General features: G+C 41.3%; 53 protein-coding genes and 1 pseudogene (2 of these 54 only partly in view). 12 read left to right on the forward strand and 42 right to left on the reverse strand.

Annotated features, from left to right (window positions below; translation table 11 throughout):
* The 11 genes from trmD to ispH all read right to left on the reverse strand — a co-directional run.
* Positions 1–513, reverse strand: partial view of a tRNA (guanosine(37)-N1)-methyltransferase TrmD gene (gene trmD, locus N518_RS0100640; protein WP_026443879.1) — the 5' portion only. 237 nt of this gene lie to the left of the window's left edge; 513 of the gene's 750 nt are visible here — the first part of the coding sequence; it begins with the start codon at positions 511–513; its stop codon lies off the left edge, out of view.
* A 26-nt stretch (positions 514–539) separates the two neighbouring features.
* Positions 540–1,088 carry a ribosome maturation factor RimM gene (gene rimM / locus N518_RS0100645; RefSeq protein WP_026443880.1) on the reverse strand — a complete coding sequence of 183 codons (549 nt, stop codon included), beginning with the start codon at positions 1,086–1,088 and terminating at the stop codon, positions 540–542.
* A gap of 30 nt (positions 1,089–1,118) precedes the next feature.
* A complete protein-coding gene (gene rpsP / locus N518_RS0100650; protein ID WP_004281198.1) occupies positions 1,119–1,376 on the reverse strand; it encodes a 30S ribosomal protein S16 in 258 nt (85 codons plus the stop codon).
* A gap of 143 nt (positions 1,377–1,519) precedes the next feature.
* Positions 1,520–1,981 carry a type IV pilin protein gene (locus tag N518_RS0100655; protein ID WP_026443881.1) on the reverse strand — a complete coding sequence of 154 codons (462 nt, stop codon included), beginning with the start codon at positions 1,979–1,981 and terminating at the stop codon, positions 1,520–1,522.
* A complete protein-coding gene (locus N518_RS0100660; protein ID WP_026443882.1) occupies positions 1,975–2,460 on the reverse strand; it encodes a type IV pilin protein in 486 nt (161 codons plus the stop codon). Before N518_RS0100660 ends, N518_RS0100655 begins: the two co-directional genes overlap by 7 nt.
* A gap of 10 nt (positions 2,461–2,470) precedes the next feature.
* On the reverse strand, positions 2,471–6,298 hold the full coding sequence (locus N518_RS0100665) for a pilus assembly protein (RefSeq protein WP_026443883.1): 3,828 nt from the start codon (positions 6,296–6,298) through the stop codon (positions 2,471–2,473).
* Between the two features lie 12 nt (positions 6,299–6,310).
* The gene (locus N518_RS0100670; RefSeq protein WP_026443884.1) at positions 6,311–7,081 is read right to left on the reverse strand and encodes a PilX N-terminal domain-containing pilus assembly protein; all 771 of its coding nucleotides are present in this window, start codon (positions 7,079–7,081) and stop codon (positions 6,311–6,313) included.
* Positions 7,078–8,070: a PilW family protein gene (locus N518_RS0100675; RefSeq protein ID WP_026443885.1), complete on the reverse strand. Its 993-nt coding sequence runs from the start codon at positions 8,068–8,070 to the stop codon at positions 7,078–7,080. The genes N518_RS0100670 and N518_RS0100675 overlap by 4 nt, the downstream gene beginning before the upstream one ends.
* A gap of 2 nt (positions 8,071–8,072) precedes the next feature.
* Complete coding sequence (gene pilV / locus N518_RS0100680) at positions 8,073–8,570, reverse strand: type IV pilus modification protein PilV (protein ID WP_034593473.1); 498 nt, start codon at positions 8,568–8,570, stop codon at positions 8,073–8,075.
* Positions 8,567–9,025 carry a GspH/FimT family pseudopilin gene (locus N518_RS0100685; RefSeq protein WP_026443887.1) on the reverse strand — a complete coding sequence of 153 codons (459 nt, stop codon included), beginning with the start codon at positions 9,023–9,025 and terminating at the stop codon, positions 8,567–8,569. The genes pilV and N518_RS0100685 overlap by 4 nt, the downstream gene beginning before the upstream one ends.
* Positions 9,026–9,177: 152 nt before the next feature.
* The gene (ispH, locus tag N518_RS0100690; protein ID WP_005018168.1) at positions 9,178–10,128 is read right to left on the reverse strand and encodes a 4-hydroxy-3-methylbut-2-enyl diphosphate reductase; all 951 of its coding nucleotides are present in this window, start codon (positions 10,126–10,128) and stop codon (positions 9,178–9,180) included.
* A gap of 133 nt (positions 10,129–10,261) precedes the next feature.
* Here ispH and gmk point away from each other — a divergent pair, with 133 nt between their 5' ends.
* From gmk to bfr, 6 genes are all read left to right on the forward strand, one after another.
* Entirely contained in the window at positions 10,262–10,885 is a 624-nt protein-coding gene (gene gmk, locus N518_RS0100695; protein WP_005018152.1) for a guanylate kinase, read from the forward strand.
* Between the two features lie 76 nt (positions 10,886–10,961).
* Positions 10,962–11,243, forward strand: a complete 282-nt coding sequence (rpoZ, locus tag N518_RS0100700; RefSeq protein WP_005024277.1) for a DNA-directed RNA polymerase subunit omega — start codon at positions 10,962–10,964, stop codon at positions 11,241–11,243.
* Positions 11,244–11,447: 204 nt separating this feature from the next.
* A complete protein-coding gene (locus N518_RS0100705; RefSeq protein ID WP_017400860.1) occupies positions 11,448–13,547 on the forward strand; it encodes a RelA/SpoT family protein in 2,100 nt (699 codons plus the stop codon).
* A gap of 88 nt (positions 13,548–13,635) precedes the next feature.
* A complete protein-coding gene (locus tag N518_RS0100710) occupies positions 13,636–14,019 on the forward strand; it encodes a RidA family protein (protein WP_026443888.1) in 384 nt (127 codons plus the stop codon).
* Between the two features lie 222 nt (positions 14,020–14,241).
* Positions 14,242–14,436: a bacterioferritin-associated ferredoxin gene (locus N518_RS0100715; RefSeq protein WP_005024269.1), complete on the forward strand. Its 195-nt coding sequence runs from the start codon at positions 14,242–14,244 to the stop codon at positions 14,434–14,436.
* 306 nt (positions 14,437–14,742) lie between these two features.
* Complete coding sequence (bfr, locus tag N518_RS0100725) at positions 14,743–15,207, forward strand: heteropolymeric bacterioferritin subunit Bfr (RefSeq protein ID WP_005405243.1); 465 nt, start codon at positions 14,743–14,745, stop codon at positions 15,205–15,207.
* Between the two features lie 43 nt (positions 15,208–15,250).
* On the opposite strand, the gene N518_RS0100730 is transcribed toward bfr, so the two are convergent.
* Genes N518_RS0100730 through N518_RS0100740 form a run of 3 tightly spaced genes read right to left on the reverse strand, consistent with a single transcriptional unit; the run spans position 15,251 to position 18,181 of the window.
* Complete coding sequence (locus tag N518_RS0100730) at positions 15,251–15,985, reverse strand: DUF6512 family protein (RefSeq protein ID WP_026443889.1); 735 nt, start codon at positions 15,983–15,985, stop codon at positions 15,251–15,253.
* An 11-nt stretch (positions 15,986–15,996) separates the two neighbouring features.
* Entirely contained in the window at positions 15,997–17,685 is a 1,689-nt protein-coding gene (locus N518_RS0100735) for a PglL family O-oligosaccharyltransferase (RefSeq protein ID WP_034593477.1), read from the reverse strand.
* 52 nt (positions 17,686–17,737) lie between these two features.
* Complete coding sequence (locus tag N518_RS0100740) at positions 17,738–18,181, reverse strand: pilin (protein ID WP_026443891.1); 444 nt, start codon at positions 18,179–18,181, stop codon at positions 17,738–17,740.
* Positions 18,182–18,959: 778 nt separating this feature from the next.
* Here N518_RS0100740 and N518_RS17340 point away from each other — a divergent pair.
* Together N518_RS17340 and N518_RS0100745 are read left to right on the forward strand one after the other, a co-directional pair.
* Positions 18,960–19,073: pseudogene (locus N518_RS17340) on the forward strand (prepilin-type N-terminal cleavage/methylation domain-containing protein); the annotation flags it as partial.
* Between the two features lie 21 nt (positions 19,074–19,094).
* The gene (locus tag N518_RS0100745) at positions 19,095–19,397 is read left to right on the forward strand and encodes a hypothetical protein (RefSeq protein WP_228133325.1); all 303 of its coding nucleotides are present in this window, start codon (positions 19,095–19,097) and stop codon (positions 19,395–19,397) included.
* 34 nt (positions 19,398–19,431) lie between these two features.
* Here the strand turns inward: N518_RS0100745 and N518_RS0100750 are convergent, their stop codons facing one another.
* From N518_RS0100750 to N518_RS0100770, 5 genes are all read right to left on the reverse strand, one after another.
* Positions 19,432–19,788 (reverse strand): hypothetical protein, encoded by a 357-nt coding sequence (locus tag N518_RS0100750; protein WP_026443893.1) that lies wholly within the window; start codon positions 19,786–19,788, stop codon positions 19,432–19,434.
* A gap of 3 nt (positions 19,789–19,791) precedes the next feature.
* Complete coding sequence (locus N518_RS0100755) at positions 19,792–21,849, reverse strand: hypothetical protein (RefSeq protein ID WP_026443894.1); 2,058 nt, start codon at positions 21,847–21,849, stop codon at positions 19,792–19,794.
* Positions 21,846–23,783, reverse strand: coding sequence for a hypothetical protein (locus N518_RS0100760; protein ID WP_026443895.1), 1,938 nt, complete (start codon positions 23,781–23,783; stop codon positions 21,846–21,848). The genes N518_RS0100755 and N518_RS0100760 overlap by 4 nt, the downstream gene beginning before the upstream one ends.
* The gene (locus tag N518_RS0100765) at positions 23,780–25,207 is read right to left on the reverse strand and encodes a tyrosine-type recombinase/integrase (RefSeq protein WP_026443896.1); all 1,428 of its coding nucleotides are present in this window, start codon (positions 25,205–25,207) and stop codon (positions 23,780–23,782) included. The genes N518_RS0100760 and N518_RS0100765 overlap by 4 nt, the downstream gene beginning before the upstream one ends.
* Positions 25,208–25,464: 257 nt before the next feature.
* Complete coding sequence (locus tag N518_RS0100770) at positions 25,465–25,617, reverse strand: Arc family DNA-binding protein (RefSeq protein WP_005018094.1); 153 nt, start codon at positions 25,615–25,617, stop codon at positions 25,465–25,467.
* Positions 25,618–25,760: 143 nt separating this feature from the next.
* Here N518_RS0100770 and N518_RS0100775 point away from each other — a divergent pair, with 143 nt between their 5' ends.
* Complete coding sequence (locus tag N518_RS0100775; protein WP_026443897.1) at positions 25,761–26,759, forward strand: Arc family DNA-binding protein; 999 nt, start codon at positions 25,761–25,763, stop codon at positions 26,757–26,759.
* Positions 26,760–26,777: 18 nt separating this feature from the next.
* On the opposite strand, the gene N518_RS0100780 is transcribed toward N518_RS0100775, so the two are convergent.
* A complete protein-coding gene (locus tag N518_RS0100780) occupies positions 26,778–27,005 on the reverse strand; it encodes a helix-turn-helix domain-containing protein (protein WP_026443898.1) in 228 nt (75 codons plus the stop codon).
* A 160-nt stretch (positions 27,006–27,165) separates the two neighbouring features.
* Between N518_RS0100780 and N518_RS0100785 the strand changes: the two genes are divergently transcribed.
* A complete protein-coding gene (locus N518_RS0100785; protein ID WP_004281168.1) occupies positions 27,166–27,432 on the forward strand; it encodes a hypothetical protein in 267 nt (88 codons plus the stop codon).
* A 103-nt stretch (positions 27,433–27,535) separates the two neighbouring features.
* On the forward strand, positions 27,536–28,156 hold the full coding sequence (locus tag N518_RS0100790; RefSeq protein WP_026443899.1) for an HAD family hydrolase: 621 nt from the start codon (positions 27,536–27,538) through the stop codon (positions 28,154–28,156).
* A 31-nt stretch (positions 28,157–28,187) separates the two neighbouring features.
* On the opposite strand, the gene N518_RS0100795 is transcribed toward N518_RS0100790, so the two are convergent.
* The 17 genes from N518_RS0100795 to N518_RS0100875 all read right to left on the reverse strand — a co-directional run bounded on the left by N518_RS0100795 (position 28,188) and on the right by N518_RS0100875 (position 48,394).
* Positions 28,188–28,973, reverse strand: a complete 786-nt coding sequence (locus N518_RS0100795) for a hypothetical protein (RefSeq protein ID WP_026443900.1) — start codon at positions 28,971–28,973, stop codon at positions 28,188–28,190.
* 98 nt (positions 28,974–29,071) lie between these two features.
* Complete coding sequence (locus tag N518_RS0100800; protein WP_005018086.1) at positions 29,072–29,431, reverse strand: antitoxin Xre/MbcA/ParS toxin-binding domain-containing protein; 360 nt, start codon at positions 29,429–29,431, stop codon at positions 29,072–29,074.
* A 314-nt stretch (positions 29,432–29,745) separates the two neighbouring features.
* Positions 29,746–30,258 (reverse strand): hypothetical protein, encoded by a 513-nt coding sequence (locus N518_RS0100805; protein WP_026443901.1) that lies wholly within the window; start codon positions 30,256–30,258, stop codon positions 29,746–29,748.
* 306 nt (positions 30,259–30,564) lie between these two features.
* Positions 30,565–31,125 carry a TPM domain-containing protein gene (locus N518_RS0100810; RefSeq protein WP_026443902.1) on the reverse strand — a complete coding sequence of 187 codons (561 nt, stop codon included), beginning with the start codon at positions 31,123–31,125 and terminating at the stop codon, positions 30,565–30,567.
* Entirely contained in the window at positions 31,119–32,183 is a 1,065-nt protein-coding gene (locus N518_RS0100815) for a TPM domain-containing protein (protein WP_026443903.1), read from the reverse strand. Before N518_RS0100815 ends, N518_RS0100810 begins: the two co-directional genes overlap by 7 nt.
* Positions 32,184–32,205: 22 nt before the next feature.
* Positions 32,206–32,796 (reverse strand): LemA family protein, encoded by a 591-nt coding sequence (locus N518_RS0100820; RefSeq protein WP_005018078.1) that lies wholly within the window; start codon positions 32,794–32,796, stop codon positions 32,206–32,208.
* Between the two features lie 220 nt (positions 32,797–33,016).
* Complete coding sequence (locus tag N518_RS0100825) at positions 33,017–33,880, reverse strand: metal-dependent hydrolase (protein ID WP_026443904.1); 864 nt, start codon at positions 33,878–33,880, stop codon at positions 33,017–33,019.
* 372 nt (positions 33,881–34,252) lie between these two features.
* Positions 34,253–35,674 (reverse strand): FAD-dependent oxidoreductase, encoded by a 1,422-nt coding sequence (locus N518_RS0100830; RefSeq protein WP_005018072.1) that lies wholly within the window; start codon positions 35,672–35,674, stop codon positions 34,253–34,255.
* Between the two features lie 72 nt (positions 35,675–35,746).
* The gene (gene gltB / locus N518_RS0100835) at positions 35,747–40,216 is read right to left on the reverse strand and encodes a glutamate synthase large subunit (RefSeq protein ID WP_026443905.1); all 4,470 of its coding nucleotides are present in this window, start codon (positions 40,214–40,216) and stop codon (positions 35,747–35,749) included.
* A 468-nt stretch (positions 40,217–40,684) separates the two neighbouring features.
* The gene (locus N518_RS0100840) at positions 40,685–41,548 is read right to left on the reverse strand and encodes a hypothetical protein (protein ID WP_005024218.1); all 864 of its coding nucleotides are present in this window, start codon (positions 41,546–41,548) and stop codon (positions 40,685–40,687) included.
* 7 nt (positions 41,549–41,555) lie between these two features.
* Positions 41,556–42,641 (reverse strand): 3-dehydroquinate synthase, encoded by a 1,086-nt coding sequence (gene aroB / locus N518_RS0100845; RefSeq protein WP_005024217.1) that lies wholly within the window; start codon positions 42,639–42,641, stop codon positions 41,556–41,558.
* A gap of 18 nt (positions 42,642–42,659) precedes the next feature.
* Positions 42,660–43,211 (reverse strand): shikimate kinase AroK, encoded by a 552-nt coding sequence (aroK, locus tag N518_RS17345; RefSeq protein WP_005024215.1) that lies wholly within the window; start codon positions 43,209–43,211, stop codon positions 42,660–42,662.
* A gap of 36 nt (positions 43,212–43,247) precedes the next feature.
* Positions 43,248–45,428, reverse strand: a complete 2,181-nt coding sequence (locus N518_RS0100855) for a type IV pilus secretin PilQ (RefSeq protein ID WP_005024212.1) — start codon at positions 45,426–45,428, stop codon at positions 43,248–43,250.
* 17 nt (positions 45,429–45,445) lie between these two features.
* Entirely contained in the window at positions 45,446–45,973 is a 528-nt protein-coding gene (locus N518_RS0100860) for a pilus assembly protein PilP (RefSeq protein ID WP_005024210.1), read from the reverse strand.
* On the reverse strand, positions 45,970–46,680 hold the full coding sequence (locus N518_RS0100865; protein WP_005404626.1) for a type 4a pilus biogenesis protein PilO: 711 nt from the start codon (positions 46,678–46,680) through the stop codon (positions 45,970–45,972). The genes N518_RS0100860 and N518_RS0100865 overlap by 4 nt, the downstream gene beginning before the upstream one ends.
* Entirely contained in the window at positions 46,677–47,336 is a 660-nt protein-coding gene (locus tag N518_RS0100870) for a PilN domain-containing protein (protein ID WP_005018044.1), read from the reverse strand. The genes N518_RS0100865 and N518_RS0100870 overlap by 4 nt, the downstream gene beginning before the upstream one ends.
* Positions 47,336–48,394: a pilus assembly protein PilM gene (locus tag N518_RS0100875; protein ID WP_005024205.1), complete on the reverse strand. Its 1,059-nt coding sequence runs from the start codon at positions 48,392–48,394 to the stop codon at positions 47,336–47,338. The genes N518_RS0100870 and N518_RS0100875 overlap by 1 nt, the downstream gene beginning before the upstream one ends.
* A gap of 161 nt (positions 48,395–48,555) precedes the next feature.
* Here N518_RS0100875 and ponA point away from each other — a divergent pair, with 161 nt between their 5' ends.
* Entirely contained in the window at positions 48,556–51,102 is a 2,547-nt protein-coding gene (ponA, locus tag N518_RS0100880; protein WP_005024203.1) for a penicillin-binding protein PBP1a, read from the forward strand.
* Positions 51,103–51,148: 46 nt separating this feature from the next.
* Here the strand turns inward: ponA and N518_RS0100885 are convergent, their stop codons facing one another.
* From N518_RS0100885 to ftsI, 5 genes are all read right to left on the reverse strand, one after another.
* Positions 51,149–51,955: a putative RNA methyltransferase gene (locus tag N518_RS0100885; protein ID WP_005024201.1), complete on the reverse strand. Its 807-nt coding sequence runs from the start codon at positions 51,953–51,955 to the stop codon at positions 51,149–51,151.
* Positions 51,956–52,021: 66 nt separating this feature from the next.
* A complete protein-coding gene (gene mraY, locus N518_RS0100890) occupies positions 52,022–53,140 on the reverse strand; it encodes a phospho-N-acetylmuramoyl-pentapeptide-transferase (protein WP_005018035.1) in 1,119 nt (372 codons plus the stop codon).
* A complete protein-coding gene (locus N518_RS0100895; RefSeq protein ID WP_005024198.1) occupies positions 53,140–54,546 on the reverse strand; it encodes a UDP-N-acetylmuramoyl-tripeptide--D-alanyl-D-alanine ligase in 1,407 nt (468 codons plus the stop codon). The genes mraY and N518_RS0100895 overlap by 1 nt, the downstream gene beginning before the upstream one ends.
* Positions 54,547–54,554: 8 nt before the next feature.
* On the reverse strand, positions 54,555–56,054 hold the full coding sequence (locus N518_RS0100900; RefSeq protein WP_005024197.1) for a UDP-N-acetylmuramoyl-L-alanyl-D-glutamate--2,6-diaminopimelate ligase: 1,500 nt from the start codon (positions 56,052–56,054) through the stop codon (positions 54,555–54,557).
* Positions 56,055–56,066: 12 nt separating this feature from the next.
* Positions 56,067–57,671, reverse strand: partial view of a penicillin-binding protein PBP3 gene (gene ftsI, locus N518_RS0100905; RefSeq protein WP_026443906.1) — the 3' portion only. It continues 219 nt past the right edge of the window; only the last 1,605 of its 1,824 coding nucleotides appear in the window; its start codon lies off the right edge, out of view; the stop codon is at positions 56,067–56,069.

Genomic DNA, 57,671 nt, shown 5'->3' on the forward strand with positions numbered 1-57,671 from the left:
CACATGAGATTGCTCATCAGACATCGCACCCGGAAGCCTCCGGATAATACTGTCTAATAAAACCATCGCCGGCAGTTCACCACCCGATAAGACGTAATCTCCAATCGACCATTCCTGATCAACATATTTCTGGATCAAACGTTCATCGACACCTTCATAACGACCACACAGTACAATCAGTCCGTCATATTTAACGAAGTCCTGTACCGCAGGTTCATTTAAGGTTTTTCCTTGCGGTGACATATACACCACTGGAACATGAACTGCACCCGCTTGCACTGCAAGCTCTTTGGCACGATGAATTGCTTTCGCTAATGGTTCAGCCATCATTACCATACCGGGGCCACCACCAAATGGACGTTCATCCACCCGTTTGTAGTTACCCTCAGCATAATCGCGAGGATTGATACAATGAATTTGCATCAGCTCACGTTGTGCTGCGCGCCCGCTAATACCGAAACGTGTAATCGCTTCAAACATTTCAGGAAAAAGCGTAATGACTGCAAAAAACATCGCAGACTCCCGTATTTCCAAAAATATTAGTAATCTACGCCCCAATTGACGTAAATACGACCTGTTTCGAGATCAACGCGTTGTACCACATCTTTATGCCATGGAATCATACGCTCTTCGCCATCAATGCTGTCAGCAGTTGCGCGAACCACCATCACATCATTAGCGCCTGTTTCAAACAGTTCGTGGATTTGACCAAGATTGACTTCCTGTTCCTCATCATCCAGACCTAACACGGTTAGACCTTTTAAATCAGACCAGTAATACTCATCCACCCCCGCTTGAGGCAGTTGCGATTTTGAAATCCAGATATTTGCGCCAACCAGACCGTCTGCTGCGGTGCGATCGCTCACACCTTTTAAGCTGACAACCAGGCCTTTGCCATGTGGTTTCCAACGTTTTACATCGACAATTTGCCAACCTGCTTTGGTCTCAATGTACCAAGGCAGATAGTCAAATATGTTGCTCATAGGTTCTGTATTGGAATAGACCCAGAGCCACCCATTTAATCCATATGCTGAACGCAACTGTCCAATCTGAATACGATCTTCGGGAACATTCTGTGTTGGTGTCATGGGCAAGCTACTACCTAATTTATATAAAAATTATGCAGCAACTGCAGCTTTCTTAGCTTGAGCAGCTAAAGAAGCAACACGATCAGAAGGTTGAGCACCTTGAGAAACCCAGTGAGCGAAACGGTCAGCATCTAAACGAAGTTTTTCTGCTTTACCTTGAGCTGTAGGGTTGAAGAAACCGATACGTTCGATGAAACGACCGTCACGTGCATTACGGCTATCAGTCACAATGATTTGATAGAACGGACGTTTTTTAGCACCACCGCGTGCAAGACGAATAACAACCATGATAGAACCTTATAGTTTTTACGGATTATCCTTGTACCGACCATCGATACAGCTCAAACCCCTTTCATAGAGGGCAATATTTTACGCGAAGTTTACCCTGAATGAAAGATTAAAAAGTATTTATCCGCAATTTTGAATTTAAGTTAGCGGCCGTCCCAGTTGGAAGTAATAGAAGGAACACAAGCACTTCCTCCTTTGTCACTTCCTTTAGTCCAGCATTTTTCTCCGCGATGATTTAGAACCAAGTGACCATCACCAAACTGGGTGGCATCGCTTATAGGAATAGCTGTTAAGGTCCATGTCCCCGCTGTTACATTTGATAAAGCCAGATTATAAAGAGCTTGCCCTTGTTCAGGACTTACTGAGCTTCGACCTAAGTCTGCTAGAGAAATAGGCGTACCATCTGATTTTAAAAAAGTAAAGTTAGCAATTTTATAGCGCTGTAATAAATTCCCTATCGCCAACATTTCGCTTTGAGTTTCAACCCTTTTAGTTTTTCTTATATACTCTTGGTATGAGGGATAAGCTATAGCGGCCAAGATCGCTATTATAGCTACCACGATCATAAGCTCAATAAGAGAAAAGCCTTTTATTTTATTTACCATGCTTCACTTCCTGTTACTTCTGTTCCACATGTAGTAAAAGTGACTAAATTTGCTGCTTTATTTTTACATTTCAACCCGGTGCTTGTTTGCAAAAAATTATAGTTTTTACTGTCATTTGATACTGCACGTATAGCCCAGCTCTGGCCAGCTGCTCCAATATTAGTAAGAGCCAAAGAAGGGTCTGCTCCATCACGGACTGTAATAGTATACTTTATAGCAGCATCTGTGGCACCGACTGGTATAACCACAGGATCTGGCGTAGTAGAAAAACCTTTATAATTAAAGTTTCTGGCTCTATTTCTTTCCAGCTGGGTGACAAGACGTTGTATTTCCTGTTGGGCCTGAGATGCGACAGCGCGACGTGTATACTCTTGATAACTTGGTAGAGCAACTGCTGCGAAGATTGCCACAATTGCAACTACAACCATAAGCTCAACAAGTGTAAAACCTTTTATAAACCTCAAGGATTTCTTCTGCATCACTTATTCTCTATCTAAATTTTTCATACCAGCGCTGCGGTACCAGACAGATTTGAGTTTCTTCTTCAGGCCCATTTCCACTTGGTAATATAAGTATACGGCCACCTGTAGCAATACAGGAGTTTTTAGCAGGATTATTATTTCCGCCTCCACCGCTTCCACCGCCGCCTCCGCCAGGACCACCTCCGTCTACACCTCCGCCCGTGCTACCACAGCTGGCTCCTACACATTGATCACCAATCGTAACTGTCTGGATTCCCGCACCTAAATTCCATCTATTCACAGTTTCCATAGCACACTGGCCATAAGGTAAACAAAAGCCACTAATAAAGCTTTCTCCTTTTACGCCTGCGCCACAGTCACCAGATAAACCATCTTTACTACTATCAAAGGTAGAGACATAAAGCTTATAGTTCATTGCTACAGGCGTCCCCATAACTTTTTCACTTTGCAATTTCTGTGATTTAAAGCGATAGAACCAGCCTTTTGTGCTATAAGGCGCCACCAATGTTGTATTATTGTTGCGCGTTGCATCAGTAATTTCTTTTAAACTATTTGTTACTGTTGGTACAGTCGTAATATTTTCTGTATTAAAAGTATTTGTGGAATACAAATCTTTTCGGCCTACATCCTTATCATAAATATTATAAATTGCATCATAATCATAACCTGAACTGCCTACGGTATAGTCTTTCAGAGGCTGACTACGGTTTCCACTACCAATTGAAATCACAGCAAATTTTGTACCATTATAATTATATACAGAGAAGGCTGGAGGGTCATAAAAACGGGGACTTTTCTCTGCTGCATTAAGGTTTAGTAATCGTCTAGGAGTTTTTGCAAAAGAACCGATTGTACTAGCTTGATTATTGATATCAATACGGAATACCTGGCCTCCCAAATCACCAAAATACAAATGATCGGCTAAACCATCAGCATCACGGTCTATCGTTCTAATTTCGCTAACAACACTATATTTGAGGTTATCATCTCTTAATCCAATAACTCCACTTGTGGTGGTAGCACTACTTTGAGTAGCATTTTTGCTGGCCCACCACAATAAATTTCCATTGATCGCATCAAACATATAAACACCAGCACCACGGCTATTCGACTGGTTATAAGTATCGCTTTCAAAACCACTATAAATACCTTTTACACCATTCGAATCACGTGCATCTCCATCTACACCACCAGCATCATACCCCCCACCTACAAACATGACCATCTTGCGTGTACCGCCCCAGTTCACCCAAGTCACTGCTGGTTTTGACCAGCTTTGCCCCATAAAACCCAGTTGGCTAAATGTAGTACTACTGCCGTTGTAATAGACCTTCTGAGTGGCAGGATCAATATGAAATTGAAGCTTAGGATTATTAATATCTCGAAGATCTAAAGCATAGTAGCTTCTACCTCCCATACGTAAGCCACCATATACATACTGTTTACCCTGTTGAGAAGCCTTTCCGGTATTTACTGTCAAGTTACCAGATGAGTCAGGAACATATTCAGTATAAGCAGTCCATGGTCCATCAATTCCGTAAAATAGTTTATTGGTAGTACCATTAGTTGTAGTGTTTTTAAGAAAAGCTTCTTTTTGATTTTCCACCATTTCGTTAGGCACAAAAGCAAATTTTTCTTTTCCTGTAGTAGCATCTACTACATGAAGTAAGCCTTGGGTAGTACCGAATAATACATAGTCCTCTCGATTGGTTGAACCTAGAGTATTATTGGTATATGTCAGTTTACCTTTATTAGTAATCAATAATGGAGAAGAATGCATTACTGCGCCTACCTGACGAAGTTCATCTGCATTTGCTAAAGTTGTACTGGTAATAGTATTCGGCTGGGTTGCATCTACTGCGTATCCTAACAGAGAGATTAAATAGCCTCGGTTTGGGTCATTTCTATACGTAGTATCAGTCAAATAATTTAAGTCTACCGCTCTTAAACTGGTATTGCTACCTGTAAATGTAGCAGAAGTTCCTGTACCCGTAGCAATACGATTAGTAAGTAATTTACGGTTAGCCGTATTTGCTGTAGTGGCTTTTAATAAAAGCTGAGACTTAACACCACCCATCAGTGCAAATTTTCTACTTCCATAAGTAGTTTCGTCTGCATCTTTTAGACCTTCATTTACGCCAGGTGCCCATAAATCATAATTGTCTATAATACGGCCTAGCTCATTAACAATCGGATTACCATTTTTATCCACCAGTTTACCGGTTGAATCAACTTTATATTTCTTTAAATTACCTGCCCAAAGCTGATAACTTTTATCAGGTGTTGGCTGAAACTGAGGATAGTAAGCATAATTTTGTAACTGAGAAGGGTTAAGAGCGTCTCTTGGAATAGTTGGTGAGCCAGTAGTAACAGCTGGAATATCTGTTGATAAACTATTAATAAATGCATTCACACTATTTACGACGTCTTGCGAACTTGAACCAGAGTACCAGCCGCCTTCACCAATAATCCCCCAATATGCAGCTCTTTTTACATTAGTATTAATAGTTCCCAAATTCGCAATATTTTCTTCCTGAGTTAGGTTTTTACTATAAGAAGGTACATCGTTAAAACTCTTACCAAAACCGACTACAGCTGTTTTAAATTTCAGATTTGCAGGGTTACTGTCAGGGTTTAATAAGGTTAATGCGAGCTTATTTAAACAGTCCCAACTGCCACTGTCATCACAACTAAAACTTTGTCCCTTTGAACCTAATGCTGCCTGCATTAAAGGTAATGAACCCGTATCTTGGGTTGGTTCACCATCTGTTAATACATATACACCCTGTCCGCTACATTGCTTGATTTCTTCTGTCTGAGTTAATGATGAGGGAGAAATATATAAAGTTTTTTCATTATTTTTAGTTGGATCAAGTGAATAGCTAAAGCCGCTATTACTGTTTGATGCACTAACTATACCTGTATAATTATAACAAATACCAGTCCTGAAATTCCCATTTGCGCTAAAAGTACAATTTAAAGCAGTAACTGCACTCCCTACAGGAATAGTCTCATTTGTATCTACCCATCCATTACTTGCACAACTGGTATATGTAGAATTCCATAGATTACATTTTTGGTTTTGTACTCTTTGTACATATCCGCCCCAAGTGAGTTCTAAATAAGTATAAGTTCTAAAGTAAGGCATATTAGAAACACGAAGCTGTCTGGAAGCAGTAGTAGTTCCCATTAAATAAGATACTGTTTCTGCATATGAACGAGCAGTGGGGGTATTAGTTGAGGCACTGAGCCCACGGACGTAGCTTAACAAAGTATCTCGTTGTGTCTGGCTTCCGACCAGTGTACCTAAAGCACGAGCAGGTACTAGTATGCGTCCAGTATTATAATAAGTATTGGTATAGACTCCTAAAGTTGACAGGCCAATAATTTTTTCATCACCGAGCCGGACAATTCCTTTTGATGCATTACCCTGTAATAAATCAAAAACACCATCTTTTAATCTTGAAATTCGATCATAACAACGGTAAGTAGAGCCAATTAAGGTACAGCCAGCATCCGGATCTTTTACTAATGCTGAGGCACTATTGGCACTAATCGAACAATAGCTACGAGAATAACCGCCTGGGGCAGTATCCGTACCGCATGAATTGCTAATGCCGTAGTCTTCACTTATTGAACGCGTATCCATACTTCCTGAAATATCTAACATCAGCATAAGAGTGATATCACCCGACCTTGCTTGCTGATAGATGTCAATATCACTGGCACGAGTTACACTGCTGGCTACTAAAGTGGTAGACAATATTGCTATAACTATTGCAATAACTTGTTCATGATATTCTTTTATTTGCTTAAACTTTTTAGTCAATTTCATATCAATCCCCAATTATTTAAAGCTCTGCTCAATCGTGTAATCAGTGACAAGTGTGGTAAATGGTACATTTATACTAGATAAACAAGAAGTTACGCTCTGCCTTACTACAGCATTTGCGGGAATGCTTGCTGCTATATCATTTGGTATTGTGACCTGATTCATTCTAGAGTTTAAACAGGTATTTATTTCAGCATCAGTCCGTGTAGAGAGAGTGGGCATAAGCGACACTGCATAAATACTTACTCTTTTTATCTTTTGCGTTTTATTAAGCTCAGGGTCTCCCCCTTCCGGCAGGTCACTTAAAATTTCTGAACTACTGGAGGATGGAAACTTAACCGCAACTTGGGTTATGACCGCCCGCCGTCCACTGGTAAAAAAGTTTGTATCGGTAGCAGATACATCACAATAACCGTCCAGACCTAATTTATTATTTGTAGGCGCAGTTTTGCCACGTTCCCATTCGATTAGGCTAGCCCGATTAAGATCAAAGAAACTGGCTTGGTCTCCACGGTAACAAAAAACCAGTTCTACATCTTTATTAATATCATTACTGATATACCCGAACATTCCATTTGTACCAAGACTTTGAATAAGGTTATTTGCATCCTCAGTATTGAAAAATACAGAATCCGAGTTTTGCATTAAAAGCTGCTGGGCCTGTCCATTAGTTGCAATATTGAGTGCAACCATACTTTGGCGTATGGCCAATGTACCTATAATCGTGATAGCAACAAGTAAAACAAGTACAACGATTAAAGTTGCACCTCTCTGCCGAGCTCTCATAGGCCACGCTCTCCAAAACCGTTTCTTAACGCAACTGTTTGAGATACAACCTGCCGTATATAATTATTAGTGGTTGTAGATGATTTCACGACTATATTCTTATCTAATACGGTAAATGTTGTGTTATTTCCAGCATTACCATTTGTTCCGGTGGATTGACTTGAACGGGTCAAAATTCCAAGCTGGAGAGATAAAATACGAGGTCGGGGTGAAGCCATTGCCATATAGTCTGCAATAGAGATATAGCGGTAGTTATCCCCATTTTGTATACCAAGTAGAACTCTGAAATAATCTACACGTTTCATAATAATTTCCCCTGCATCACCATAATTGGTAATAGCAGTAGGACTACCTGTAACCGGGTAAAAACCAGCATCACAAGCTAATGCTAGAGCTTGGTTAGGCTCATTTGCTGATACATTAGTGTCGGCCCTCAAGAAGTAGCGCTGGACAATATATATATCTGTAGAGGTGATTTCCTGTCCTTCACAATCAAAGCCACCTATTTCCACTGGTCTATACTGAATGACTAACTGATCACTTAATAATGCTATACCTGCCTCATTAACATTAGATATACCTGTCCATGCTGGTGCTGTTCCCGCCGACATTCCAGTCCCGCTACTTCTAGAAAGTAGAGAGACTGCGGCGGTATTGCCTGTAATAGTGCTGGAGAGATTACTTAAAGGTAACGGAGGTACAGAGGCATCTTTTTGCGCATTAATAGCAGATGTTAAAACAATTCCTCCAAAAGAGACCTGGTCATTTATATCAGCCCGTGTGCTATTTAAATTCGCCAACCGAATATCTCTGACAATATAATTTAAACCAAAATTTGCATTATCTTGTAGATCCGCTACGCCTTGCTGCATCGAATAACTTCTTTGACCTGTAATAAACAGCATAATCGCAGCAGCTGTAATGACAAGCCCTAATGCTAAAGCAATCATCAGTTCAATTAAGGTGAAACCTGCCCTATATTTCAACATTTCTAATATGCCTCCATAATAATGCAGGTCGATGCCGGGTTATAGGCCGTACCATTTGTACAATCACCTGTTCCGGTCCCATCAGTTGCACTAGAATCACCCCATGCAACATAAATGCAATTACGATTATTATTATTTCCCTGACAGTTCATAATATTAATGGTCATACCAAATGAAGCTGCCCGATTAGCCACCTGAGCAACATCAAAATCTGCCAAATCTACAGCTGAACAGTTGTTAGAAAAACAGTTTGTTTTAAAGGCTTTTTGATTTAATGGAAGCTGAACCTGTTGTTGATAGGTTGAAAAAGCATCACGGTTTATTCGTATTCTTTCAGCCAGATCTCGAGCCAAATTGATAGCCTGAATTCTATATGAACCTTCTGAAGTAGCTTCTAGCGCTCTGTATTGCAGAGCAATAAAACCCAAAATTCCAATAGCCAAAATCAGTAATGCCACCATAATTTCAACTAGACCAATCCCTTTTTGATAATTATTCATGAACAGTTCCCTTCTACCGGCTGTTGGATAACCCCCATTTTGGAAATGCTTACTGTTCTTGACAGTTTGGCATTATTTATCTGATCACAGATTACAAAACTTGTATTTCCTGCCGAGTCTTTAACTAAACCATTTAATTGGAAAGTAATAGTTGTTGGAGAGCCTGCTTTCAAAACAGCCTGTCCAGAGGGCATCCAGTGAAATAAGACTGATGTATCTGGTGCCACACCGGCATTATTAATTTCAGTTTCCAGAACTACTTCTACATCTCTACGCTGTAAGGCAGCCTGAGCACGTGCATTATTTAATACTGACACCAGCTCTCGTGTGCTCTTATTTAAATTTTGTCTTAAAATCATATTTTGAAAGGAAGGGATAGCTATAGTTGTAATAATAGCAACTACCACAATAGTGACCATCAATTCAACCAACGTAAAACCGCGCTTGAGTTGCATGATCGCCTCCTGTCAAAATTTTGACATGTCTTAAATAATACAGTTTACATTAACAGAACATATACAGAACAGATAAAGGGTATAAAAAAACAGATAACCGTTATTTAACAACTATCTGTTTTAAAAATCTAAAAGCTAATAAAAATTTATATTTAAGCCTGCGTTACAGGAATTCTCAATTCTTTAGGCAGGCTAAAAGTAATATTTTCTTCGCAGCCTGAAAGTTCCTGAGGTGCTTGGGCTCCCCAATCCTGCAGGCGCTGAATTACCTGTTTGATTAAAATTTCTGGCGCAGATGCTCCAGCGGTTACACCAATTTTGGTAGTTTGTCTAAACCAGCCATGTTCCAGCTGATCAGCATTATCTACCAAATAGGCTGTCTTACCCATACGTTCTGCCAATTCACGTAATCGGTTAGAATTAGAAGAATTGGGGGAACCCACTACTAGTACAACATCACATTGCTTCGAGAGATCACGCACTGCATCTTGGCGGTTCTGTGTGGCATAACAAATATCATCTTTGCGTGGTCCCTGAATATGAGGAAATTTCTTACGCAATGCATCAATTACTTTAGCCGTATCATCAATAGATAAGGTCGTCTGGGTAACAAAAGCAACTTTTTCAGGATTACGCACAATTAAGGCCTCAACATCCTGTTCATCTTCAACCAGATAAATATCGCCACCTTGGCTTTTATCGTACTGCCCCATGGTTCCCTCAACTTCCGGATGACCTTGATGCCCGATCAGAATTGCTTCTATACCTTCACGTGCATACTTGGTTACCTCAATATGAACTTTAGTCACCAAGGGGCAAGTTGCATCAAATACTTTCAGACCACGACGTTCAGCTTCTAGCTGGACTGCCTTGGAAACTCCATGAGCACTAAAAATAACAATATTATCGTCTGGTACTTCATCCAGTTCATCAACAAAGATGGCGCCACGCTGCCGCAGATCATCTACTACAAATTTGTTATGTACCACCTCGTGACGAACATAAATGGGCGGGTTAAAGCATTCAAGTGCACGGTTGACGATCGCAATGGCTCGGTCTACACCTGCACAGAACCCGCGTGGATTGGCCAATACAATTTCCATAAGATCCTCAATGTTCACTTAAACGGCTGAATATTTTTGTCAGAACCCGCCAACTATTTCAGCTCAACTATTTAGTTTAGGCGCGCTCTGCTCTAAAATAGAGAAGATATTTTATCATATCAGGAAAAATATCATGTCGGGTCTATTGTTTGTCGTTTCTGCTGCGTCAGGAACAGGCAAAACATCTCTTGTTAAAGCCCTTCTTGAACGTGTCAGCAATTTGCATGTATCTGTTTCCCATACGACTCGTGGTCAGCGTCCCGGCGAGCTGAACGGTGTACACTATCATTTTACCAGTAAAGAAGAATTTCTGGCCCAAGTTGAAGAGGGCGGTTTTGTAGAATATGCAGAAGTTTTTGGTAATTATTATGGGACATCACAGGCCACTGTAAAAGAACAGCTGGCTAAAGGACATGATGTTTTACTTGAGATTGACTGGCAAGGTGCCGAGCAGGTTCGCAAGATTTTTCCTGATTCCAGACAGATTTTTATTCTACCGCCAAGTCAGTTTGACTTGCGTCAGCGTTTATCTAACCGCGGTACTGACAGTGTTGAGGTAATTGAACACCGCCTGAGCTGTGCAGTTGAAGACATGCAGCAGTATGTCAATTTTGATTATTTAATTATTAATGATGATTTCAATAAAGCCTTGCACGATCTTGAGTCTGTAATCAATGCTAACCGCCTTACCATGGTCCAGCAAGCTAATCGTCATCAAGGCCTGATCGAAAAACTCATCAGCCCGGTAAGTGAATAAACTTGAGTCAAGCCTAAAAGCATTTTATACTGTGCAGTCTAGCCCAGATTTTATATTGAAATAAACGAGAACTCTTATGGCACGCGTAACCGTTGAAGATTGTTTAGACCATGTAGACAACCGCTTTGAGCTTGTACTAGTGGCAAGCAAGCGCGCGCGTCAACTTGCACGACAAGGCATTGAGCCTACTGTTGAATGGGACAATGACAAACCGACTGTAGTTGCTTTACGTGAAATTGCAGCTGGTCACGTTTCTAAAGACATCCTGAAACAGCGTGATCAGGATTACCAGACTTCTAGCCTTGACTTGGCCCTGTCTGCGAATAATCTGAATCTTGAAGGTTTCTCTTTTCAATAAGACCAAGCTTCTCTAAAAAGGCCTAGTTCAATACTAGGCCTTTTTATTCCAAGGGAATTGAATGTTTTAAAAATCGGCAAAAACAATAGGTCTGATTGAAAAAAATTGCTATTTTTTGCCTGTAAAAAATTGACAAGTGAAGCAATATGATTTTCATTAGAAGATTGTTAAATTTAACTGAAAACTATCAGTAAAGGGTGATTTATGCCAGGCGAAGAGGTCAGCCAAGCCAGATTACAGCTCAAAATGATTATCGATGCGTATTTAAGTCCAGACGACGTCGAGCGTGTACTTGCGGCCTGTGATTTTGCTGATCTTGCACACACCGGCATTACCCGTAAAAGTGGCGAGCCTTATATACTGCATCCGATTGCTGTGACCTGTATTCTGGCGCATATGCGTCTTGACAGTGAAACACTGATGGCTGCCTTGATGCACGATGTGGTAGAAGATACCGATTTTTCGAAAGAAGATATTAAAGAAAAATTTGGTCCTGTAGTTGCCGAGCTAGTAGATGGTGTTACCAAGCTAACGCATTCCAGTGACAAACAATATAATAAGGCTGCGTCTTTCCGCAAAATTTTGCAGGCAACTTTACAAGACCCGCGTGTCATTATTATTAAACTGGCTGACCGCTACCATAATATGACTACACTGGATGCCTTACGCCCTGATAAGCGTGCGCGTATTGCTCAGGAAACCTTTGATATATTTGTACCTATGGCGCGTATTGTGGGTATGAACGAGATGGCTGATAACCTCGAGCATTTATGTTATCAGAATCTTGATCTTGATATGTTTGATAATGTTCAGGAAGCACTCAAACAGACCAAGCCAAAACGTTGCCAGTTTCAGGCAATATGGGAACAGAAGCTTGGAGAGCTGTTAAAAGCTTATCATCTTGAAGGGCGAATTAAGAAGAAAGATAACAACATTGAACTATTACGACATTTTGTTAAAAATGAGATGAATCTGCAAGAGCTAACCCATAGCCATGCATTCGAGATTATTTTGCAAAGTATTGCTGACTGTGATCGCCTGGTTGAGGCTTTAGAGCAGAATTTTCAGGTTTTACAGTTTGAAGACCATATCCGTCGTCCCCTGCCCGGTGGTAATCAATCGCTTCTGATGAAACTTAAGGGCGAACAGACTACCTTGTCTTTAACTATTCAGACTGAATTGATGCGTAAGGCCGCGCGCTTTGGTGTGGTATTAGGTGAAAGTGCACCACAAGCTTGCCGCTCGGCTATTCAGGCTTCTATGCAAAATCTGAATACGCTGATTGATGGCGAATGTGCCAAAACTACTTTTAATGATTTGCTGGATTATCTGCATCAGGAAAAAATCTGGGTTTATACCCCACACGGTCATCTGCATGAACTTCCTCAAGGTGCTACCGTGGTTGATTTTGCCTATGCAGCCAGCCTGTTTTTAGGTAACCATGCCGTTGGTGCCAAAATCAATGGAGAAATACGGCCGCTTTCTACCCCTCTGGTCAGTGGACAGGTGGTTGAGATTATTACAGATGTATTGGCAACTCCAAATCCAGACTGGCTTAGCTTTATCAACACACAAAAAGCACGTCGTGCCTTACAGAATATTTTAAAAGATCAGGATGTTGATGAGCAGCGTTTAGTGGGCCAGCAAGCTTTGAATCGGGCACTGAAAATGTTCAACCGCTCAATAAAAGATTTGTCTGATGCTGATTGGGTTGATCTTTTGCAATGGCGCCATATTGAACATAAAGAAAGCCTGTTTGAACAAATCGCTGTAGGCGATCTGCTACCACAACTGGTTGCTAATCATCTTTATGCTCAGGAACAGGCTGATGAAGAATATAATTCACAACGCCTGATTCAGGGCACAGATGGCGTAGATGTGAAATATGCGCACTGTTGCAACCCGGTCTTGGGTGATCCGATTCAGGGCCATCTGTCACGCCGTGGCTTAATTGTACATCGAGCCCGTTGTAATAATTTAATGCATGAACAGCATCTGCATCCAGAAACAATCATGCCGCTACATTGGAATTCAGAAAGTGAGGAAGAAGTCAGTTTCACTGCTTATCTGTGTATCGACATGGCAATGGATGACGAGCAGATTTCTGACTTGATCTATCAATGTCGTAAAGCCAAGACCGGAGTGGAAATGGTTCAATCGCAGGATGACCGGACTTATGTCAACATCGTAGTCAATAACCGTCGTCAGATTGCCCAAATCATTCGCGATTTACGCATGCATTTTGGTTTTCCACGTATTAGCCGTTTGTCTATGCCAGTTGCTTTGGTCCACAATGCCAGTTAAATCAAGTTGATCAGTTATATCGATTAGTACTTTTGTCACTGCCTGGCATGGTTTATGATCAGACAGGTTAAAAATCAAGGAGAAATCGATGTCCCGCCAAGTGATTCATACTGAAAATGCTCCAGCTGCTATTGGTACCTACTCTCAGGCTATTTTGGTTGGTGAAACACTTTACCTGTCTGGTCAGATTGGTTTAGACCCTTACAGTATGGAGCTGGTCGATGGCATCAAAGCACAGGTTCGCCGGGTCTTTGATAATTTAAAAGCTGTGTGTGAAGCTGCTGGCGGCACATTGGCTGATATTGTCAAACTCAATATTTACCTGACTGATCTTTCCCATTTTCAGCTGGTTAACCAGATTATGGGTGAATATTTTGCTCAGCCCTATCCGGCGCGTGCTGCTTTAGGTGTAGCAAGCCTACCTAAAGGGGCTTTGGTTGAGATGGACGGTATCGTTATTATTAATCAATAATTTATAAAATTTATCAGATCTTTAATCTTAAATAATCAAATCTAAATCATGAATCACTTTGTGCGGCAATCTATGTAATACCCAGATTTCCGCTCAGGTGATATTTCTTTATTCAAAAAGCCAATTAAAAAAATAGCCTTTTTAAATGAATTTCATTGACAAACGATAATAATTATCAATAATATCACTTATCCCGTTTATATTACTGTGGTTAGCGCCGATATGTACGTTTGCCTGTGCCGTGGAATTACTGATCAAGATATCAAAGATGCTGTTGCCAATGGTGCAGAAAGCTATCGTGAAATTCGTGATTTACTTGACCTAGGAACCTGCTGTGGTCGCTGTGCTCCAGAAGCACGTAGTATTATTAGTGATGAACTGTCCAAAATTGCAGCACGTATTTCTGTAGCAGCTTAAGTCCCGAAATATAATGACAATAAAGATTCTTCTTGCATAAATTAAGGTTCAGCTTCAAGTTTCTTGTGAAGAGAATTAAAAGATGTATGCAAGAACTCTCTCATGATCAATCGATCATCTCCTCCTCCCCGCTCGTGATTCCAAGCGGGTTTTTATTCTCTACCATAAAAGCTGCTGTGTTTCTGATTGCGATTTTCATTTGCTGTTCTATAAATTACTCGCCATTCATGGATGGGTTCGCTAAGATAACTCTATAGATTGCCTTATATCTTTCATAAGGCAGAAATTGTTTATGGAGAACTTACAATGAAAGGCAATCGTGATGTAATCAATCAGCTCAACCAAGTGCTTTATCATCAACTGACCGCTATTAACCAGTACTTTTTACATTCCCGTATGTTCAATGATTGGGGGATTGAAAAGCTGGGTTCAGCCGAGTACAAAGAGTCTATTCACCAGATGAAGCATGCCGATAAAGTCATTGAACGGATTTTATTTTTAGAAGGATTGCCGAATTTGCAGCACCTTGGTAAGCTGTATATTGGCCAGCATACTGAAGAGGTTCTCTCTTGTGATGTGCGTAAGGTAAAAGAGAATATTGAAGCCTTACAAAAAGCTGTGTTGTTATCTGAGCAGCTTATGGATTATGTAACCCGTGATATGGTACAAGAAATTCTAGAATCTGAAGAAGAGTATTGGGACTGGTTAGAAACCCAGCAGGATTTAATTCAAAGTGTGGGAATTGAGAACTATATTCAGAGTCAGATATAAAAATACAGCCAGCATTAAGCTGGCTTTTTGTTACTCTAGCTAATTATTTCCATGGGCGCAAATCGACTATCTTAATTACCTCAGCTTTTTTCTTATTTAGTAGAACTACCATATCAACTGCATTAGCTTTTAACGGCACCCATGCGGTCGCCTCGGGATATTGTTTCAGAATCTGGTCTACTCTGGCCGGATCATTTAACTGCCTTAAAGTGCTGAAAGGCTGGGCACGTTGCTGTAGCTGATTTTTCTCTTGAGAGAATGGCACATAACGCTCTGGACGCTGGGCAATTGAAATACCGCCTAACACCTCTGCAAACATTTCATTTTGTCGTGTTTGGTGGTCTTGAGCAAACTCTACCGCCACTAATTGTGGTTTTAACCAAGACGGATGCTGATATTGCGGCTGAGCCTGTTCTATATGCTCTGTAATGATTTCATTGTTTCTGACCAGTTCAAAACGGTCGACATTGTAGGCCAGCCAAGCTGGTCGGCCTTCAAAAATACTATAAACGCCATACCCTAGTGCCAAGGCTTGCAGGAGAATAACAATACTTAAGTCCATTTTTAAGGTTTTTTTACCTTCTTTATAGACCATAAAACCTAGCACTGGCCCAATGATGACATCTATAGTCAAAAGCATTAAGAAGATATACATGACACCAACTGCTTGAGCGAGGGGTGCCGGATACCAAAAATAAAATACTAGGATAATTGTAATAAGCGCAATAATGGCTGAAACAGCAAGATGGCTTAAGAAGAATTTTAGGCGACAGGTCATAAGTTTATACACTAAATTTTTCTCTTGTTTTCCCACGCAAAGGAAAGAGATTCATTAACCTCATAAAGTACAGCATCGCTCAGTTTTAAATCATGTAAATACTCAATGAGCATTAATTGTTCTTTGGCCTGTGCTAATTGATGATTAAGTGCAAGTGCTTGAGCGTAGCGAAGTAAAGCAGGTGCAGTAGGATACCGATAGGCAATTTGACGTAACCATAATAACTGCTTATCAGACATATTTTGTTTAGGTTGCGTTCGCATTAGGCGATTTTTTTCTCTAAGTTGAGTTAAGAACACGACATTAGGAGCTGCCTTTTGTGCATGTAATTTACCGATATTCAACACTTCAAAACGTGCTAATTGCGTATCCTCTTCAATAATACGATATTCTATGAAAATCCAAATATATAAAATTATTAAAATTATTAATATACTGCCTGTATAAGGTCGTGATAATTCTTTTGTAACAGTATCTTTATGTTGTGCTTGGATTAAACCTATAATAAATCCAACAGGTAATAGAAAAAAAGCGTAATCTAAAGGATATTCAAACATTGCATGGATTAAAACTGCACCAATCATCGATAACGCAATTATAGTCTCTATATTATTAGCTAATTGATATAGTTGATAAAGGTAGAAAATTAGAAATACAATAATTGCTACTCCAATAGGAATACCATTCCAAACTAATAAATCTAAAATAAAATTGTGTGTATGCTCTGTCCAACCTCTCACTGGAAAATCTAATGTTGTCAGCACTTGTGCCAAACTCACTTGATTCCACCCATAACCAAACCAAGGCTGGTGTTGAATCGCAATCAACATTTGATGCCACATTGCTACCCGCTCTAATCCTGTAGTGGCTCGAGTCAAGACATCTGTAGTATTACTTAGTCCTATAAATTTAGAAACAACAGGTAAAGTTAAAACAAACAATATATAGAAACCAACAAATAATCCTAAATACTTTCTATTTATTCTGGTTGGTAGTGTAGTGGTTTTCCATAACCACCAAATTATAAAGCATAACATGAATACCCAAGAGGTACGTGATTGTGTTAAAGCAATACCAAAGATAAGTATTAAGCCAATGAGGCTTGAACTAATACTATTTAATTTTTGTTTTTCAAATAAATATAATAATGAAATTATTCCCATTATGAGAAAGGTTGCTAGTGTATTTGGTTGAGCAAAATTGGCGAACGGCCTTGCATTAGATGGAAAATCTGCGAACCAGACCTGCCCATTTGACTGTAATGTCCACTGAATAAGTGCTATAAATACACTTATTGAACTAGCTAGTAAGATTATACTTGTTAAGATTAAATATATTTTCGGGTTATTCTTACCCTGTTGGGAGAGATTATACCCACTAATGACAGCACAAAAAAATCCAAATATATATATTGCTGCGATAAAGGCATCACCTAAGAAAAATATAATACCAGTTATATACTGTAAAAAAGGAATAGACATTATTAATAATAAAAAAAGATTTATGATAGGAATTTTTATTATTTCTACGGAGTAAATAGTTATAGCTATAATAAAAATGAATGCTATAAAAGCACAAAAGTCACTATGAGAAGTAATCCATGGTTCATAATGGTTAGGAAGAAGCCAGCTTAATAACATTGTTAAGCTTGTGATTATTAGTAAAATCCTTCCTATACCTATATTAATATATAAATTCATAAATTTTTATTCACAAAAAAGGGAGCGATGCTCCCTTTTAATAACTTTATAATTAAGCTGCTTGGCAAGTACCTGGTAGATATTTCTTAGGCATACCATCCGTCGCCGCTGGACCGCACTTCCAAGAGCCAATAGGTGTTCCTGCAACTGCTGGTTGGCCTGAAGATGTCAATGGAGTCATAACAATTTTTTTAGATGCAGCTGCATCTGGTAGTCCAGAATTCGCTTTTGACGGTGTAGTAACAGTAATTATACCAGTAGCATCAGTAGTTACTGTTTGAACATATTTACTTGCTTGTGATGCGGAGCTTCCCACTTCACAACCCCAATCATTCGCTGCTGGCAATGAAGAGGTACTTTGATAAACTTCAGAGACTGTAGTTCTACAGGCAGATCCAGCTAATATTGCCTCTGATATTTTTGCACGTACGGTATAATCCTGATAAGCAGGAAGTGCAACTGCCGCCAAAATACCAATGATCGCAACAACGATCATAAGCTAGGTACATTCCATAAGTCACTTTATATGGACATACATCAAATCATTGAATTATATTATTTTACTTCATTCTTCATTTTGTCCATATGGACATGCTTTTAAAAGGACAAATTTTCCCAATTTGTCCATATCAGAAAATAGCTTTTACTTAGTGTCATAGGATGAATTTTTGTAAAAGCAGACTGATCGTAAAATATTTTAAAATTTTGACAAGCTAAAAATAGAGTAAAAATTCCAGACTCATTTATAAGCCAACTTCTGTATTTCTTCTTTATGCTTAAAATGCATACGTTTTTAATAATAGATAGCAATACGATGAGTCGCTTCGTCATCACAAAATTGCATGGGAAAAGCTTTTACAGCTGGACGAGGTATTCGTTCGTTTACTTTGAAGTCTTTTAGCCGTTTCACTCTATTATTCCCTATATATGAAGCATTCAGCATAGGACAGAATTTTCAATTTCAAAGTGGATTGGTAAGCAAATAAGCAAAACAATTCAACTAACAAGCACACATCTGCTTAGCTGCTAATAATTTAGTTTTCCTGCTGCAAGTAACTTTCATATGCATATCTCTCAAAACCGACAAAACTGACATTTTTTGTCACTTAATTACATAAATTTACTTATGTATACACTTAGATTTTTAATCTATTAAACAATGTATTGATTTAACAACAAATAATTGAGTAATATAATTTGGCACACTTTGTGCTAACAATAAATTAGCTTACAACGCTTATAAATAAATTAACAAAACATTTGTGGAGAATGTTATGAACGCTCAAAAAGGCTTTACCTTGATCGAACTGATGATTGTTGTCGCTATTATCGGTATTTTAGCTGCAATTGCGATTCCTCAATATCAAAATTATGTAACTCGTTCTAAATGGACTGAAAATAATACTGTTATTGCTCCTTTAAAACTTGCTATTGGCGAATGTTTACAAGCCAACCAAGGTGTTAAAACAGCATGTGATACACTTGGTGAACTTACCGCTCAAACAGGTTATGCGACTTTACCAACTCCTAAATATGGTGCTGCAAGTAATCCTGTTACTGTTACAGAAACTACTGCTGCTATCGTTGTTACTGGTGCAAATACTGTAGGTTCATGTATTGTTACTTGGACTCCTACAGTAGATGCTAACTCTGTACAATGGGCAGGTGTTACTTCAGGTAATGGCTGTTCAAAAGCTCAAACAGGTATCTAATTTTTAGAACTAGCAGAATGATTAGAACGCATCTTTAGAGATGCGTTTTTTGTTTTAGCTCAAAATTTTCTGACAACAGCGAGTTACACTTTTCCAGCAGTTTTTCATAATCTTCTTTCAGCTGCTCATAATCACTTTTCACCGCCTTGGTCTTAGTTTTCGCTTGCTCAATCCGTTGTGCAGGTGAAAGAACATTTTGCCCTGCTGCCTGTGCAGCTTGCTCAATTGCCTCAATTAATGCTGCATGACGGCTCTTCTTAATCGAGCCTCGTTTACGTCCTGCTTCCAGTGCTACAGTATCGTTATTAATCGCAGAACCTTTTGGCAGAATTATTGGCTTATTGGCCTTTAATCGTTCTAAAGCAGCATAATAGTCATTCGATGCACTCATATTTTACACCTCAATATTAATCATTTTAATTTTTTGAATCATTTTGTTTAAAGCTAAAATCTCACTGTCCATTTGCCCGTATAGCAGACTGTTCTGTACTTGCATATCTCGCTGCCGTTGTAGTCGCTGAACCGCTTTTTGCATTTGATCGGCACTTTCGGCATCAAAAATTGCATGAGCACAACTCAAACAACTGCTAATTGCAGTAAAAGAAATTTTTTCGCAAGAATCAGGATTAGTACAAGCACCAAACAGGCTAGTCTTGCAAGCAATTTCCCCTTTTTTCATGCGCTTAATCGCTTCATCACGGTTTGGAAATACTGTGAGTAATTGCTCGCGGTCTTTTTGTAGCTGCAAATAGGTTCCTGCCCCACCGAGTAAACGGCTAGCACTATTAATCACATCATCTTCAAATTGCGCATAAGAATGCACCAAACGCTGATATTCCAGCTCTTGAATAAACTCTTTTTGACTGTCACTCACTAAAATATTTGGTGCAAATACCGCATTATTACGGTAATACAACGTCATAGACTCTGTTAGATGCTTAAATTGGACTGACAAAGCGCCAAGTCCGATCATGCCTGAACGAGCGCCATAAACTGCAAGCGAACGTCTAAATTGATGGGTACAGATATTCCAGTACTCACCAACTTGGCAGTCTTTTTCTTCTCGCCAATTGCGGAAACCATCAAAAGCTTCAAGCTCGGCGATATCACTTTCTGTGATTTTCAACCCCTCTCCAAGCAATACAGAAATACGGCTTAAATACTGATTAAAATTAGACTGTGTTCGAGTCGGAGCACCCTCAAAATTAGAGATAAAATCCGTTTCATGCTCAATATTGCGGTTATTTTTATTTCGATGCTTTTGCGAGTATAGTGTTGGGAATAATGGGTATTCAGCAGAATTAGACATATCATAGTGAGGATTAAGTAAGGCGTAGACTTCACCAATACTTTGTGCTGCATGTACGCCTATTTGAATGTCTTCAAACGTGATCCAATACGTTGATTTATTTCCACCACCATGCAACTTGGAGGTATAACCCATAATGACATGCACAAGATGCTCATTTCTTTGAATAGTTTGATAGCAATCAGAAGACAGCTGATTCACTTCATTATCACGCATGCCTGTAAACAGATGAATCCAAAGTTTGGCGATTCCTTGTATCAACGTCATGTAGCGAGTCAAATTTGCATGTTTGCTAATCTGATGATTTTCAAACAGTGCCGTTAAACCAAATAAATCACGAGCATCGGCAAAACTCACTGCATTTTTATAATCTTTAAACTCGCGGGGCATACGCGCAAAAGACGGCTCTTGTTGAATGCGCTGAAACCACTGATGTAAAGCAGGCGCATACTGATTAAACTCATTGAGCTTCTCCGCTAACCCATTGATTAAATTTATATAAATACGTGAGGGGATCAACTTTGTTTGCGGACCTACTTTGCCTGACTGTAACCTCAGTTGAGCAGCCAACTTTGCTAAATGCTCAATCGGCTGATATATACTAAACGCAGGAATGAGCAATGGGTATTGCTGTTGTAAGGCAAAACAATCCGTTAAAAATGCTTTAATATGGATGGCTTTTTGATAGCTCACGTTCACATAAGCATCATTCACTTTTGACATATAAGCAACATCGCTAAACAATTGCTGCAATGTGCAGCCATTTTTATATGCAATTGCTGCAAACTGGCGCAAAACCGTATGCCGCTGTTCAATACTTTTAATGATCGACTTACCAGATTTTATATAAAGCAAAGCAAAACTGATTTTTTTCATTTCTGCCCGAATTTGACAGTAAAGAAAGTCATTTTCTCGGGCATTTTCAAGCCAACTATCAAAATTCAGGCGACAATCACACTTCGGTAAATATGGAGAAAGATCCCACACATTGTCTGAATAAACAGATAGTGTTTCACCGTTTTTTGTTCGTGATAATACAAAAGCATTTGGAACAGTCAACTGATTATTCTGTAGATTGTACTCATCAGGTAAGAACTGCTCAGCAATACCCAATGAATATAGATATGAATTAAATGAACTCATGATATCCACCCCAAATCAAGTAATAATTCAAAATGATTCAGCCAATACGCATGTAAATCGCCGCTTTCTACTTCTTCTTGAATCGAAAAAATACGATCACGTAAATTTTCATAAGTATCTGATAAATCATTGAGCACTTCGTCAATTCGGTGTAGTACAACCCCAAACTGCTGTTCCCACTTGATTAAGTCCGTGGCTTTTTGCTTAATGTAGCCGAGCAGACTTTTTAGTGATAAAAGCTTGCGTACATCTTCATCGTCAGCGTGGACTGCATAATGCTGGCAAAATAAACAGTGCTCAAATTGCTGACAGTTTGGAGTTGGAGCTTGTTTGGTAAAGCCTAAAGTTTTTTCAGGTTGTAGATTGGTAGTCGTACAAGCCCCGACAGGTAAGGTTTGAACATCAACAGTCTCATCTAGCGTTTGCACAGGAATACGCTCAACGGTTCGAGTTTGTGCTACCGCAACTTCTCTCAACTCATTAAAAAATTGTGAAATTTGCTGAGCTGCATCTTTGAATGAAGTACGTGCATAATTATTTCTTGCTGTATCAAGTGAGTGCCCCATCACTTCAGCTTCAAGCAATAAATCGCCATCGCTCAATTCAACATATTGACTGCTAACATGCTTGCGCCACTCTTGTGGGGTGATCCAGGCCATTTTTGGGAAAATGCGCTGTAAAAATTTTTTTATTAATTGTAATCTGCCGTTGCTTACAGGTCCCAATTGCTGAATTTCGTTACGCAATGGAAAGACAAAATCACATGCTTCATCTTGTACATACCATTCTCGAAGTTCCAGAATCTTCCTAAAAACTGGCTCAAATTTCACCCCAAATTCTGGTCGTACTATCTTGTCACCTGCACGGCTTTTTGTTCCTGAAAACCTGCGCCCTTGGGTACTTGGTAGGATTTCCATCGTATCAAGTTGTAACTGTTGAGCAGTGTCTAGATTTGCACCAGTTTGCGCAATAAATAACAGCATACCAATGGCAAGACCGTAGGAGGCAAGTCTTGTACGCTCTAAATGTCGCTTGTCTTTATTACGTTCTTCAAGTTTACGAATCGCTTGATTGCGATTTTCACGTACACGTTTTCGATACTCACTATCTTCTTCTAACTCAAAATCAGCCAGCATTTTGGAAAGGGCTGGAATAATTGGATATTTGGCTAAATAATTCTGCATATCAAACTGGATATGCTGTTTTTCAGTTTGATGATGAAAGCCCGAGTAAAAATAAAAATCTTCCTGATCCACGGACTGAAAATGTGCTGGAAAATCTGCGCCTTGCATCACAATACGATAAATTTCAAGAAAGACATTCAACAAAGTAGCATACGTCTTCTGATGATCTTCTTTAGCGATTGGAAAAACAGGAACATCGTAACGCTGAGACTGTACTTGCATCGCTTGACTAACAATATCAATTTCATGACAGTCAAATACATATGCGATCAACTTCGCCGCATTACGCTGATATTGCTTTGCTGTATGTGCAGCCAGGTTTTCTTCATCAGTATCTGCAAGCAAAGTGCGATCAACTAAATATTTGCTGTAACGACGATACGCATCTATCACACTGTCTTGACTTGATAAATCAAAATTTTTCTTTTGGCTATCCACCCAATCTAAAAAAAGTTTACTGGTGTAATAAAATAGTCCTTTTGACAAATCTGATCCGCTCATTTGCAACAAATAGTCCGTTAAACACTGCAAAAAATAACGTCTTTTTTCATCAAAAGATGCAGATAACTGTTGTTCTGACAACACTTCGCCAGATAATCTGTTACTGTAGAATAGAGTTCCTATGTCAAATGTCTTAAAAGCAAAAGAAGCTGTCTTATCTCTGCAGACAAGGACGAGTCGCTCATGCTCATTAATTTGTTTATTGATATCTGAAATATGCACAAAAAGTGGAGAGCGTCTAAAATTCATGACAATTCTCCCGCTAAATTGACAGAAGACATCACGTATTTCATTAAGCTTGATTCATACTCATGCTGAATTTTACTGCGCCATTGCAATCGTGATTTATAATTCAAATACTGTAAAGTCGTGCTGATGTTGCGATGTCCCATCCGAGCTTGCACATACTCAACAGCGGTCATAGCAGAATGCCCTTCAGGTAGATGCTGTAACTGACTTTCCAGCAAATTCATACCAAAACTGGCACGTAAGTCATGGAATTTGAAACTTTTAAATTGTGGATCAATCAAGCGAATTTCGGGTAATAGCACTACTTTTAAATAACTACGTACCGCTTCACCCTCATACAGTTTCAGCCTCGCCCCAAATGAGTCAGAGGCTTTAATCTGCTCAGTCAGTTCTTGCTGTTCGGCTTTGCTTGTATAAAATGGTGTGCCAAGCTTGGTGAGAAACACATAATTTTCATCCGAATCGCCATAATTGGACTTGTTTCTACGCTGGCGTGCTTGCTCACTATTGATATAGATTTTAAGATCTTGTGCTAACCAATTTGGAATTAACAATGTCATTGGCTTTTGAAATTTAGTGTCCACACCTGTACCCGCTCCAACGGGCAGACGAATAAAGCCATGACTATCAAGCTCACAACCAATTAAGTTTTTGATTCGTAAAGTACAAATCGTTTGTAAACGAGCACCTGTAAACAATGCAACATAAAACATCAACTGATATTCTCGGGATGATTTTTGCAATGCTTTTAATATGACAGTTTGCGATTCAACGCTGAGAGGGCTTAATTGACCATCATCCTCAATGGCTTCAGAATTCGGAGCCTTGGCTGGAACATGTATAGCAAGATCATGCGACTTAATTGCCATTTTTCGACGTGCGCCAAACTCATTATCCACGGCAATATATTTGTAGACATCTTTAAACGGTATGCCATAGCGCTGATGATCAACTAAGTCTTCTGTAACGAGAAATCGATAAAAATTCACTACCGCATTAATTCGATTACTCGCAGAGCGAGCTGAAATTAGACCTGCATTCGCTTGCTCAATAAGACGAGTGCGATATTTAAAAATCGCATTTGACTGTTTTAGTTTGTGGAATTTCAAACAGTCCAGTTGCTCATCTTCTAAAAAACGCTGAAAATCAACCAACTGATTGGCAATAGATGCAAATGTTTTAAAATCATACTGTATTGTTTGCTCAAGTTTTTTCAGCAAATACAGATTAAAAACGTCAGAAGGGCTACCATCTCCCTGAACAATTACAGGGAATTCAAGGTAAGCATCACCATGTTTTTCAAACGCTGCATCATTTAAACAACGGGTTGCATTAACCAACGTCAATAACTGAAATTTTTTGATGCTCACAACTTTGGCTTTCGATTGGTAGCGTGACTGACCATTTTTAAGTTTAGTGCTCATTTTGAGCCTCCTGTTTATTAAAAAACAGGCAAAAAGTGACCTTGGGATAGGATTGACAAAAATGCCCCTATCCATCAAAATCGACGTGTCTGGACGCCAATCAAGACATTCATAAAAGCTCATGTTCCCGCATGGGCTTTTATACTTTTTGCCAAAGATGAATTAATATTTCAAAAATTAATAAAATACATTTAGGTGTACATTTAATCTAAATTAATTGAGATCGTTGACCTTTCCTCAAATTTAAAAATAAATAATTAATTTAAGTCATTTCTATATTCCTTTTTAATGCGTTCAAGTTCAGTTAATACATAAGAATTCATCGACTGATGTCTTTTCTTAGCCATATTTTTTATCCAAAAAACTAATTCTTCAGGTAAGCGTAAATTCAGTTGTTTGGTTGCTTGCATAGAATCACCTCCTAATTTATTTATAGTATGAAAGACATACTACATATTCTATTTTCCATATAGTATGCTTTTCATACTATATGCGCAATACCATTTTTGCATCATAATCATACTATTTGAAAATTTTGTTATTTGTGAGCTTCATGAAAAAAAAAGAGATACAGTTCAATCTTCGTATTCCAGAAGATTTAAAAGCTAAAATTGATGAAGGGGCAAAGTTGAAACAGCGTTCCGTTCATGCCGAAATAATGTCTCGTTTATATGACTCTTTTGTCATGGATAACAATATTCATCTAGAAGCAGCTAAAGTTATTGAAAATTATCTGCAAGCTAGAACACCTACAGAACGAAAAAAAGTGGTAGCAGAACGTTTAAATTTTGTATTAAGTGAACTGAAAAAAATTGATCATTACAATGAATTTACAATTGCTGAATTAGCTTATGAGATAAATGAAGATACGGCTGATGAGGCTGAAGCATGGTTTAGAGCAGAATTAGAACCCACCTTCGGACAATTGGAAAAAATAGCGCAACATACTTCAGTGAATCCAAACTGGTTACTTTTTGGTAAGCAGACTCCCTATGATATTCAGCACATACGTTTAAATGAATATTTAGATCAAGATATAAAGCTGCTTTTAGGTTCAGACCCTAGTAATGAATATTTATCTGCATCAAAAGTGAAAGAAATAAAATTTATTCGCGAATTATCAGAAACAGGGCAGTTAATTATTCTTAAAATTTATGAAAATTACGCAGTTGAGACTTATTATCCCCCATATCATATCAGTGACGTAAATGGAGTTGGTGGATATAATTCATTGTTATATTTCTGTTTATTGACCAAAGTACTGTTGCGATATTATAAATCTAAGGTGAATGTATATAGTCATCTGCTTTCAGAAGAGCAGTTTAAACTTATTTTGACTGGAACAGTTCATCCCTTAACAATTGCAGAAAAATTACATCATATTCCTTGGGTTGATGATTTAGCGGATAAACTCCCAAATAAGAATTTAGATTATTGGGATGGTTTTGATACGTTAAGAGCAAGAATACTACGAGACTTTGCAGCGAAAGAATTCATTCAGGAAATTTGGAATGATCCTGAGTTGCATTTAAAGCATCCTATTGAGTTTTAAAAAAGGGATGACATTTTACTAAGCACCATCCCTTTTTCTAGGCTCATTGGTATATTCAAATAAATCTTGCATATTACAATTAAAATATTTACATAAGGTATCAGCGACTGAAAGTTCAATTCGTACTGCACGATCATAGTAAAGACTTGTGAGCGTATTACGATTAATACCAGTCGCTTGAGCTACCTCACTTAACTTTAAAATTTTTCGCTCACCCATCAAATTTGACAACCTACATCTAATCATAACAACCTTTAAATTAAAAAAATAACCTATAGCAGGTTAATTTAACTTGATAAACAACTTCTAACATGATAATTTAACCTACAGCAGGTTATATTGTTTTATTAAAAAACAACTTAGCCGTTCTAAATTTCATTATATAGTTTTTTAAGGAAGTTCAGCTATGAATAACTACTTTTCTCCAAAATTCTCTGTTTCAGAGGAAGTTCGTTCAACTGCTGTTGCACTAATCAAAGAGTTTAATATTGACCGTACATTTGATTTAGCTTTGTTTCTGAATGTTAATCCCAACTTAAATGACCAAGATGCGACTTTAGCCTGGGTGAATTATTTTGAAAAAAATCAACATGATCTCAGTGACTTCAATCATGTTAGACGCCACTTTATGAAAAATTTTCCTAAAATTATGTTTGCAAATTTCAGTGAATAAAATAATCAAAGGGAGATATCAAATATCTCCCTTAATTTTTATAGCAATGCTCTTATGGTAATCTCAACAAAAAGTGAAATTCAATTTAATTGGTTGTAAAAATATGGAATTATTTATAAAAGCAGGCCATATTGAGCCTTCAGTCATTATTTTTGACGTGTTTGGTACACTTGTAAAAATAGAGGAAAGACGTTCCCCATATAGAAAATTAATGAAATGGCTAAAAGAAAATGGGCGACAACCAAAACCTGATGATGCCAAATTTATTATGTCCTACAATTTGAATTTGGTAGAGCTTACAAAGCGATTAGCAGTAAATATTCCAGACCAATTTCTGCAAGAACTTAAGCATGATTTAGATGAAGAGTTACGCTCTATTAGACTGTATGAAGATACCTTATCAACTTTGGAAGAATTAAAAAAACTGGGATTCAGATTGGCAGTATGCTCAAATTTAGCGATGCCATATGGAAAAGTTGTTTCTTCATTTTTACCTTCTCTTGATGCTTATGCTTGGAGTTATGAGATTGGAGCAATTAAACCAGAGTCACAAATTTATCAATATTTAATTGATAAATTACAATGTCATGCCAAAGACATTTTGTTTATTGGAGATACTCTTTTAGCTGATTACAGTGGTCCAACTGAATTTGGTATGTCAGCACGTTTAATTGATCGTAAGAGTGGGCAAAAGCTGGCAGATGTTTTAAGCGACATACTTTAACAACTCGTGGACGCCACCTAATAATGAATACTCACAGCTCCTCATCTTTCAATTTTTTAAATTCTGCAATTCGTTCTTCAAGCTCCAGAACCCATGCTGGTTTTATATGTGGCACATTTAGGCGCTCAACACCTTGATGGTCAAAAAACTTATACACCTTTGCCGCCAACTTGATAAACGCCTGTTCAAACGTATTTGCCCAAACATCTAAACGATAATCATGATAATGCTCTTGGTATAATTTACCACCATCTTCTACTTTATTGAGATGTGAGCCAGTTTCTAAATAAATCACTAATTGCCCATTATCTTCATCATTATATGCACCGTGATAAACATTTTGGCAGTGCCCCCATGTATTCCAGTGCCATGATGGTACATCACCAATAACCGTCCAAAAAGCTGGGTGTGTATCAATAAAATGATAGGCTGTTAAAAAGTCTGTTGGATTTGCGAGATATGCTTGCTCATTTTCAAAGGCAGTCTGTAAAGCAGATTGTAAATGCTCAAATTTATTTTTATCGGTGTAGGAAAACAAACTACTAGAAAGATGCTCAGAGGTTTTAAAAAATAAACCACCACTCTCTTTATCTTTACCAAAATATTGATAGACCTCTGGTAGAATCTGTAAATCTGTAGGTTTGACATGATGGATCTGGTGTTGTACGTCTTTTAAGCTTTCGTGAATTGCTTCCATACGATCAGGGTAAGTGATGACAAGTTTCGTATCACGCAGTGATAAAATTGCTGGTTCAGTTATTTGGGGTAACTGTTCTAATAACCAGTCTGGTAATTGTTTTAATTCAGTCGGTTGCATTTTTAGTTATCCTTTTTTTAATAATTCCAACTTGTTACATGCGTTACACAACATAATTTGTGAAAGTTGATTGTAAGTTAGTCCATAGGAGTATATTGTCACTCAAGGGCTTCAACAAAATTAAGAACAGAAATCAAGCCACTCATCGTTTCTATTTGATGAATTGGGATACCGCTAGTGACTCTATTTTCGGACGTTAAAAAAATCTTCATCGCAGCCTGATCACCACCTGTCAAAGCATGTAAAGCCTGGTATAGACGAATCAGCAACAGTGCTAATTTCCCCTGTTTAGAATTTGGATCTAATTCAGGTTGGTTTTGCAATTGAGTGATTGCCTCAACATCCATATCTAGCACTATTGCGAGCTGAGACTGACTAAGGGAAAGCAGTTTAGCAGCCCTAAGTACTGACTTTCCCAATACAGCTGCTGGTACTACCTGCTGTTCCAATAACGTCATAGCATCACCTCAAGCTCTAATTTTACTGATCAAGCCTTAAATCTAACAATATCATACAAATTACTAGATAAAACGATCACCTATTCCTGTTCGTAGCATACCAGTTATTCTTACTTGTTAGACGACCAGAAATAGTCACATAAGCTAATTTTGCCGACACCTGATGATTCATACTTACACCACGCCCTACTGCTTCCAAGGCAAGTTTTTGATGAACAATGATGGAACACGAACAATAAATCGACCACTATATTAACCAAGGGGGCAGTTTTTAAATGCCGTTAGGGGGCATTTTTACACTGCCGCTAACACAGCTATCTTCCTAATTTTTTAAAATAGGTTTCACATTTTGAAGCGGGGCCAAAATTATATTTTAAAGCGGTATTGGCTCTAGCTGTTGCATATTCAATACCTTGAATTTCACGCTGCTGAGCAAAAACTTGAATCGCAGGATGTAACTGTTCTGAGCAACTGGCATCGTTGCTAAAGTATTTTAAAGTCTTGGTATTGGAAAAATATATTGCAGCAAACAATCGCCCATCTTTAAACACAATCGCGGATGAAGCATCTAAACTGCTTCCAGACCGACCTTCATAATACAGAGCCTCATCTGTTTTTAGTAAATAGGGCGCTGAGTAATTGTCGAAATTAGATTGAAATTTTAGATAATCATGCTTTAACAATGTTTGAAGTTCTGTTTGGATTTTTGGATTCAAAACAATTTGAGGAATTGATGAAATATCTGAATATTGAATGAAGTCTAGTTCTTGAGCATGAGTAAAAACGGAGATTGAAAAAAGTAGAAAAAGATAATAGTGATTCTTCATATCAAATTTATTATTTTTATGTCCATATTGACTTACTTATGGATTGTTCATTTTATATGGACACTTATGGAGTATCGATTAAGGTAAAACCTTTTTGTGTATTCATAACATTCTCCACCACATGTGTTTTTTATATAGCTGTACAGCTAATTTATATATAGCACTAACTGTGCCAAGGCATATTATAATTATTTTTTCTACAAGAACAGTCACTTATATAAATAAAATTTTTTACTTTAATCTATCTCTAATTTAATCGTCATAAATTGACAAAAATTGTCACTATCAGTCTAAAAATACGTCTTATTAATTTAATATAATAGGACGGTTTTCTATTTCATTATCATCATCAATGACCTGGTTTACATAAAAACTGTTTAAAATCTGGCCAATACTTAATACACCTTCTACCACTGCCTCACGGTACTGCTGCTGTTTTAAACCGGCAGTAATCTGCTGACAGATTTTATTCCAGATATGCTGCTCAGTAGCCTGTTTTATGCCACGATCGATTACGATCTCAACAGTACGTTCACACAGGTTCAGATATAAAAGAACCCCACTATTATATTCGGTATCCCAGACCCCTAACTCTGCAAAAAGCTGCCGGGCGCGCAAACAGGTATCTTGACTATAAGCCTGCTGACAGGGAATATGACCTTCAATCACTACCTGAATTTCACCGACATGTCCCTGTTCAGCTTGTTGTACTGCTTGGGCAATCGCATTCTGGTCTTCACGACTGAAATACCGCTTGCTGGCTGGCATATAAAAGAAGTGTTTAAACCAGCGTTTTAAACTATGAGAAGTTTTCTCTTCTAATTTTGGTTGCGTGACAATCTCTGTCGTATCTGTTTTAGTTACCATGAGCCTGATGCTCCTCCCCCGCCAAAGCCACCGCCTCCACCACTGAAACCACCGCCACCAAATCCGCCTCTGCCACCACCGCCTCCACCACGTGAAGCAATAAAAAGATGTAGTATGGTCTGGGCAATTGAAGTAATCAGTAAAAAGAAAATCCCAAAACCGAGTAATAAACTGGTAACTACACCTGCACCATTTACCAGACCTGCAGCCACTGCAGCTACACCAGCAGTGGAAGCACTTAAACGATTACCGACAATAAATGAGCCGAAAATACCGGCAATTAAAATAAACAGCCCCATATTAAAGGTGCGCTCTTTGGCTTGCTGCTCATGCAGTGCCTGTTCTTGTTGTAATTTCAGCTGCTCGGCCGCCCGCTGTGCAATTTCGGGATCAAGGTTTAAAATACGCTCAATCTCATTTAAACCGGCATTAATTCCCTGTACATACTGCCCCTGTTTAAAAAAGGGTGTAATCTGATTACGGATAATCCGACTCAGCACAATATCAGGTAATACGCCCTCAAGGCCATATCCTGAAAGAATTTGAATGCGATGGTCATTTACTGCGATAGCCATTAACAGTCCATTATCCTGTTCGGCTGAACCCAGTTTCCACTGGTTTGCGGCACGCATAGCAAAGTCAAAAATATTTTCTTGTCCTGTAGTAGGTACAATAATTATTCCAATCTGTGCCTTACCCTGCTGATAGAGATTTAAAATTTTCTGGTCAATTGCCTGCTTTTCAGCAGCAGTAAGAAGTCCCGCCTGATCTACTACTGGTTGATTTAAAGTCGGTAACCCACGAATAGACTCACCTTCCGCCATATCATTATTAACTTCAGGTGTTTTAGTTCGTACAGTCGTAGACACGGGGTCTGTCGCGGTATGGCTGGCCTGTTGCTGGTTTTGTAAAACCTTACCTAACACCACAGCTTCAGTTGTGTCATTTTCTACAGGTTCACTCCAAACTGCTTGACCGCCTAGCAGGACTATACTGAGCAAACACAGCCTTATAATACAAAAAGGGATGGTCGCTTGAGCTGCAAATTTATTCTGCATTATCATCCCCCCTTTTTTAAGCTTATTCAAAAGATACTGTTGGAGCTTTTTGTGCACCAGCTTCAGCAGTAAAGTTTGGTTTAGGTTCCATACCAATGACTTTTGCTGTCATAACCTGCGGGAACTGACGGGCATAAGAGTTAAAGTCCTGCACGCTGCTAATGTAGCGGTTACGTGCTACAGCAATACGGTTCTCGGTACCTTCAAGCTGGACCTGTAAATCACGAAACTGTTCATTTGCTTTCAGATCAGGGTAATTTTCTGAAACTGCAATCAGGCGTGATAACGCACCGGTCAACTGGCTTTGCGCCTGCTGATAGCGTTGAAATAATTCAGGATCTTCCAGTACTTCACGATCTACTTTTAGCCCGGCCACATTGGCACGCGCTTGAGTTACTTCAGTGAGTACCTGTTCTTCGTGTTTGGCATAGCCTTTAACAACATTGACCAGATTCGGTACAAGATCAGCGCGGCGCTGGTACTGGTTTTGTACTTCAGACCAAGCAGCAGTTACTGCCTCATCTTTCACCTGTAAAGTGTTATAACCACAGCCTGAAAGGCTTAATGTACTAGCCAGAATGAGAGCGATTAGGCTTTTACTCAGCATTTTCATGCAGCTATCCTCTAATATTTATTTGTATTTGTTTATTTAAAGCCATTGTAAATATAATTTAAGCTATTTGTGTTGCTTTATTTTAAAGATGAGCAAGGAAACTCAAGGAAGGAACAGTCTAGGAAAGCCTAAAAAAGCTTTAATTTATTAAAATTATTAGTAAAAATTTATAAGAGACGGTAGATGAAACCCTACTATTCTTTCAATATTAAACTGAGAGTTAATACTGAAAGTCGGTCATCTGATAATCTTGTGCCAGATGCTTTTTCCAGTATTCGAGTTCAATAGAATAATCATTCTGTTCAGGATGAAAGTCTTTTTTATAATATGACAAATATTCTGGAAACAGCTGAACCAGCATTTTAACCAGCAGATAAGCACCAAATAGATTACCCTTAATTTGAGGCAGGCTCTTCCATTTATCCTGCATAAATAAACGTCCGGTTGAGTAGGCTGCGAGACTAAAAAACCCGCCAGTTACCCGTTTCATCACGCGACGACGCAAGCGCTGGTCAGCATACAACTGCTGATAAACATCAAATGCAACAGAGCGGTGTTCAATCTCTTCAATGGCATGCCATACCCAAAGCTTCATGGCATCCTCATCCAGTGTACTTAATACCTCAGGATGTTTGAGGATATATCCACCAAGTAAAGCTGTAAAATGCTCAAAAGCACTGGTAATCGCGAGCTGTACCTTGGGCGGTAAATTGCGCACGTGTTTATTCTGGCATTCCAGCCATGCCTGAAAGTTATCGAGCTGATAGTCATCTTTACGCCAAGCCTGATTAAATTCAGTATGGGCCTTAGAGTGCATAGCCTCCTGTCCAATAAAAGCAGCAATCTGTGTTTGTAAAACCGGATCTGTAATCTGATCCCGTACATTCCGGACACTATGTACAAAAAACTGTTCACCTACCGGAAAGGTAGAAGACAACGCTGTGAGAAAATGTGACATTAAAGGTGAGCGAGCAAAATAATAACGCGAAATTTTTTCTGGATTGAAGTCTAACTTACGTACAGTAATTCCTGTTGCCTTTGGCCGATTCCGGTACAGTGGATTTGCTGTCATTAAATCATTCATCACAATGGCTGCCTAACGAAGATACCATTAGTATGAGTTTAGAAAACTATAACGCACATGGCTAAACTGCTTGCTTTAGTTAGCCAAAACTATCAAATTGATAAATTAAATAGATGGCATACAAGACCTTTTATGCATTGAAAAGAATATTTATAATAAAAATATGTAGTACCTATGACTCATAACATAGCGGGTTTGAAAAATTATTAAGACAGTTACCTTAAGACCAAATATTTATTTTAATTATTTAAATACAAATACTTATAATATGATTTATTATAAATATTTCTTCCAGTTTTCCGATTGATCAAAAAACCGGATATATAAAAATCACCCCAAGACTGGCCCGAGGTGATGCATTAAAATAATAACTTAAACGTCCAGGTAGTCCAGAATACCCTCAGCAGCTTGGCGGCCTTCCCAGATTGCAGTGACTACCAGATCAGAGCCACGAACCATATCACCACCTGCAAAGATTTTCGGGTTCGATGTCTGGAATTTGTATGTTTGAAGTTCTGGAGCAACTACACGACCTGAACCATCCAGTCCAATATTGACATCCTTAAACCAGTCAGCAGGGCTAGCACGGAAACCAAAAGCAAGCAACACGGCATCTGCGGGTAATATCTCTTCCGAACCCGGTATTGGCTCTGGGCTACGACGACCGCGACTATCAGGTTCACCCAGTTGAGTCGTCACCACTTTAACACCTGTCACCTTACCATTTTCACCTACAATCTCGACAGGCTGGCGGTTAAACAGGAAGTTCACCCCTTCTTCACGGGCATTTTGTACTTCACGACGTGAACCTGGCATGTTGGCTTCATCACGGCGATAAGCACAGGTTACTTCTGCTGCGCCCTGCCGGATTGATGTACGGTTACAGTCCATGGCAGTATCACCACCACCTAGGACAATCACCTTTTTTCCTTCCATACTAATGTATTCAGATGGATCTTTTTCCCAGCCCTGACAACGGTTAACATTGGCAATCAGGAAATCAAGAGCATCATATACACCTTCATATTCCTCACCTGCAAAGCCACCTTTCATGTAGGTATAAGTCCCCATTCCCATGAACACTGCATCAAAGTCATTCAGTAGCTGATCAATCGTGATATCTGTACCAATTTCAGTGTTCAGACGGAATTCAATCCCCATACCGGTGAAGATTTCACGGCGGCGTTTCATGACATCTTTTTCCATCTTAAATTCAGGAATACCAAATGTCAGCAGGCCACCGATTTCCGGGCGTTTATCAAAAACTACCGGTTTTACCCCATTACGGACCAGAATATCTGCACAGCCAAGACCCGCCGGTCCAGCACCGATAATAGCAACTTTTTTGCTGGTCCACTGGACATTAGACATATCTGGACGCCAGCCCAGTGCAAAGGCGGTATCATTAATATATTTTTCAGCATTACCAATAGTTACAGCACCAAATCCGTCATTTAGGGTACATGCACCTTCACATAAACGGTCTTGCGGACAAACACGTCCACAGACTTCTGGCAGGGTATTGGTCTGATGGCACAGTTCCGCCGCCTGGAATACGCGACCTTCAGCGATCAGTTTTAACCAGTTTGGAATATAGTTATGTACCGGACACTTCCATTCACAGTATGGATTACCACAGCCTAAACAGCGATGAGTCTGGTTAGATGCAACATCCTGACTAAACGGTTTATAAATCTCCACAAACTCTGCTTTGCGGACAGCAATATCTTTTTTTTCTGGATCCTGACGTGCTACATCCAGAAATTGAAAGTCATTATTGAGGCGTTCTGCCATGTCTCTCTCCGTAGGTGGGCACAGCTCCGTGTTCAGGAGTCTGTACCTGCCTGTTTATTTGCAGTCGTGGAATTATTGAGGATCAGCCTGAGTCGTTTTTAACAACGTCAACAGATTCGCCGCTTTTGGTTTCACCAGCCAGAATTTACGGCTGTAGTAATCAAACTCATTGCGGATCTTGTAGGCCCAGGCACTACCTGTCTCGGCAATGTGCTCATCAATAATTCGCAGCAGAAACTCTTTATGATCTTCCATCGCTTCAGTCGAAATACGGTTTAGATCAATTAACTCATGGTTATAGTGGTCAACAAAATCATTGTCGAGGTCAAGCACATAAGCAAAACCACCGGTCATGCCCGCGCCAAAGTTATGTCCAACTTTACCCAGGACAGTGACCACGCCACCAGTCATATATTCACAGCAGTGATCACCTGCGCCTTCAATTACTGCAAAGGCACCAGAGTTACGTACCGCAAAACGCTCGCCAGCTGTACCAGCCGCGAACAGTTTACCACCAGTTGCACCATATAGGCAGGTGTTACCAATAATTGCGGTATTCTGAGTCTGGAACGGAGAACCTTTTGGCGGGAAGATCGAAATCCGGCCACCCGCCATGCCTTTACCAACGTAGTCATTGGCATCACCTTCAAGGCGAATATGCAGACCACCCGCATTCCACACCCCTAGTGACTGACCTGCTGTACCATTCAGGTTCATGACTACTGGATGGGCTTCCATACTGAGGTTTCCATAGCGACGGGCAATCTCACCAGAGATACGTGCTCCAATCGAACGGTCACAGTTCACTACTTTATAGTTAAAGGTCCCTATAGTTCCTGCTTCAATTGCTGGTAGCATCTCTTCAACCATACGTTCAGCCAGCAGACCTTTATCAAATGGCTCATTGCCCTGCACCTCACAGTACTGCGCCTTGCCTTCTGCTGCCGGATGTGAAGTCAGTAATGCACTTAAATCCAGATGGGCATGTTTGTCAGTTTCACCAGGCAATACTTCAAGCAGGTCTACACGGCCAATCAGATCTTTGAGTGAAGCGACCCCAAGCGCAGCCAGCCATTCACGAGTTTCTTCCGCAATAAAATGGAAGAAATTAATTAGCATTTCTGGCTCACCAATGTAGTGCTCATGACGCAGATGGTCCTGCTGAGTTGCAACACCGGTTGCACAGTTATTCAAGTGGCAGATCCGCAGATATTTACAGCCTAATGCAATCATTGGTGTAGAACCAAAACCGAAACTTTCCGCACCCAGAATTGCAGCTTTAATAACATCCAGACCGGTCTTCAGGCCGCCATCAGTCTGTACCCGCACCTTGCCACGCAAATCATTTACACGCAGGGCCTGATGCGCTTCTGCCAGTCCCAGCTCCCATGGAGAGCCAGCATGATGAATTGATGATAATGGTGAGGCTGCTGTACCACCATCATAACCAGAGATGGTAATAAAGTCCGCATATGCTTTGGCTACACCCGCTGCAATAGTTCCCACCCCTGGCTCAGACACCAGTTTGACTGAAACCATAGCCTGTGGGTTAACCTGTTTCAAATCAAAAATCAGCTGAGACAAATCTTCAATTGAATAAATATCATGATGCGGTGGAGGAGAAATCAGGGTAACGCCTGGTACCGAGTAACGTAAGCGTGCAATCAGACTATTGACCTTACCACCTGGTAGCTGTCCGCCTTCACCCGGTTTCGCCCCTTGAGCTACCTTAATCTGCAAAACTTCTGCCGAGGTCAGATAAGCAGGTGTTACACCAAAACGTCCAGAAGCAATCTGCTTGATTTTTGAGTTACGAATGGTACCGTAACGTGCCGGATCTTCACCACCTTCACCAGAATTTGAACGACCACCAATGGTATTCATTGCTACAGCAATTGCCTCATGCGCTTCTGGAGATAACGCACCCAATGACATCCCCGCAGAATCAAAACGTGGAAGAATCGACTCTACAGACTCAACCTGATCCAGTGCGATCGGATTATCTGTTTTCAGCTTAAATAGATCACGAATAGTGGCAATTGGACGCTGATTAACCAGCTGTGCATATTCTTTAAAGTCCTGATACTGGCCAGAGCGCACAGCTTTATGCAACGCATTAATCACATCCGGATTAAAGGCATGATATTCCTTACCGAATACGAATTTTAGCATACCACCCTGATCAATCGGCTTACGCGCTTTCCAGGCTAAGTCAGCCAGTTTCTTCTGATCATTTTCAAGGTCAACAAAAGTAGCGCCCTGAATACGGCTTGGTACACCAACGAAGCAAGTATCTACCACTTCACTTGATAAACCCACAGCTTCAAACAGCTGACCGCCACGATAAGATGCAACGGTAGAAATGCCCATTTTTGACAGGACTTTCAGCAGGCCTTTTTCAATACCTTTACGGAAGTTTGCTTGCGCATGAATCGGATCACCCAGCAGTTCGCCTTTGGCAATCAGATCATTGATGACATCATAAGCAAGATAAGGGTAAATAGCTGTTGCACCAAAACCTAACAGTACTGCAAATTGATGTGGATCACGTACAAAGCCGCTTTCGACCACAATATTGGCATCGGTACGCAAGCCAGCCTGAATCAGGTAATGATGGACAGCACCTGTTACCATGACCGCATTTGCCGGCAGATAGCCTTCACGAATCTTTTTGTCCGATAAGACCAGAATAGTTTTACCATCACGAATGGCCTGAGCAGACTCGGCACAGATCCGCGCGATTGCAGCCTGTAAACCTTCTTCTGCAACATAGTTCAGGTCAATCTCGGCAATCTCATAACCTGTGCGACCCAATGTACGGATCTGATGCATTTTTGAGTTAGACAATACTGGACTTGAAATGATCAGACGATCTGCATGTTCTGGTCCCTGCTCAAATACATTCTGTTCACGACCCAGACAGGTTTCCAATGACATCACGATTGATTCACGCAAAGGATCAATTGGTGGATTGGTCACCTGCGCAAACTGCTGACGGAAATAATCAGATACATGACGAACCTGGCGTGACAAGACGGCCATAGGAGTATCATCACCCATTGAGCCGACAGCTTCCTGTCCACTTTCAGCAATCGGACGCAATAGCTGGTCCCGCTCTTCAAAGCTGACCATGAACATTTTTTGTGCAGCTTTTAACTGCTCATTTTTCAGGCCTTTTTCACACAGGTGCTCTTCAAGCTCCGGACTGCCTTGCAACCGGATAGCATGGTCACGCAACCAGGCACGATAAGGACGCATATTTTTCAAGTGCTTGTTGACATCCTGAGTGTCCAGCAACTTACCGGTCAGGGTATCGATCACGAGGATCTGTCCAGGACCAACACGACCTTTAGAAATTACATCTTCTGGCTCATAACCCCACACCCCAATTTCTGATGCCAAGGTAATATAGCCATTTTTGGTAATTACCCAACGAGCCGGACGCAGTCCGTTACGGTCTAGCATACAGATCGCATGGCGGCCATCCTGAATAACCAGACCTGCAGGACCATCCCAAGCTTCCATATGCTTAGAATTAAATTCATAAAATGCGCGCAAGTCTGCATCGAGTGTTTCCACATTTTGCCATGCTGGTGGAACCAACATACGCAAAGCACGGAACAGATCCATACCACCACCCACCAGAATTTCTAGCATATTATCTAAACTTGATGAATCTGAACCGGTACGGTTCACAATTGGCGTCATCTCAGTCAAGCCGGGTAATAGCGGATTTTCAAATTTTGGTGTGCGCGCCATTGCCCAGTTACGGTTAGCTGTAATGGTATTAATTTCACCATTATGTGCCAGATAGCGGAATGGTTGAGCCAGTGGCCAACGCGGCAGCGTATTAGTCGAGAAACGCTGATGGAACACCACGATATGTGAATGTAGGCGCTCATCGGCCAGATCCGTATAAAAATCTGCAATCGCTTCTGGCATCATCAGACCTTTATAGCTAATGACAGTAGTAGCCAGCGTGGTAACATAGAACAGTGGATCATTGACCTGCTGTTCGGCACGACGACGTGCCAAGAAAAGCTTGCGGTTAAACTCGACTTCAGTAACTCCCATCGGGCAGTTCACTAAAATCTGTTCAAAAGCAGGTAGAGAACGCAAAGCAATTTCACCCAACACTTCAGTTTTTGTTGGGACTACGCGCCAAGTTGCAACTTTTAAGCCTTCTGCTTCTATTTCTTTATTTAAAATCTGTTTAGCATGGTGAGCTAAGGCTGGATCAGTATTTAGAAATACGGTTCCAGCAGCAAATATTTCAGTCAGGTTGACGCCAAGTTTTTGTGCTTCTTCACGGAAAAACTGTTTAGGCATCGCCAGTAACAAGCCACAACCATCACCGGTTTTACCATCTGCAGCAATACCGCCACGGTGAGTCATGCAACTTAAACTATGAATTGCAGTCTCGACCAAATGATGGCTGGCTTCACCCTGCATGTGGGCGATCAGGCCAAAACCACAGTTATCTTTAAACTCATCGGGTTGATATAAACCTTGAGCGGGAGCTACAGTATTAGGCGATGGCATGTGCATAGCGTACCCTTCTTAACATGGCCCCTAATGGGCATCGAACAATTTTTCTCTCTATAATTTGCAATTTGCTCTCTTAACCAGCAGCAGATGTAAAAAGCTCAGTCACCGGCCTAAATATACGCTTACTCTGTAAGAAAGGTATATGGTTATGGCTTCTGTTTTTCTTTCTACGAACTCTTTTAAAGCATGCAAGAGAAGTATCTAGCAGTTTAACTGAGCAGTTTTGGTGTCAACCGGATAAATCAGATTCAAATAGCCTTTTAATAAAGCAAAAAAGATGCCAACTTTTAAAAATATTACTAATTACTTAAAAAACATAAATCTAAGCTACTTAAAAGCATAGTAAGTTTATTTTTAAGACCAATTTACGACCCAATATGGTGCAAAATTATTTTAAATATAAAAAATATGCTCTATTTTGCATCATTGCGAAGAGTTTTATACAGGTCCTGAATTTTAATATTAATTAAAAGGATCACTAATTTCATTTTCAACAGGTCTAGAGGCATCAGCTGAGGTACCAGCACGTGATGGCTGCGAAACAGGAATATTAGATTGTGAACGCTGTACATCAACTACATTACCCTCTTGATCTCTTCTGGTAATTGTCGTTTTTACAGTGGAAGGCGCATTATTGGTTTGCGCTGTATTAGCTGCCGGGTTTGGTCGGCTAAGTAAGCTCTCATCAATTTTAGGTAAGGCAGCCGGTTTCAAGACAATTTCACGTACTTTTGCACTTCCGCTCATCTCCTCTGAACCTAAATCATTTACAAAAGCTGCATAATCTTCAAACTTTTGTGTATGTGGCTTAAGCGAAGGTGGGAGTACAAGATTTAATTGATCCAACGCCTGCTCAGCTTCCTGAGCTGTCTTATACTTGCCATAAGCCAGCACATACTGTTCTGTCTGCTCTTCGCCACTGAGTCGGAAATAAATAAAATTATTACGTTGAGGCTGTTTCTTCAGAAAGCTTTTAATAATATCTTCTTCAGAAGAGCGAAATAGTTCATTGGTCCAGAGTTTCTTATTCTCCAGCATAAATTTAGTACCACGGAACTCAGGCTCATGAATGCCTGAAGCCACTATTCGAGTAGTCAGTTCAAGTGGCCGAACTTCTTCCAACAATGCACCAAGATGGGTCATTGATCCAACCTTCTCAGGCTGAATCTGAGTTTGGGCTTCACTCTCAGGCGTTTTTTTCACTTCAACCAATTGCTCTTTATCTGTCATCAGCCAAAAGATAAAAGCAAGTAACAGGCATAGCAATCCGCTCATCAGCCAGATATACCGCTGAATATTGTCCCGTTGCATACGAACTGCTGCCATATTTTGCCTATGCTCCTTGTTGATTTGCAAGAATTGCCTGCTTCATCAGCTTTAAGTCAAATTCTCTGGTAATTATAGCTTGTCCCAACTGTTTCAGCAGGACCAGACGCAGTTGGCCATTCAGAACTTTTTTATCATGTGCCATATATTCCAGAAACTGCTCAAGCGGAATGTGCGGACATACTATCGGTAAATTTGCACGTTGAATAATATTTTTTGTACGTTGCAAGTCGTCTGCTGAAATCCAGCCCATACGTTGAGACAAATCTGCTGCCATGACCATACCGGTGGCAACTGCCTCTCCATGCAACCACACTCCATAGCCCAGATAAGATTCAATCGCATGGCCAAAAGTATGGCCAAGATTTAATAACGCACGGTCGCCTTGCTCTTTTTCATCACGCGCCACAATACGGGCTTTATGCGCACAGGAGCGATACACTGCTTCGGCCAGAAGCTCAGGATTACGAGCAACCAGCTGATCCATATGCTGCTCTAGCCATTCCAGAAAATCAGGGTCTCCCAGTAAGGCATATTTGATTACTTCAGCAAGGCCAGCCGATAATTCACGGTCAGGTAAAGTCTTTAACTGTGACATGTCTGCCATAACTACCTGTGGCTGCTGGAAAGCACCAATCATATTTTTACCCAGCGGGTGATTAATTCCTGTTTTCCCCCCGACACTGGAATCCACTTGTGAAAGCAAGGTCGTTGGCACCTGAATAAAATAAACTCCACGCTGAAAGCTGGCAGATGCAAATCCGGCCATATCTCCAATTACACCACCTCCAAGCGCCAGAACGGTACAGTCCCGGTTAAAGCCAGCTTGCAGAAGTGCATCGAAAATCAGATTAAGATGCTGAATATTTTTATACTGTTCACCGTCGGGCAATACACACGTAGCGACTACTTTATCCAGAGATTCAACCGCACTTACATAATGGTTCAAGTAAAGTTTTTCGAGGGTAGTATTGGTTACAATCATAACCTGCTTGCCCAGAATATAAGGTTCAAGCAAAGTCTGAGGACTCAGATCACTACCAATAAAAATAGGATAACGGCGATCGCCTAATTCAACATATAAGGTTTGCATACAGTCTGGAACCCGTAATCATGGTGCGGAGTGTAACTCTTCAGAGCTAATAATCTTCAATATTTTTTGGGCTAGATCTCGTGCTGCCCCTTGATTGGTCTCGATAATATAATGTGCCACTTCCCGGTAGAGCGGGTCACGGGCAGCCAACAGGTCTCGAAGCTTCTGTTCCGGGTTTTCTACTTGTAATAATGGCCGGTTTTTATCACGATAGGTACGTTGAAGCTGAATTTCTACTGGTGTATAGAGATATACTACGATGCCGCGCTGCTTGAGGAATTCACGGTTAGGCACCTGCGTTACAGCCCCACCACCTGTAGCTAGCACCAGCTTTTGCCGAAGTGTTAGCTGGTCAATAACGGCGGTCTCCCGACTTCGGAAACCAGCTTCTCCCTCTTTTTCAAAAATCCAGGGGATATTTGCTCCTGTTTTACGCTCCAGTTCATGATCACTGTCCAGAAATTCCCGGCCCAGTAACTCTGCCAGATGTCGCCCCACAGTGGTTTTTCCAGCTCCCATCGGCCCTACCAAATAGATATTTGGCAGGGTGTCAAACTCTTTGCTTGGCAAGGAGTCACCTATTGAATTACTTGAATTAAAAATATATTAATGATTTCCAGTCGCACTGTCATTAACAATTCGTGGTGTGACAAAAATCAGTAACTCACGCTTGTTATCACTTTTAGCATCACGGCGGAATAAACGGCCTACACCCGGCAGGTCTCCGAGAACAGGTACTTTCGTTTGCGTATTCCTGGTTTCCTGTTCAAAAATACCGCCAAGGACTACAGTTTCACCATTGTTAACCAGCACATTAGTATTAATTTCATTCTTGTTAATCGCAATCTGTCCGGTTGGTGTCGGGTTCCCCGGAGTATCGCTGGTAATGTTCAGCAACATCTGGATTTTACCATCAGGGGTAATACTTGGTGTTACATTCAGACTTAAAGTAGCATCCACAAATTCAGTGGTAGAGACTGCATTGGCGCCACCGCCCTCTGAAGACTGGTAGGGAATTTGGGTACCAGAAGCAACTCGGGCCTGCTGTTTGTCAGCTGTTAGTACTTTCGGCGTAGAAATGACTTCACCATAACCATCAGCCTGCAAGGCTGACAATTCGAGATCCAGCATAAAATCAGAAAGACTAATTAAACCGAAGGCAATACGGCTTGCACCCGGAGCTGTAACGCCTAAATCCACATTCAGGTTTTGTGGACGCTCTATGGTGTATTTGCCTTCATCATCAGGATCACGCAGATTCCATAAGGTGGTTTCACTGCCGCCGACCAGCAGGCTGTTATTACGGGTAATACCCTGTGAAAGAATTCCCCACTTCACGCCCATTTCTTTGGTGAAGTCAGTACTAGCCCTGACAATACGGGCCTCAACCATCACCTGTTTTACCGCTACATCCAGAAGATCAATCATACGGCGGATCTGGTCAAGTTTCTGAGCCGTATCATTAATGATTAAGGTATTGGTACGTGGGTCTATTGAAATGGTTCCTCTTGGACTTAGCAGGCTTCCCACGCTATCACCCAGTGCTTCCGTATTGTTTGAAGCACCGTTAGCACTACCATTACCACTATTTCTGCCTTGGGTAATCAGTTTTTCGATATCGACAGCTTTTGCATAATTCAGCTGGATATATTCAGTTTGTAAAGGCATAAGTCTGGTACTTTGCGCAATTGCCTTAGCCTCTTCCTCTTCTGCTTTAATCAGCTCTGCAACCGGAGCAATCCAGATTACATCACCATTACGACGTTTATCCAGGTTTTTGGTTTTTAAAATAATGTCTAAAGCCTGGTCCCATGGTACATCTTTCAGGCGCAACGTAATATTTCCCTGAACAGAGTCGGCTGCAACCAGGTTGATACCAGTGAAATCTGCTAACAACTGTAATACCCGACGAACCTCAATATCCTGAAAGTCGAGTGAAACCTTTTTACCGCTATAATTAGGTGCAGAACGGGTTTTGACCGTACTCTTTTCTTCCGGGCGCTTTAAACTGACTGTTAAGCGGTTCTCAGTCTGATACGCCATATACTCATAACTGCCAGTTGATTGAATAGTAATAATGCCATTACCGCCTTCATTATAGGCATCAACAGTCGAGACCGGCGTGGCAAAATCATTCATATTCAAACGGCGGATTAGATGGGAAGGGATTTTATTTCCCAGCATCCTGACTATGACTTTACTTCCCTGCTGCTGTACATCAGCAGGAGTATTCGGGTTCAGAAAATCAATTAAAACCTGTCCCTCGCCCTGACTTCCACGCTGGAAACCAATGTTCGAGATACCCTGAGCAGGCTGCTGTGCTACAGCAACTGGCTGTGGCAATACTGTAGGCGCGCCTGTTACCGGATTAATCTTTAAAATAAAAGTATTGCCTTCTACACGGGTAGTAAAGGCACCTGCATCTTTTAAACTTACAATAATTCGGGAACGTTGTTCATCAGAGGCCACATGAATTGCGCTTGCTTCATTGGTAGCAACCGGAATACTAGGCTGTTTAAGATTTTGTTTGGCCTGATCAAAGTCTAAGATCAGTCGCGAAGGCTGTTCAAGCTGATAAGCCTGGGGCTGGGGCGGCAATCCATTAAACATGACTCGAATTTCTGTCCCTTGTCCCGGAATCTGCATAGGTACAATATTGGTAATATTGACCGCTGCACTTGCTACCTGCATCATTGCTACAGCAACTGCTCCCATCGCAAATTGACGATATAAATGAATCATGCTGTTGCCATCCCCCATCAAAAATTCTTGAAAACTCTTTTTCATTTTTATTCCTTTCATCCTTAAGGCTGTGGCCCAATCAGTACTAGACTGCGGGGACGTTCCACATAGCCTTCGCGCCCATCCGGGATGATCTCAACCAGATCAATCTGGGTAGGTGTAATCTGAACAATACGCCCATGATGCATACCCATATAGTTCCCGCGCTGCACTTGTTCAATCTGGCCATCGGGCGTCTGGATTAGTGCAATAATCTGCCCTCTTGAATTACGCATACTGCCTTTCATATTTAAAGATTCAAGGGCATAGCTCTCAAGAGGTTGGGGTTGGCGTGAAAAATTCGGATAAACCCGCTTCCCGGCCATAACTTTTAACTCAGCTGCAAGCGAGCTAGGTAAAAATGGACTTCTGAACTGATGTGCTGCATAAGCAAATGTAGGTACAGGACTGAACACAGGTGCCGGTTCAATCGGTAGAGGTGGTTGGTTACGAATGACTGTCATCTCTTCATTTACTGCATCTATACGTGAATCACAGCCTACCAGAATCATGCCGCAGCACAGGCCTAAAATGATCTTATTCCAAGTCATTGTGGCTGCCCTCCTGCTGGGGTATCCGTAGTATTTGGCTGCTCATTATTACCGACATATCGGTATGTTTTAGCTTTCACCGCATAATTTACTTCTGGAATATCTGAGTTCTGCGCCTGTGTACTGGTAATTTCAAAGTCATGCAGGGTTACAATTCGTGGAAGCGCCGCAATAGTGCTCACAAAAGAACCAAAGGCATGATAATCACCTGTTGCCTGAATATCAATTGGCTGTTCAATAAAGAACTCCTGCCGAATTTCACTTTCTAGACGAATATTTTTAAATTTCAGGCCAGAACTTACTCCTGCAACGTTAATATCTTCAACCAGTCCAGGAATCTCGGTTTCTTTAGGCAACTGTTCCAGTTGCTCATTAAAATTCGCTTCCATTTCCTGTAGTTGTGCTTGGTATTGCTGTAAGTTACGCAGTTTAGAGTCCTTTTCACGAAACTCGTTTAACAGATTCTGTTCTTGTGCCTGCGCATTAGAAATAGCTTCAAGTTTGGGGCGAATTGCTAAAAAATAGCCAATTGCACAAACCAGCAGAAACAGAAATATCCAGCAGGTCAGTTTGACTGAAAAAGGCCAGCTGCCGTAATTATGTGTATCCAGCGTATTAAACTGTTGCAGGAAGGCTTCTAGCGTCATTTTTCTTTTAGCAGGTTTAGCATCTTCCTGGTTTAAATCATCGAATTCTTCACGACTCATTGTGCTGCTCCCGCTGCAGGACCCGTTGCTGCTGTATTGGTTGGTGCATTGGGATCAGCCGATGGCGGACTATCAGCAGCAATCTCACCTGCATCTACAGTTACAACAAAACTGCCATAGTTTTCTTCTGGTCGAGGTATCAGCGAAGTTGGGGTCTGCTCTTTCTTTTCTTCCGCGGCAAGGAATGAGTTCATAAAGGCATTACGATACCAAGGTGAAGCTTCTAGACCACGCAAAAGCTCAGCTACAGTGTTCGGGCTTTCTGCCTTCCCTTCGAGAGTGAATTTATCACCAGTCCGTGCAAATTTGGTCAGATACATATTGGCTGGGATTACACGTGCCAGCTCATCCACCAAACGAACAGTAACCGGACGTTTACCCTGTAAGCCCTGAATCAGGTTCATGCGCTCAATAATGGCATCACGCTGTTCTTGCAGGCCATCTAGAGATTTAAGCTGTATATCCAGGTTCTGGTTAGTACTGATAATCAGTTGATTAGCTTGTTCCTGATCATCCAGCTTGCGGTCATAGTACATCCAAGTCAGTACCACTCCGGCTAAACCTAGTAATGCCACCCCAATACAAATAATAATAAATTGCTTTTTCCGTTGTTCCCTTAGCTCATCACGCCAAGGGAGCAGGTTAATTGTTGTCATTAATCAAAACTCCTCAGCGCTAAACCACAAGCCACCATGAGTGAAGATGCATCTTTTTCAACTTTTTGTACATCAACCTGCGGCGCAAAACCCATCTGTAAAAATGGATTGGCAATTGTTACCCGGTAGCCCAGCTTTTGTTGGAGTAGTTTGGCCAGTCCCGGTATATTGGCATTTCCACCCGCCAATAAAATATGATCAATCTCATTAAACTGTGAAGACGAGAAAAAAAACTGCAAAGAACGAGCAGCCTGTTGCACTAAGGCCTCTAAGAAAGGCTCGAGTATTTCAATATCATAATCATCTGGCAAATTACGCTCTTTTTTGGCCCGGCCAGCTTCTTCATAGGAAAGGCCATAACGATTCTGGATGTCCTGAGTCAGCTGCTTTCCACCAAAAACCTGCTCGCGAGTATAGATAATCTTGCCATGCTGCATGACAGACAAAGTTGTCATGGTGTGGCCGATATCTAGAATACCTACGGTATTCACCCCTATAGGCAATGTATCAGCGAACACTTTAAACGCACGTTCTAGCGCATAACTTTCTACATCAGCAATTTTCGCGGTTAGACCTGCCATTTCCAGCACTTCGACACGTGCATCTACATTTTCAGTACGGGTGGCCACCAGCAGTACATTTACTCGATCAGGATTTGCCAATATATCTGGCAACACTTCGAAATCAAGACTGACTTCGTCTAAAGGAAAAGGAATATATTGCTCTGCATCCATACGGATCTGAACTTCACGTTCATCATCGTTCATGTCTGCATCCATTTCGATGACTTTATTGATCACCGCCGAAGTAGGTACTGCAAAAGCCGCATTAGCCGCCTGAGGGTTAGCAATGTCAATTACGCGCTCTAAAGCATCGGCAACCGCTTCAGGATTCAGAATATTTTTTTCAACGACACTTCCATCGGAAAGCGGATAAAGCCCGTAACTTTCAACCCAGTATCTGCCACCTTTTACAGAGAGCTCTAATAATTTAACCGAAGTAGAACTTACATCTATTCCGACTAATCCTTTATTTGGTTTACGATATAACCTGAGCACAATGCTTTCCTATTATTTTTTTATCCCCAAAAAAAATAACGAACTAATAGTCAGCGTATAATTTTGCACGGATACAATATCTCATCTAACAATCCGTTTATCTAACGGCTATACTGACCATCAATTAGTTTGCCATTAGCTCTTATTAAAACTTACTTGTTATGAAAAAGCTATCCAGTTCAGGCCGTGTTCACCCCTTTTTTTCTATTTTAATTATCATTCTAGTCTCAATACCAATGGGGTTTTATGGTATTTATCTTTATATTGCCCCTTCACTGCCTGAGATGAGTTCGCTCAAAAAAGCACCTTTACTTAAGCCGTTACAGGTCTATACTGCCGATAACGAGCTGGTGGCTGAGTACGGTGGAAAATTGTCTGTACCGGTTGAATATAAACAGATTCCGCCAGCCTTTATTCATGCTTTTCTTGCCGCAGAAGACTCCTCATTTTTTGAGCATAGTGGCATCAGCTTTAAAGGCTTGGGGCGTGCTGTTACAGAGAGTGTTACCGGATCTGACGTGCAGACTGGCGGTTCAACTATTACTATGCAGGTGGCCAAGAACTATTATTTAAGCCCGGAGCGCACCTTAAAACGTAAATTGACAGAGATTTTTCTGGCACGAAAAATCGAGCAAAACCTGAGTAAAGAAGAAATTCTGACCTTATATGTCAATAAGATTTTCTTGGGTAAAAATGCCTATGGTATCGCCGCAGCTGCCAAAATTTATTATAACAAAAGTCTGGATGAGCTAAGTCTGGCACAAATGGCAATGCTGGCCGGCCTGCCTAAAGCTCCATCAAAATATAATCCGGTTGCTAACCCTGAACGGGCATTGGAACGTCGCAACTGGATTCTGGGCCGTATGTTACAGCTTGGATATATCAGCCAGTCACAATATCAGGCTGCCGTGGCCGAGCCGATCAACTTGGACATGCCTGATCGTGGAATCAGTAACCGCTTTCCTTATGTAGGTGAGATGGTTCGCTCTGAACTGGTAGAACGCTTTGGTGATCTGGCCATCGATTCAGGCTATAAGGTGTACACCACCATTGACAGTAAACGTCAGGCCTATGCCGAACAGGCAGTCCAGAATGGTCTGGAAGATTATGACCGTCGCCATGGCTGGCGCGGTGCCGAGGCACATGATGAGCCTTTAAACAAATTTCGGGCATTTGCAAATACTTACCCTGCACAGGTAGTCAAGGTCAATTCCAACTCATTTGAAGCACTGATGCAGGATGGTTCTACAGTGACAGTACCATGGTCTGGCATGTCTTGGGCAAGGCCTTACCGCAATGCTAACAGTGTAGGGGGAGCGCCAAGTCGTGCCTCTCAGATTGTGAAAGTTAAAGATATTATCCGGTTGCGCCCGAATGAAAGTAAAACTTCATGGGCACTGGTCCAGTTACCAAAAGTACAGGGCCAGCTGATTGCAATTAATCCAAATAATGGAGCGATTGAAGCAGTTGTAGGGGGCTACAGTTTTTATCAGTCCAAGTTTAACCGGGCCTTACAAGGCTGGCGTCAACCTGGCTCCACAATTAAACCCTTTATCTATGCTCTGGCTTTAGAGCGTGGAATGACCCCCTATACGATGGTAAATGACAGTCCGATTACGATCGGTAAATGGACACCCAGAAACTCGGATGGTCGATATCTGGGAATGATTCCTTTACGCCGTGCACTCTATTTGTCACGTAATACGGTCTCTGTACGTTTACTACAAAATGTAGGAATTGAGCGTGCACGACAGTTACTTATGGACTTTGGTTTACGTGATGACCAGATTCCACGTAACTATACGATTGCTTTGGGAACACCGCAGGTTCTACCTGTACAGATGGCAACTGGCTATGCCACCTTTGCCAATGGGGGCTACCGAATCCAGCCTCACTTTATCAGTCGAATTGAAGATGCCTATGGCAAAGTGATTTTTGAGGCTGACCCGGAATATGCCTGTATTCCTTGCATTAATGCCAAAGATGATACTGAAGAAGACACTCCGCAGACGCCTGATGATGAAGTCATTGAAGTGACCAATCAGTCTTTAGATCAATCAAAAAATAATATTAGTGAGCAGAAAGAACCGGAATCAGATTATCGTCAGGCGCAGCGCATTTTAAAATCGAGCTCGGCTTATGATATGGCCAATATTCTTCGGGATGTGATCCAGCATGGTACAGGACGCGCTGCTTTAAAAATTGGCCGTGGTGATATTGGAGGCAAAACCGGTACTACAAATGATGCTAAAGATGCGTGGTTTGCGGGCTTTAACGGCAAACTAGTGACTGTGGCCTGGGTTGGCTTTGACCAGCCAACAACTTTGGGCCGTCGTGAATATGGCGGGGTAGCAGCTTTACCGATTTGGATTAACTTCATGGGTAATGCGCTCAAGGGTACTCCAGCATCCTGGGTACAGCTAGACAAAAATGCCAAAGCTCCCCGACTACAAGAAACAGCGGGCCAAGTAGAACCTAAGGTTGATCGTGCTTCCCCTCCTCTGGCACGTCCTTTATATCGTCCGGCTCCTCCTCCGGCTGCTGTCACTAATGACTTTGCCGATTTGCCCGGTGAAGAAATCCTGATTCCTTCACGCTCAGCTCCACCTCAAGTTAATACACCGGATCAACCTGCCCGAACACAGCAATCACGTACTGAACCTCAGCAACGTGATGCACTGGAGAATCTGATTCAAGAGGTCCAATGATTTAAATAAAGAAGCCACCATAAAGGTGGCTTCTTTATTCTTAAAGTCAGTCTTTTTTCTTGAACAGATAAATCTGAAAACTGCCTTGAGTCTCAAAATTTTCCAGTGCTTCTAATCTTTGGCGGCGCTCTGGTTTTGCCTTATAAGCATAAGGGGTCATGGCAACCAGATTTTTGAGTTGCGCCTGGTTGAGCAGTAGCCGGGTTTCAATCAGTGGCTGTTCAACCAGCTCAAAATGTTCTGCCAGCTGCTCAACAAACTTGGCCGGTTCATGAGCATTTACTTCTTCAAATAATACTTCACGCATACTGTAGAGATGCTCAGGCCCTGGCGTAACTACCATAAGATAAGCCCCTAGCTTTAAAACCCTCAAGATTTCCTGCTGGGGAATGGGACTAAACAAACTGGTACATAGATCTATTGAATGGTCAATTACAGGTAAAACTGCACCTGTACCAACCACCCAAGTTACCTGCTGATTGGTCTTTGCAGCAACCTGTACCGCATTTTTAGCGATATCAACTCCTACACATTGCAAGACTTCAGACTGCATGGCCTGTGTGTAGTATCCTTCACCACAACCAATGTCCAGCAGGTTTTCAATACGAAGACTGGAGATTATCTTGACCACTGCCTGCTGTAACGGTGCATAAAAACCATCAGCCAAGAATGCTCGTCTTGCCTGAACCGACTCAGGCGTATCGCCCGGATTTTTACTGTGTTTATGTTGTACCACATGCAGATTGACATACCCCTGTTTGGCTACATCATAACTGTGGTGATTTACGCAGCGCCATGTCCTGTCTACCAATTTGAGTTGTTCCCGACATACAGGACACATGAGCAGGTTCATTATTTTCTCCAGAATAAAAAAAGCCGGCAGTTATTAGCAAATGCCGGCTTTTATAAAAAGATTTGCTTAACGTAATTTTAAGGTCATTAGTCCCAAAACCACTAGCATAATTGTAATAATCCAGAAGCGGATTACTACTTGGGTTTCTTTCCAGCCCTGCTTTTCATAATGATGATGCAATGGTGCCATCAGAAAAACTCGTTTGTTACGCATACGTAGCGAGCCAATTTGCAGGAAGACGGAAATTGCTTCCATGACAAATACACCGCCCATAATTGCAAAAACAATCTCCTGACGAACCATGACCGCAATTGTACCGAGCATTGCTCCCAGTGCCAGAGCACCCACATCTCCCATAAACACCTGAGCAGGATGAGCGTTGTACCAGAGGAAAGCCAGACCGGCACCAATCATGGCCGAACAGATAACTACCAGTTCAGAAGAATATTTTACATAAGGAATATGCAGATAATCAGCAAAGCGTACATCACCTGCCAGATAGGCAAATACACCTAGTCCTGCAGCAACCAGTACAATAGGCATAATTGCCAAACCATCCAGACCATCAGTCAGATTAACCGCATTTGAAGCACCATTAATAACCAGATAGGTAAAGACAATAAAGGCGATACCGAATGGGATAACGGATAATGGAATCGTCAGATTTTTAAAAAATGGAATAAGCAGATCCAGCATGTTAGCTGTCTGTACGGCACTAGGTTGCTGGGTTGCAATATAATACAGTGCAATACCGGCACCTAAAGAGGCAATAGATGTCCAGAAGAATTTCTTGCGCGCAGGTAGTCCGGCATTATCTTTATAACGGATTTTGATCCAGTCATCTGCCCAGCCTACTGCACCAAAAATTACCATCACGCCCAGTACAATCCAGACATAAGGATTAGATAAATCTGCCCAGAGTAGTGTTGAAATACCAATCGATAATAGAATCAACACCCCACCCATAGTAGGTGTACCCATTTTTTTCGCATGATTTTCAGGAGCAAAAGAGCTGACTGCTTGACCATATTTAAGTGCCTGTAACTTGCGAATCATGACTGGTCCCAGAATGAGACCAATACTGAGGGCCGTCAGGACACTCAATAGAGAGCGAAATGTTAAATAACGAACCACCTGAAACGAACTATGATAGCCCGCAAGCTGTTCAAACAACCATAACAGCATTAAATTTTCTCCATCAAATCAGCCATCAACGTCTCCATATGGGTATAACGAGAACCTTTAAACAGGAAACTCATAGACTGTGGTTGATGTGTTTCGACCAGACTCATTAGAAAAGGAAGTGCTTGGGCCTGAGTCAGAAAGGCCTGCATTTTTTTCCCGTACTGGGTGCTACGGGCACCTTCAAGTGCAGCGGGTGCAAACTCGCCAACTGCTATTAAAAAATTGATATCCTGGCTCACCAGATCACGCCCCAGACGGTAATGCTCAACAGCTGCAGCGTCACCCAGCTCGCCAATATCGCCAGTGACCATTACTTTGATACCGGATTGCTGTGCCAGAACCTCTCCGGCAGCCCGCATCGATGTAGGATTGGCATTATAAGTATCATCAATAAACAAATGCTGTTTATGGCTAATAAAATTTAATCGCCCTTTCGCCCCTTGTGCCAGCTCGAGACCGATAACTATATCGTCCAGAGAAATACCAATCGCAAGCGCGAAAGCTGTAGCTGCAGTTGCATTCTGTACATTATGTAAACCCGCAAAAGGTAAATTAACTTCACGCACACCCTGTGGTGTATGTAGCATGAATTGGGCAGACTGAGCCAATAGCGTCATTTCTGTTGCATATATATCGCCGCCTTCACCAAAACTCAGGACTTGCGTTGTCTGAACAGCATGACGGATAGCGTCAGTAAAATCATCAGCCGCCGGAATAACTGAGGTTCCATCTTTTGCTATATGAGCATAGATTTCCGATTTAGCCCGACAAATGCCTTCACGGCCTCCAAATTCACCTAAATGTGCAGTACCAACATTAATGATACCTGCCACCTGTGGCTGGACCAGCTGTGAAGTATAATCAATTTCACCCTGATGACTGGCGCCCAGTTCCATCACTGCATATTGATGTTCAGCTGTAAGCTCGAGCAACATCATAGGCACGCCCAAGTCGTTGTTCAGATTGCCTCGTGTGACCAAGGTAGGTGCAAGACGGGACAGAATACTGCCCAGCATTTCTTTAGTAGTCGTTTTACCACTACTCCCCGTCAGCGCAATTACTTTAAGCTGTGGATTCTGCTGACGACGATAGGCTCCAAGCCTTCCTAGTGCCTGCCGTGTATCTGTAACAACCAGCTGCATCATGTCAAGGTCAAGAGGACGCTCAACAATTGCAACCTGACAGCCCTTATCTAAAACTTGAGCCACAAAATTATGGGCATCGAAACGCTCACCTTTTAAGGCAAGAAAAGCATCTCCAGCTTCTGCCTGCCGTGAATCCGTCAGAATCCGCTTGATTGGCTGCTCAGGGCAACGTTCCTGATACCAGTAGCCTTGTGTTGCTTCCATTAATTGTTGGGCTGTCCAAGGCTCCAAAGACCCGGTACTTGTTGTAGAGGTATGCATAAGTTTTCCTAGTCAGCAGAATAGGCTTGAGATAAATTGCAGTGTTGGGCTTCAAGTGCGGACTGCACTTCGACCACGTCATCAAACCAGTGTCGGACGCCATCAATTTCCTGATAGTTTTCATGGCCCTTTCCGGCAATGACTACAATATCGCCAGCTTGTGCCTGTTGCACTGCATATTTGATTGCTTCACGCCGGTCGCGAATTTCCTGCACATGATGGTTACCAAAATCAACCCCATTCTTCATATCAGCAAAAATCTGTTCAGGACTTTCTGTTCGCGGGTTATCTGAGGTGAGAATCACCGGGTCAGCATCATTAAGAGCTGCCTGAGTCATCAACGGACGTTTGCCACGGTCGCGATCACCACCACAACCGAATATGGCCCAAAGCTGATTCTGGACATGGCGTTTCAAGGTAACCAGAACCTGTGTTAAAGCATCAGGTGTATGAGCATAATCCACTACAAATAAACGCTCTGCATCACGGATCACCTGCATGCGGCCTGGAGCTCCCTTGAGCTGAGGTACAGTTGCTAAAATATCACTCAGTTTAAAACCGGCCTGCTCTACTGCAATCAGACTAGCCACCAGGTTTTCAATATTAAATTGACCTAAAAGCGGGCTCTGTACCACATATTCACCTGTTGGGGCGATCAGCTTAAACTTCGCTCCTTTCAGACTGTAGTGAATATCAGATACGCGATAATCTGCTTCTGGATGTTGTAATGAGTAGGTCAAAATCTTTGGTCGGGCCGGATTGGCTTGTGCTGTTTCCAGCATCACTGGTGCATAATCATCATCCAGATTGATTACGGCACTACGCAGCGTAGCAAATTTGAACAGCAAAGCCTTGGCATCTGCATAAGCTGCCAAGGTTCCATGATAATCCAGATGGTCTCGACTCAGGTTACTATAAATAGCAATTTCAATCTCGCAGCCATTCAGACGGCCCTGCTCCAGGCCATGTGAGCTGGCTTCGAGAGCAACAAAATTCGCACCCTGAGAGGAAAAATCATGCAGGGCATTTTGTAGCTGTAACGCATCTAGTGTGGTATGTGTTGAAGCGACCAGATGCGGTAAAATACCATTACCAGTTGTTCCCATTACAGCACAGGGCTGCTTCTGGAAGCTGATCAGTTCTGCTATCAGCCGGGAAATAGTGGTTTTACCATTAGTCCCTGTGACAGCTAGAATTCGGGCAGAATTTACCGGCTGGGTAGCCTGTAAATACTGTTTTTGCCACCCACCCATCCATTGTCTAACCTGGGGACAAACCCATGCTGTGGTCACCCCGAGATCAGATTCGGAAATAATACCAAGAGCACCTTGGCTTAATGCATTTTCCGCAAAAATACGAGTTTTATCAGAATGACTTAAGCTATCTAAAGCAATAAAGATCTGTCCTGCCTGTACTTTACGGCTATCCAGACAAAAACCGCTAAATGGCTGATTCGCCCACTCTACGTTGGCGTTACCTGGATATATTTCATTAAATGTAATTGTCATGCATCACCTGATTTACGGTTCCTGTGGAACATCGAGCGGCTTATCTAATGGCACATTCATCAAACGGAGTGATTCCTGCATTACCCGGGCAAATACTGGCGCAGCCACCAGACCGCCATAATATTTTCCTTTCGGATTTTCTACGACCACAAAAATGGCCAGTCGTGGATCACTTACCGGTGCTACACCAGAAAACAGGGCGCGGTACTCATTACTCGAATAACCCTTACGGTCAGCTCGCAGTTTATGGGCCGTACCTGTTTTACCTGCAACACGGTAACCGGGAATATTAGCCTGACGTGCAGTTCCTCCAGGTAATGTTACCTGTTCCATCATCAGGAGTACCTGATCAGCGATTTTAGGTTCAAGAAGCTGCTCACCTTTAGGCGGTTCATCCAGCTTATAAAGGCTAAGAGGCATTTTTACACCATGATTTGCCAGCATGGCATACGCCTGTACCATTTGCAGTACAGTGGCATTAATACCGTAACCATAAGACATAGTGGCTACTTCTGAAACATTCCATTTACTTGGTGGTAAAATCAGGCCTGTACTCTCACCCGGGAACTTCACAGCTGAACGTTGTCCGAAACCAATTCGCTTAAAAAATGTCGGAAGAGTTGAATAGGGCAAAGATAAAGCCATCTTCGCCACACCAACGTTTGATGACTTGATAATTACACCAGTTACACTAAGCTGGCCATAACTATGCGTATCACGAATAGTATGGTTACCGACCCGCATTGAGCCTGAGCCTAAATTAATAATGGTATTTGGTGTATATTTACCACTTTCTAGCGCCGCAGCCACACTTAATGGCTTCATGGTAGAACCCGGTTCAAACATATCGATTGCACCGCGGTTTCGCATGGCATCTTTATTGGCCAGTCCATTTTTATCATTCGGGTTATAAGAGGGCCAACTGGTCATGGCCAGAATCTCACCGGTTTTAACATCTACTGCAATAGCACTGGCCGAGCGGGCATTGTTGGCGATACCTGCAGCTGTAAGTTCACGATAAAGAATATATTGCAAACGTGAGTCAATACTGAGTGTAATATTTTCACCCGGTTCAACTTCTTTAATAACCTCGGTTACCTTCAACCGGTTACCGCGTTTATCACGGATAACTTTCTGCTCACCATCGACACCAGCCAGCCGTTTGTTAAGCTGCATTTCCAGGCCTTCAATACCAGTCCCTTCACTATTGGTCAAACCAATAATCTGAGCATTTGGCTGTGGCTGCGGATAATAGCGTTTATAATTTTTCTCGGCATATACCCCCTGAAAATCTCGCTTGACGATCAGGTCTGCCTGCTGTGGTGGTACTTCTTTTTTCAGAACCAGATAACGTGATCTTGGCCGCTCGTTTAATTTTCTTTTTAATTCGGTCCGATCGATACCGACTGCATCGGCCAACTCATCCAGATTAAGATTTTTATCAGGTAACTGACGCTTGAGTTTGCGGTTATTCGGATCTTTTTTTAACTCGGCTTTAATCTCGTCGTAGAGCTTTTTATTATCAAAATAATCACGCGGGTCAATTACAATTTTCATAATTGGCGTGCTGATCGCCAGAGGTACACCATGACGATCGCTGATGACTCCACGCATGGC

This window comes from Acinetobacter sp. UNC436CL71CviS28, from assembly GCF_000620525.1.
Lineage (GTDB): Bacteria > Pseudomonadota > Gammaproteobacteria > Pseudomonadales > Moraxellaceae > Acinetobacter > Acinetobacter radioresistens.

Bases quoted from the DNA above. Each gene is read 5' to 3' on its own strand.
- rimM (WP_026443880.1), bottom strand. From the start codon at position 1,088: ATGACACCAACACAGAATGTTCCCGAAGATCGTATTCAGATTGGACAG.
- rpsP (WP_004281198.1), bottom strand. From the start codon at position 1,376: ATGGTTGTTATTCGTCTTGCACGCGGTGGTGCTAAAAAACGTCCGTTC.
- N518_RS0100655 (WP_026443881.1), bottom strand. From the start codon at position 1,981: ATGGTAAATAAAATAAAAGGCTTTTCTCTTATTGAGCTTATGATCGTG.
- N518_RS0100660 (WP_026443882.1), bottom strand. From the start codon at position 2,460: ATGCAGAAGAAATCCTTGAGGTTTATAAAAGGTTTTACACTTGTTGAG.
- N518_RS0100665 (WP_026443883.1), bottom strand. From the start codon at position 6,298: ATGAAATTGACTAAAAAGTTTAAGCAAATAAAAGAATATCATGAACAA.
- N518_RS0100670 (WP_026443884.1), bottom strand. From the start codon at position 7,081: ATGAGAGCTCGGCAGAGAGGTGCAACTTTAATCGTTGTACTTGTTTTA.
- N518_RS0100675 (WP_026443885.1), bottom strand. From the start codon at position 8,070: ATGTTGAAATATAGGGCAGGTTTCACCTTAATTGAACTGATGATTGCT.
- pilV (WP_034593473.1), bottom strand. From the start codon at position 8,570: ATGAATAATTATCAAAAAGGGATTGGTCTAGTTGAAATTATGGTGGCA.
- N518_RS0100685 (WP_026443887.1), bottom strand. From the start codon at position 9,025: ATGCAACTCAAGCGCGGTTTTACGTTGGTTGAATTGATGGTCACTATT.
- ispH (WP_005018168.1), bottom strand. From the start codon at position 10,128: ATGGAAATTGTATTGGCCAATCCACGCGGGTTCTGTGCAGGTGTAGAC.
- gmk (WP_005018152.1), top strand. From the start codon at position 10,262: ATGTCGGGTCTATTGTTTGTCGTTTCTGCTGCGTCAGGAACAGGCAAA.
- rpoZ (WP_005024277.1), top strand. From the start codon at position 10,962: ATGGCACGCGTAACCGTTGAAGATTGTTTAGACCATGTAGACAACCGC.
- N518_RS0100705 (WP_017400860.1), top strand. From the start codon at position 11,448: ATGCCAGGCGAAGAGGTCAGCCAAGCCAGATTACAGCTCAAAATGATT.
- N518_RS0100710 (WP_026443888.1), top strand. From the start codon at position 13,636: ATGTCCCGCCAAGTGATTCATACTGAAAATGCTCCAGCTGCTATTGGT.
- N518_RS0100715 (WP_005024269.1), top strand. From the start codon at position 14,242: ATGTACGTTTGCCTGTGCCGTGGAATTACTGATCAAGATATCAAAGAT.
- bfr (WP_005405243.1), top strand. From the start codon at position 14,743: ATGAAAGGCAATCGTGATGTAATCAATCAGCTCAACCAAGTGCTTTAT.
- N518_RS0100730 (WP_026443889.1), bottom strand. From the start codon at position 15,985: ATGACCTGTCGCCTAAAATTCTTCTTAAGCCATCTTGCTGTTTCAGCC.
- N518_RS0100735 (WP_034593477.1), bottom strand. From the start codon at position 17,685: ATGAATTTATATATTAATATAGGTATAGGAAGGATTTTACTAATAATC.
- N518_RS0100740 (WP_026443891.1), bottom strand. From the start codon at position 18,181: ATGATCGTTGTTGCGATCATTGGTATTTTGGCGGCAGTTGCACTTCCT.
- N518_RS0100750 (WP_026443893.1), bottom strand. From the start codon at position 19,788: ATGAGTGCATCGAATGACTATTATGCTGCTTTAGAACGATTAAAGGCC.
- N518_RS0100755 (WP_026443894.1), bottom strand. From the start codon at position 21,849: ATGAGTTCATTTAATTCATATCTATATTCATTGGGTATTGCTGAGCAG.
- N518_RS0100760 (WP_026443895.1), bottom strand. From the start codon at position 23,783: ATGAATTTTAGACGCTCTCCACTTTTTGTGCATATTTCAGATATCAAT.
- N518_RS0100765 (WP_026443896.1), bottom strand. From the start codon at position 25,207: ATGAGCACTAAACTTAAAAATGGTCAGTCACGCTACCAATCGAAAGCC.
- N518_RS0100770 (WP_005018094.1), bottom strand. From the start codon at position 25,617: ATGCAAGCAACCAAACAACTGAATTTACGCTTACCTGAAGAATTAGTT.
- N518_RS0100775 (WP_026443897.1), top strand. From the start codon at position 25,761: ATGAAAAAAAAAGAGATACAGTTCAATCTTCGTATTCCAGAAGATTTA.
- N518_RS0100780 (WP_026443898.1), bottom strand. From the start codon at position 27,005: ATGATTAGATGTAGGTTGTCAAATTTGATGGGTGAGCGAAAAATTTTA.
- N518_RS0100785 (WP_004281168.1), top strand. From the start codon at position 27,166: ATGAATAACTACTTTTCTCCAAAATTCTCTGTTTCAGAGGAAGTTCGT.
- N518_RS0100790 (WP_026443899.1), top strand. From the start codon at position 27,536: ATGGAATTATTTATAAAAGCAGGCCATATTGAGCCTTCAGTCATTATT.
- N518_RS0100795 (WP_026443900.1), bottom strand. From the start codon at position 28,973: ATGCAACCGACTGAATTAAAACAATTACCAGACTGGTTATTAGAACAG.
- N518_RS0100800 (WP_005018086.1), bottom strand. From the start codon at position 29,431: ATGACGTTATTGGAACAGCAGGTAGTACCAGCAGCTGTATTGGGAAAG.
- N518_RS0100805 (WP_026443901.1), bottom strand. From the start codon at position 30,258: ATGAAGAATCACTATTATCTTTTTCTACTTTTTTCAATCTCCGTTTTT.
- N518_RS0100810 (WP_026443902.1), bottom strand. From the start codon at position 31,125: ATGGTAACTAAAACAGATACGACAGAGATTGTCACGCAACCAAAATTA.
- N518_RS0100815 (WP_026443903.1), bottom strand. From the start codon at position 32,183: ATGCAGAATAAATTTGCAGCTCAAGCGACCATCCCTTTTTGTATTATA.
- N518_RS0100820 (WP_005018078.1), bottom strand. From the start codon at position 32,796: ATGAAAATGCTGAGTAAAAGCCTAATCGCTCTCATTCTGGCTAGTACA.
- N518_RS0100825 (WP_026443904.1), bottom strand. From the start codon at position 33,880: ATGAATGATTTAATGACAGCAAATCCACTGTACCGGAATCGGCCAAAG.
- N518_RS0100830 (WP_005018072.1), bottom strand. From the start codon at position 35,674: ATGGCAGAACGCCTCAATAATGACTTTCAATTTCTGGATGTAGCACGT.
- gltB (WP_026443905.1), bottom strand. From the start codon at position 40,216: ATGCCATCGCCTAATACTGTAGCTCCCGCTCAAGGTTTATATCAACCC.
- N518_RS0100840 (WP_005024218.1), bottom strand. From the start codon at position 41,548: ATGGCAGCAGTTCGTATGCAACGGGACAATATTCAGCGGTATATCTGG.
- aroB (WP_005024217.1), bottom strand. From the start codon at position 42,641: ATGCAAACCTTATATGTTGAATTAGGCGATCGCCGTTATCCTATTTTT.
- N518_RS0100855 (WP_005024212.1), bottom strand. From the start codon at position 45,428: ATGAAAAAGAGTTTTCAAGAATTTTTGATGGGGGATGGCAACAGCATG.
- N518_RS0100860 (WP_005024210.1), bottom strand. From the start codon at position 45,973: ATGACTTGGAATAAGATCATTTTAGGCCTGTGCTGCGGCATGATTCTG.
- N518_RS0100865 (WP_005404626.1), bottom strand. From the start codon at position 46,680: ATGAGTCGTGAAGAATTCGATGATTTAAACCAGGAAGATGCTAAACCT.
- N518_RS0100870 (WP_005018044.1), bottom strand. From the start codon at position 47,336: ATGACAACAATTAACCTGCTCCCTTGGCGTGATGAGCTAAGGGAACAA.
- ponA (WP_005024203.1), top strand. From the start codon at position 48,556: ATGAAAAAGCTATCCAGTTCAGGCCGTGTTCACCCCTTTTTTTCTATT.
- N518_RS0100885 (WP_005024201.1), bottom strand. From the start codon at position 51,955: ATGAACCTGCTCATGTGTCCTGTATGTCGGGAACAACTCAAATTGGTA.
- mraY (WP_005018035.1), bottom strand. From the start codon at position 53,140: ATGCTGTTATGGTTGTTTGAACAGCTTGCGGGCTATCATAGTTCGTTT.
- N518_RS0100895 (WP_005024198.1), bottom strand. From the start codon at position 54,546: ATGCATACCTCTACAACAAGTACCGGGTCTTTGGAGCCTTGGACAGCC.
- N518_RS0100900 (WP_005024197.1), bottom strand. From the start codon at position 56,054: ATGACAATTACATTTAATGAAATATATCCAGGTAACGCCAACGTAGAG.